Annotated in this window: 54 protein-coding genes (2 of these 54 only partly in view); 26 read left to right on the forward strand and 28 right to left on the reverse strand. The window is 72.7% G+C overall.

All coding sequences use genetic code 11. The features are described from left to right. Positions 1-308 carry the beginning of a flavin monoamine oxidase family protein gene (locus ACFY0I_RS28415; RefSeq protein WP_388901156.1) on the reverse strand. Its footprint begins 1,639 nt before the window's first position, so only the first 308 of its 1,947 coding nucleotides appear in the window; it begins with the start codon at positions 306-308; the stop codon falls past the left edge of the window. A gap of 159 nt (positions 309-467) precedes the next feature. Here ACFY0I_RS28415 and ACFY0I_RS28420 point away from each other — a divergent pair, with 159 nt between their 5' ends. Continuing rightward, the gene (locus ACFY0I_RS28420; RefSeq protein WP_388901157.1) at positions 468-1,118 is read left to right on the forward strand and encodes a hypothetical protein; all 651 of its coding nucleotides are present in this window, start codon (positions 468-470) and stop codon (positions 1,116-1,118) included. A 107-nt stretch (positions 1,119-1,225) separates the two neighbouring features. On the opposite strand, the gene ACFY0I_RS28425 is transcribed toward ACFY0I_RS28420, so the two are convergent. The 3 genes from ACFY0I_RS28425 to ACFY0I_RS28435 form a co-directional block, all read right to left on the reverse strand. Beyond that, on the reverse strand, positions 1,226-2,671 hold the full coding sequence (locus tag ACFY0I_RS28425) for a glyceraldehyde-3-phosphate dehydrogenase (protein ID WP_388901159.1): 1,446 nt from the start codon (positions 2,669-2,671) through the stop codon (positions 1,226-1,228). 157 nt (positions 2,672-2,828) lie between these two features. Beyond that, positions 2,829-3,830: an SMP-30/gluconolactonase/LRE family protein gene (locus tag ACFY0I_RS28430; RefSeq protein ID WP_388901161.1), complete on the reverse strand. Its 1,002-nt coding sequence runs from the start codon at positions 3,828-3,830 to the stop codon at positions 2,829-2,831. Between the two features lie 109 nt (positions 3,831-3,939). Continuing rightward, entirely contained in the window at positions 3,940-5,301 is a 1,362-nt protein-coding gene (locus ACFY0I_RS28435; protein WP_388901163.1) for a lysine N(6)-hydroxylase/L-ornithine N(5)-oxygenase family protein, read from the reverse strand. A gap of 404 nt (positions 5,302-5,705) precedes the next feature. On the opposite strand from ACFY0I_RS28435, the gene ddaH reads away from it, so the two are divergent. The 3 genes from ddaH to ACFY0I_RS28450 all read left to right on the forward strand — a co-directional run bounded on the left by ddaH (position 5,706) and on the right by ACFY0I_RS28450 (position 9,715). Beyond that, a complete protein-coding gene (gene ddaH / locus ACFY0I_RS28440; RefSeq protein WP_388901165.1) occupies positions 5,706-6,518 on the forward strand; it encodes a dimethylargininase in 813 nt (270 codons plus the stop codon). A 432-nt stretch (positions 6,519-6,950) separates the two neighbouring features. Beyond that, positions 6,951-9,017: a discoidin domain-containing protein gene (locus tag ACFY0I_RS28445; RefSeq protein ID WP_388901167.1), complete on the forward strand. Its 2,067-nt coding sequence runs from the start codon at positions 6,951-6,953 to the stop codon at positions 9,015-9,017. Positions 9,018-9,103: 86 nt separating this feature from the next. Further along, complete coding sequence (locus ACFY0I_RS28450) at positions 9,104-9,715, forward strand: TetR/AcrR family transcriptional regulator (protein WP_388901169.1); 612 nt, start codon at positions 9,104-9,106, stop codon at positions 9,713-9,715. 15 nt (positions 9,716-9,730) lie between these two features. On the opposite strand, the gene ACFY0I_RS28455 is transcribed toward ACFY0I_RS28450, so the two are convergent. The 4 genes from ACFY0I_RS28455 to ACFY0I_RS28470 all read right to left on the reverse strand — a co-directional run bounded on the left by ACFY0I_RS28455 (position 9,731) and on the right by ACFY0I_RS28470 (position 15,382). Continuing rightward, on the reverse strand, positions 9,731-10,219 hold the full coding sequence (locus tag ACFY0I_RS28455) for a DUF6328 family protein (RefSeq protein ID WP_388901171.1): 489 nt from the start codon (positions 10,217-10,219) through the stop codon (positions 9,731-9,733). A 31-nt stretch (positions 10,220-10,250) separates the two neighbouring features. After that, positions 10,251-12,734 (reverse strand): SpoIIE family protein phosphatase, encoded by a 2,484-nt coding sequence (locus tag ACFY0I_RS28460; protein ID WP_388901172.1) that lies wholly within the window; start codon positions 12,732-12,734, stop codon positions 10,251-10,253. A gap of 37 nt (positions 12,735-12,771) precedes the next feature. Continuing rightward, on the reverse strand, positions 12,772-13,881 hold the full coding sequence (locus ACFY0I_RS28465) for a glutamate--cysteine ligase (RefSeq protein WP_388901174.1): 1,110 nt from the start codon (positions 13,879-13,881) through the stop codon (positions 12,772-12,774). 94 nt (positions 13,882-13,975) lie between these two features. Further along, complete coding sequence (locus ACFY0I_RS28470) at positions 13,976-15,382, reverse strand: NADP-dependent succinic semialdehyde dehydrogenase (protein ID WP_388901176.1); 1,407 nt, start codon at positions 15,380-15,382, stop codon at positions 13,976-13,978. A 179-nt stretch (positions 15,383-15,561) separates the two neighbouring features. Between ACFY0I_RS28470 and ACFY0I_RS28475 the strand changes: the two genes are divergently transcribed. Next, positions 15,562-15,741, forward strand: a complete 180-nt coding sequence (locus tag ACFY0I_RS28475) for a CsbD family protein (protein WP_388901178.1) — start codon at positions 15,562-15,564, stop codon at positions 15,739-15,741. 98 nt (positions 15,742-15,839) lie between these two features. On the opposite strand, the gene ACFY0I_RS28480 is transcribed toward ACFY0I_RS28475, so the two are convergent. After that, complete coding sequence (locus ACFY0I_RS28480) at positions 15,840-16,646, reverse strand: LysR family substrate-binding domain-containing protein (protein ID WP_388901180.1); 807 nt, start codon at positions 16,644-16,646, stop codon at positions 15,840-15,842. Positions 16,647-16,704: 58 nt separating this feature from the next. Between ACFY0I_RS28480 and ACFY0I_RS28485 the strand changes: the two genes are divergently transcribed. The 5 genes from ACFY0I_RS28485 to ACFY0I_RS28505 all read left to right on the forward strand — a co-directional run bounded on the left by ACFY0I_RS28485 (position 16,705) and on the right by ACFY0I_RS28505 (position 20,816). Further along, positions 16,705-17,112 carry a DUF5997 family protein gene (locus tag ACFY0I_RS28485; RefSeq protein WP_388901182.1) on the forward strand — a complete coding sequence of 136 codons (408 nt, stop codon included), beginning with the start codon at positions 16,705-16,707 and terminating at the stop codon, positions 17,110-17,112. 537 nt (positions 17,113-17,649) lie between these two features. After that, a complete protein-coding gene (locus ACFY0I_RS28490) occupies positions 17,650-18,096 on the forward strand; it encodes a DoxX family protein (protein WP_388901184.1) in 447 nt (148 codons plus the stop codon). A gap of 229 nt (positions 18,097-18,325) precedes the next feature. Next, positions 18,326-19,246: an ion transporter gene (locus tag ACFY0I_RS28495; RefSeq protein WP_388901186.1), complete on the forward strand. Its 921-nt coding sequence runs from the start codon at positions 18,326-18,328 to the stop codon at positions 19,244-19,246. Positions 19,247-19,426: 180 nt separating this feature from the next. Beyond that, positions 19,427-20,212, forward strand: coding sequence for a molybdopterin-dependent oxidoreductase (locus ACFY0I_RS28500; RefSeq protein WP_388901188.1), 786 nt, complete (start codon positions 19,427-19,429; stop codon positions 20,210-20,212). Next, entirely contained in the window at positions 20,196-20,816 is a 621-nt protein-coding gene (locus tag ACFY0I_RS28505; RefSeq protein ID WP_388901190.1) for a cytochrome b/b6 domain-containing protein, read from the forward strand. Before ACFY0I_RS28500 ends, ACFY0I_RS28505 begins: the two co-directional genes overlap by 17 nt. Before the next feature lie 44 nt (positions 20,817-20,860). Here the strand turns inward: ACFY0I_RS28505 and ACFY0I_RS28510 are convergent, their stop codons facing one another. From ACFY0I_RS28510 to ACFY0I_RS28535, 6 genes are all read right to left on the reverse strand, one after another. After that, positions 20,861-22,429 carry a hypothetical protein gene (locus tag ACFY0I_RS28510; RefSeq protein WP_388901192.1) on the reverse strand — a complete coding sequence of 523 codons (1,569 nt, stop codon included), beginning with the start codon at positions 22,427-22,429 and terminating at the stop codon, positions 20,861-20,863. Between the two features lie 129 nt (positions 22,430-22,558). After that, complete coding sequence (locus ACFY0I_RS28515; protein ID WP_388901194.1) at positions 22,559-23,218, reverse strand: ABC transporter ATP-binding protein; 660 nt, start codon at positions 23,216-23,218, stop codon at positions 22,559-22,561. Continuing rightward, positions 23,211-24,131 (reverse strand): ABC transporter ATP-binding protein, encoded by a 921-nt coding sequence (locus tag ACFY0I_RS28520; RefSeq protein WP_388901408.1) that lies wholly within the window; start codon positions 24,129-24,131, stop codon positions 23,211-23,213. The genes ACFY0I_RS28515 and ACFY0I_RS28520 overlap by 8 nt, the downstream gene beginning before the upstream one ends. Positions 24,132-24,220: 89 nt before the next feature. Further along, the gene (locus ACFY0I_RS28525) at positions 24,221-25,093 is read right to left on the reverse strand and encodes an ABC transporter permease (protein WP_388901196.1); all 873 of its coding nucleotides are present in this window, start codon (positions 25,091-25,093) and stop codon (positions 24,221-24,223) included. After that, complete coding sequence (locus tag ACFY0I_RS28530; protein WP_388901198.1) at positions 25,086-26,051, reverse strand: ABC transporter permease; 966 nt, start codon at positions 26,049-26,051, stop codon at positions 25,086-25,088. The genes ACFY0I_RS28525 and ACFY0I_RS28530 overlap by 8 nt, the downstream gene beginning before the upstream one ends. A 46-nt stretch (positions 26,052-26,097) precedes the next feature. Further along, a complete protein-coding gene (locus tag ACFY0I_RS28535) occupies positions 26,098-27,699 on the reverse strand; it encodes an ABC transporter substrate-binding protein (protein ID WP_388901200.1) in 1,602 nt (533 codons plus the stop codon). Between the two features lie 246 nt (positions 27,700-27,945). Between ACFY0I_RS28535 and ACFY0I_RS28540 the strand changes: the two genes are divergently transcribed. Both ACFY0I_RS28540 and ACFY0I_RS28545 read left to right on the forward strand, forming a co-directional pair. After that, positions 27,946-28,911, forward strand: coding sequence for a fibronectin type III domain-containing protein (locus tag ACFY0I_RS28540; protein WP_388901202.1), 966 nt, complete (start codon positions 27,946-27,948; stop codon positions 28,909-28,911). Between the two features lie 151 nt (positions 28,912-29,062). Beyond that, entirely contained in the window at positions 29,063-31,087 is a 2,025-nt protein-coding gene (locus ACFY0I_RS28545; RefSeq protein ID WP_388901204.1) for an ATP-binding protein, read from the forward strand. A 143-nt stretch (positions 31,088-31,230) separates the two neighbouring features. Here ACFY0I_RS28545 and ACFY0I_RS28550 read toward each other — a convergent pair whose 3' ends face one another. Next, on the reverse strand, positions 31,231-31,416 hold the full coding sequence (locus tag ACFY0I_RS28550) for a DUF5999 family protein (RefSeq protein ID WP_388901206.1): 186 nt from the start codon (positions 31,414-31,416) through the stop codon (positions 31,231-31,233). Between the two features lie 156 nt (positions 31,417-31,572). Between ACFY0I_RS28550 and ACFY0I_RS28555 the strand changes: the two genes are divergently transcribed. Continuing rightward, positions 31,573-32,019, forward strand: coding sequence for an SRPBCC family protein (locus ACFY0I_RS28555; protein WP_388901208.1), 447 nt, complete (start codon positions 31,573-31,575; stop codon positions 32,017-32,019). 17 nt (positions 32,020-32,036) lie between these two features. On the opposite strand, the gene ACFY0I_RS28560 is transcribed toward ACFY0I_RS28555, so the two are convergent. After that, positions 32,037-33,266, reverse strand: a complete 1,230-nt coding sequence (locus ACFY0I_RS28560; RefSeq protein WP_388901210.1) for an acyl-CoA dehydrogenase family protein — start codon at positions 33,264-33,266, stop codon at positions 32,037-32,039. Positions 33,267-33,448: 182 nt separating this feature from the next. Here ACFY0I_RS28560 and ACFY0I_RS28565 point away from each other — a divergent pair, with 182 nt between their 5' ends. Beyond that, a complete protein-coding gene (locus ACFY0I_RS28565; RefSeq protein ID WP_388901212.1) occupies positions 33,449-34,093 on the forward strand; it encodes a TetR family transcriptional regulator in 645 nt (214 codons plus the stop codon). A gap of 7 nt (positions 34,094-34,100) precedes the next feature. On the opposite strand, the gene def is transcribed toward ACFY0I_RS28565, so the two are convergent. Beyond that, positions 34,101-34,679: a peptide deformylase gene (gene def, locus ACFY0I_RS28570; protein WP_388901214.1), complete on the reverse strand. Its 579-nt coding sequence runs from the start codon at positions 34,677-34,679 to the stop codon at positions 34,101-34,103. Positions 34,680-34,802: 123 nt separating this feature from the next. Here def and ACFY0I_RS28575 point away from each other — a divergent pair, with 123 nt between their 5' ends. The 6 genes from ACFY0I_RS28575 (at position 34,803) to ACFY0I_RS28600 (ending at position 40,113) form a co-directional block, all read left to right on the forward strand. Beyond that, positions 34,803-36,041 carry a MurT ligase domain-containing protein gene (locus tag ACFY0I_RS28575; protein WP_281205252.1) on the forward strand — a complete coding sequence of 413 codons (1,239 nt, stop codon included), beginning with the start codon at positions 34,803-34,805 and terminating at the stop codon, positions 36,039-36,041. A 29-nt stretch (positions 36,042-36,070) separates the two neighbouring features. Further along, positions 36,071-36,799 carry a type 1 glutamine amidotransferase gene (locus ACFY0I_RS28580; RefSeq protein WP_385571609.1) on the forward strand — a complete coding sequence of 243 codons (729 nt, stop codon included), beginning with the start codon at positions 36,071-36,073 and terminating at the stop codon, positions 36,797-36,799. Positions 36,800-37,002: 203 nt separating this feature from the next. Then, entirely contained in the window at positions 37,003-38,028 is a 1,026-nt protein-coding gene (locus tag ACFY0I_RS28585) for a 6-phosphofructokinase (RefSeq protein WP_388901216.1), read from the forward strand. Positions 38,029-38,120: 92 nt separating this feature from the next. Then, positions 38,121-39,077 carry a cytochrome c oxidase assembly protein gene (locus tag ACFY0I_RS28590; RefSeq protein ID WP_388901218.1) on the forward strand — a complete coding sequence of 319 codons (957 nt, stop codon included), beginning with the start codon at positions 38,121-38,123 and terminating at the stop codon, positions 39,075-39,077. A 32-nt stretch (positions 39,078-39,109) separates the two neighbouring features. Further along, positions 39,110-39,268: a hypothetical protein gene (locus ACFY0I_RS28595; RefSeq protein ID WP_388901220.1), complete on the forward strand. Its 159-nt coding sequence runs from the start codon at positions 39,110-39,112 to the stop codon at positions 39,266-39,268. A 134-nt stretch (positions 39,269-39,402) separates the two neighbouring features. Further along, positions 39,403-40,113, forward strand: coding sequence for a lysophospholipid acyltransferase family protein (locus ACFY0I_RS28600; protein ID WP_388901222.1), 711 nt, complete (start codon positions 39,403-39,405; stop codon positions 40,111-40,113). A 37-nt stretch (positions 40,114-40,150) separates the two neighbouring features. Here ACFY0I_RS28600 and ACFY0I_RS28605 read toward each other — a convergent pair whose 3' ends face one another. The 8 genes from ACFY0I_RS28605 to ACFY0I_RS28640 all read right to left on the reverse strand — a co-directional run bounded on the left by ACFY0I_RS28605 (position 40,151) and on the right by ACFY0I_RS28640 (position 47,538). Continuing rightward, entirely contained in the window at positions 40,151-41,815 is a 1,665-nt protein-coding gene (locus ACFY0I_RS28605; protein WP_388901224.1) for an alpha/beta hydrolase, read from the reverse strand. A 196-nt stretch (positions 41,816-42,011) separates the two neighbouring features. Further along, a complete protein-coding gene (locus tag ACFY0I_RS28610) occupies positions 42,012-42,824 on the reverse strand; it encodes an urease accessory protein UreD (protein ID WP_388901226.1) in 813 nt (270 codons plus the stop codon). Next, the gene (gene ureG / locus ACFY0I_RS28615) at positions 42,821-43,516 is read right to left on the reverse strand and encodes an urease accessory protein UreG (RefSeq protein WP_388901228.1); all 696 of its coding nucleotides are present in this window, start codon (positions 43,514-43,516) and stop codon (positions 42,821-42,823) included. The genes ACFY0I_RS28610 and ureG overlap by 4 nt, the downstream gene beginning before the upstream one ends. Positions 43,517-43,538: 22 nt before the next feature. Next, a complete protein-coding gene (locus ACFY0I_RS28620; RefSeq protein WP_388901230.1) occupies positions 43,539-44,213 on the reverse strand; it encodes an urease accessory protein UreF in 675 nt (224 codons plus the stop codon). Between the two features lie 34 nt (positions 44,214-44,247). Further along, positions 44,248-45,969, reverse strand: a complete 1,722-nt coding sequence (locus ACFY0I_RS28625; protein ID WP_388901232.1) for an urease subunit alpha — start codon at positions 45,967-45,969, stop codon at positions 44,248-44,250. Further along, positions 45,962-46,273, reverse strand: coding sequence for an urease subunit beta (locus ACFY0I_RS28630; RefSeq protein ID WP_388901234.1), 312 nt, complete (start codon positions 46,271-46,273; stop codon positions 45,962-45,964). Before ACFY0I_RS28630 ends, ACFY0I_RS28625 begins: the two co-directional genes overlap by 8 nt. Positions 46,274-46,286: 13 nt before the next feature. Next, entirely contained in the window at positions 46,287-46,589 is a 303-nt protein-coding gene (locus tag ACFY0I_RS28635; protein ID WP_388901410.1) for an urease subunit gamma, read from the reverse strand. 493 nt (positions 46,590-47,082) lie between these two features. Then, a complete protein-coding gene (locus tag ACFY0I_RS28640; protein WP_388901236.1) occupies positions 47,083-47,538 on the reverse strand; it encodes an ATP-binding protein in 456 nt (151 codons plus the stop codon). Between the two features lie 197 nt (positions 47,539-47,735). On the opposite strand from ACFY0I_RS28640, the gene ACFY0I_RS28645 reads away from it, so the two are divergent. Further along, on the forward strand, positions 47,736-48,620 hold the full coding sequence (locus ACFY0I_RS28645; protein WP_388901238.1) for a helix-turn-helix domain-containing protein: 885 nt from the start codon (positions 47,736-47,738) through the stop codon (positions 48,618-48,620). Positions 48,621-48,632: 12 nt separating this feature from the next. Then, positions 48,633-48,854, forward strand: coding sequence for a DUF397 domain-containing protein (locus tag ACFY0I_RS28650; RefSeq protein WP_388901239.1), 222 nt, complete (start codon positions 48,633-48,635; stop codon positions 48,852-48,854). 27 nt (positions 48,855-48,881) lie between these two features. Here the strand turns inward: ACFY0I_RS28650 and ACFY0I_RS28655 are convergent, their stop codons facing one another. Beyond that, a complete protein-coding gene (locus tag ACFY0I_RS28655) occupies positions 48,882-50,069 on the reverse strand; it encodes an 8-amino-7-oxononanoate synthase (protein ID WP_388901241.1) in 1,188 nt (395 codons plus the stop codon). Positions 50,070-50,226: 157 nt separating this feature from the next. On the opposite strand from ACFY0I_RS28655, the gene bioB reads away from it, so the two are divergent. The 3 genes from bioB to bioD are packed head-to-tail and all read left to right on the forward strand — an operon-like array spanning position 50,227 to position 53,607. After that, positions 50,227-51,531 (forward strand): biotin synthase BioB, encoded by a 1,305-nt coding sequence (bioB, locus tag ACFY0I_RS28660; RefSeq protein WP_388901243.1) that lies wholly within the window; start codon positions 50,227-50,229, stop codon positions 51,529-51,531. Beyond that, a complete protein-coding gene (locus tag ACFY0I_RS28665) occupies positions 51,524-52,855 on the forward strand; it encodes an adenosylmethionine--8-amino-7-oxononanoate transaminase (protein WP_388901245.1) in 1,332 nt (443 codons plus the stop codon). The genes bioB and ACFY0I_RS28665 overlap by 8 nt, the downstream gene beginning before the upstream one ends. Before the next feature lie 8 nt (positions 52,856-52,863). Further along, the gene (bioD, locus tag ACFY0I_RS28670; RefSeq protein ID WP_388901247.1) at positions 52,864-53,607 is read left to right on the forward strand and encodes a dethiobiotin synthase; all 744 of its coding nucleotides are present in this window, start codon (positions 52,864-52,866) and stop codon (positions 53,605-53,607) included. A gap of 428 nt (positions 53,608-54,035) precedes the next feature. On the opposite strand, the gene ACFY0I_RS28675 is transcribed toward bioD, so the two are convergent. Beyond that, a complete protein-coding gene (locus ACFY0I_RS28675) occupies positions 54,036-54,626 on the reverse strand; it encodes a hypothetical protein (protein WP_388901249.1) in 591 nt (196 codons plus the stop codon). Between the two features lie 533 nt (positions 54,627-55,159). Between ACFY0I_RS28675 and ACFY0I_RS28680 the strand changes: the two genes are divergently transcribed. Then, positions 55,160-55,441: the start of a class I SAM-dependent methyltransferase gene (locus ACFY0I_RS28680; RefSeq protein WP_388901251.1), read on the forward strand. The gene runs 375 nt beyond the window's last position; 282 of the gene's 657 nt are visible here — the first part of the coding sequence; its start codon is at positions 55,160-55,162; its stop codon lies off the right edge, out of view.

Consider the following 55,441-nt stretch of genomic DNA (forward strand, 5'->3'; position numbering starts at 1 on the left):
TTCTTGCGGTTGCGGGAGCGGGGCAGGCCGTTCTTCAGCAGGATGTCCGCGTACCGGGGCACCAGCGGCTGGTCGTCCTCGTCGCGTACGAGGACGGCCCGGGCGATGGTCAGGCAGGTCTGCCAATCGGGACGCGCGGACCCGGAGGGGGCCTGCGGGGTCTCGGCGGAGGCGGCGGCGACGGTGAACGCGCCGGCCCCCGCGACCGCGGCGGCGCCGGCGATGAGGGTGCGTCGGGAAGGCCGGCGGGCCGGCTCCGGCGCTGCCCCGTCGGGAAGTTCGGGGGTGGGGAGCGGGTCGTTGATCATGAAGCAACTCTTGCGGCCCGCCGGTGCCCCGGTTCACCGAAATCCCCCGATGGGACGAACAACCACCCGGACGTGATCCACGGGCCGCGGTGCTGACGAACGGGGTTTCGCACGGCGGCTTTCGACTGTGCGAGGGTGATCGTTCGAAAGGAGATCATCATGCGCAGACCGAGCGTGCCGGAGGACCTCGATCCCGCCGGACGGCTGTGGGCGAGGGCCGTGACGTTCGCGGTGCTGGCCGCCGCACGGGGCGATCACGAGGAGTACTGGCTGGACGAGGACGGGGTCTGGGGCGAGAACGGCAGCGGTTCGTTCTGGTGGCGCATGCGGAGGTGCGGTCCCGACCGGTTCGTGTTCTGCGGCCAGGACGCGGACGGCAGCTACACCCATGTCGGCCCGGAACCGCTGGACTTCCTCGCGGGCGGCCCCGACTGGCTGCCGTGGGAGCGGTTGCGCGACGACGCCGCGGGGAACCTGTTCGGTTTCGTCTACTGGTGGGAGAACGGTGCCTGGCACCGCGTCGACTACCGCGAGGACGAGATGGGCGACGGGCTGGACGGGGCCGCTCCCTGGGCGGACTCCGTGGCGGAGTTCCTCGACGAGGCCGAGTGCGTGCTCGGCGATGCCACGGGGGGCGGTGCGGCGGTGCGGGAGGCGGTGTCCGCGTTCGCGGACCACGCCGAGCGGCGCACGGTGGACGGGGACGCCGTCGGCGCGCTCCTGAAGGCCGCCGGTACCGGTCCGGAGGGCGGCGCGCTCGACGCGGACGCGGCCCTGGAGTTGGCCCGGCGGGCGGGCGTCACCGCCTGAGGTCCCGACCGCGACCGGCGTACGCGAGAAGGCGCCCGCCCCGGGCTCGTGGCCGGGGCGGGCGCCTTCTCACTTCAGCGGAGCCGCGCTCGTCGGTGACCCGCGGGTCAGACCTGCGGGACCGGGTAGGTCGGGTACTCGACGCCCGAGACGTGCTGGACGACGCGGATGACCTGGCACGAGTAGCCGAACTCGTTGTCGTACCAGAGGTAGAGGATCGCGTTGTCGCCGTCGACCTTGGTCGCGCCGGCGTCGACGATCGAGGCGTGGCGCGAGCCGACGAAGTCCATGGAGACGGCGTCGGGGGCGGTGGTGAAGTCGATCTGGCGCTTCAGCGGGGAGTGCAGCGAGACGTCGCGGAGGTAGTCGAGGACTTCCTCGCGGGTGGTCTCGCGGCCCAGGCGCAGGCTCAGGATGGCGATCGAGACGTCCGGGACGGGGACGCGGATCGAGCTGCCGGTGATGGGCGCCTTGAGGTCGGGCAGCGCCTTCGCGACGGCGGAGGCGGCGCCGGTCTCGGTGATGACCATGTTCAGCGGCGCGGACCGGCCTCGGCGGTCGGCCTTGTGGTAGTTGTCCAGCAGGTTCTGGTCGTTCGTGAACGAGTGGACGGTCTCCACGTGACCGCGCAGGACGCCGTACTCGTCGTCCATGGCCTTCAGCGGCGGCACGATGGCGTTCGTGGTGCAGGAGGCGCAGGACAGGATCTGCTCGTCCGGCTTGATCGTGTCGTGGTTGACGCCGTGCACGATGTTCGGGACGTCGCCCTTGCCCGGGGCGGTCAGGACGACCTTGTCGACGCCGGGACGCAGGTGCTTCGACAGACCCTCGCGGTCGCGCCACTTGCCCGTGTTGTCGATGAGGATGGCGTCCTTGATGCCGTACGCCGTGTAGTCGACCTCGGAGGGGTCGTTGGCGTAGATCACCTTGATCGCGTTGCCGTTGGCGAAGATCGTGCTCGTCGCCTCGTCCACGGTGATCGTGCCCTGGAACTGACCGTGGATGGAGTCGCGGCGCAGCAGCGAGGCGCGCTTGACGATGTCCTGGTCGCCGCCCTGGCGGACGACGATGGCGCGCAGGCGCAGCCCGTTGCCCGAACCGGCCTTCTCGATGAGGAGGCGGGCGACGAGGCGGCCGATGCGGCCGAAGCCGTAGAGGACGACGTCGCGACCCTCGCGGCGCTCGATCTTGTTGGCGCCCGTGGCGCCGGCGACCGCTTCGGCGGTGAACGCCTCGACCGAGAGGCCGCGGCCGTCGGTCTTGTACGTCGCGGCCAGCATGCCGAGGTCGATCTGGGACGGGCCGAGATCGAGGGCGACGAGCGCCTTGAGGAACGGCAGGGTCTCGGTGACCGAGAGCTCCTCACCGGCGATCTGCCGGGCGAACCGGTGGGTCTTCAGGATGCTGACCACCGACTTGTTCACCAAGGAGCGGCTGTGGAGCAGGATCGTTACGTCCTGTTCCCGGTGCAGCTTCCCGATGATCGGGATCATCGATTCCGCGATCTCCTCGCGGTTTTTCCAGTTGGTGAACGAGTCATCTTTGACAGTCACAGGTTTATCTTTCGAGCTAGGCGGCGCTCATATGCTAACCCCTTGTTCGTTTGATCATTCAAGGGGGTGCCCCGCCCCCCGAGCGTCCCCCTGCCCCGCCTGGATCGACGCGGTGGCGGATCCCGACCGGATCTCCGGCAGGGGCTCTCGTACCGCTCTACGGGCCGGCGGGGGCGGCGGGGGCTTCGGCACCCGCCGGTACCTCCAGGATCCTTCCGTCGATGCCCGCGCGGTAGAGGCGGCCCGCCGCGAAGCCGCTGTCGCCGCGCCCGTAGGTGAGCTGGGTGGAGAGGTGCAGTCCCGAGGTGACGGCGCACAGGGCGCCGCCCTCGACCCGCCAGACCTGTCCGGACGCGTGGGTGGAGATCAGCGGGCGGCCGGCGGCGTCGAGGGTGAGGCCGTCGGGCAGGGCCAAGGCGTCGGGGAGGGCCGTGGAGATCCAGCGCCGGGGATGGTCCGGATCGGAGACGGGGATCCGGTGGAGACCGGGGGCGATCGTGGTCTGGACGACGAGGACCTCGGAGCCGTCCGGCGAGACGGCGATCCCGTTGGCCTGCGGAACCCGCGCCCAGGCCGGGTCCACGCGCCCGTCCGGGGTGACGCGGCCGATGTTCCGGCCGCCCAGCGTCGTGGTGTACACCGTCCCGTCGGGGGCGAGGGCGACCCCGTCGATGCCGCCGAGGCCGGAGGCGTACGTACGCACGGCGCCGGACTCCGGGTCCACCAGCAGGAGCTCCGAGCGGGGGAAGAAGTCACCGGTGAGGGAGTGCGCGAGGTCGTTGCCGGTGCCGACGAGGAGTTTGCCGTCGGCCCGCACCACGATCCCGCCGTTGGCGCCGATGTTCCCGGTCAGGGCGACGGGGGCACTGCCCGGGGCGTCGATGCGGTGGACGCGGCCGGTGTAGTAGGCGGTGGCGAACATCCGGCCCCGCGCGTCGACGGCGATCGACTCGACCCAGTCGGGCAGTTGCGCCACCTGGACGGGCGGGGCCGCCGGGCCGGTCGGGGCGCACGCGGGAGCGGCGTACGCCGGGACCGGCGCGAGCACGCCCCCGGCCGCGACCAGGAGGACCGCCGGTACGAGTGCGGTCGGCGGGCGGCGGCGCGGCCGCCGGCGCCGCGGTCGGAAGGCGGTGCGCCAGGTACGGGTCGACCTCATCGGGGTCCCCTCCGTCATCGGCGGGCCGGTCCGCCGGGCGCAGTATCGACGCCGCGCCCGCCCGGCACCACCCCGCCCCGACCCCGGCGGCCGGAAGCGGCCGCCCGGCCTAGAAGGCGGAGCCGATCTCGTCGGCGGCCCGGCGGGGTCCGGGCACCCGTACCGGGCCCCGGCCTCCGGCCCGGGTGATGATCGAGTCGAGGATCTCCCCGACCCGGACGGCGGTGTTCGACAGCAGCGCCGAGGTGATGCCGTGGGTGTGCTCGGTACCGCCCTGGAGGTAGATGCCGCACCGCAGTGCGGGGTCGGTCGTCACCCGGTAGTCGCGCTCCACCCGGACGCGGCCCCGGTCGTCGCGCAGGCAGTAGGCCTCGGCCTCGCCGAGGAGTCCGAGCCCGTCGGCGGACCGGTATCCGGTCGCGTAGACCAGCACGTCGGCGTCCAGTGGCGTCCGGTCCCCGGTGACCAGCGACTCGACCGTGGTGCGGACCTTCTCGGGGGTTTCCACGACGTCGGCGAGCCGGGACACCTTGAGGAAGCGCAGCCGCTCGGTGCCGAGGACCTTCTCCTGGTACTCCTGGCGGTAGAGCTCGTCGATCAGATCGACGTCCACGACGGAGTAGTTGGTGTTCCCGTGGTACTCGATCAGCTTGCGCTTGATCGCCTCGGGGGCGGTGAAGTACTCGTCCACCGCCGCCGGGTCGAAGATCCGGTTGGCGAAGCTGCTGTCGTCGGCGGGGCTGTACCCGTAGCGGGAGAAGACGGCGCAGACCTCGGCGCGCGGGAAGGTGCGGTGCAGGAAGGCCACGTTCTCCGCGGCGCTCTGGCCGGCGCCGACCACGATGAAGCGGGTCGGGTCGGCGTCCTTGAGTCCTTCCACCCGGGTCAGCAGGTCCGAGTTGTGCCAGACCCGTTCCGTCCGTTCGACGCCCTCCGGGAGGTGCGGCCGCAGGCCGGTGCCGATGACGAGGTTGCGGGCGCGGTGCACGACGCGTTCGGTTCCGGACCGGGCGGTGACGTCCACGTACTCGATCACGCCGTCCCGTACCACGGGGCGGACGTCGACGACCTCGCACCCGTACGAGACCATGTCGTCGACCTTGGCCGCGGCCCACTCGAAGTAGTCGTGGAACTCGACGCGCAGCGGGAACAGGTTCTTGTGGTTGACGAAGTCGATCAGCCGCCCCTTGCTCTTGAGGTAGCAGAGGAAGCTGTATTCGCTGGTCGGGTTGCGCAGGGTCACCAGGTCCTTGAGGAAGGACACCTGCATGGTGGCGTCGTCGATCAGCATGCCCCGGTGCCAGCCGAAGTGCGGCTGCCGCTCGAAGAAGTGAGCCGTGACCGCCTCCTGCCGTCCGACGCCTGCGTTGTGCTCGCTGAGCGCTATGGCCATGGCCACGTTGGACGGCCCGAAGCCGATTCCTATGAGGTCGTGGATCACTGGCGCGTCGTCAGGATGAGCCTCTGACATGTCACTCCCAATCGTGCGGGGCAGTCGCTTGCCGGGCATTGGGGAACCGGGGGGCAGGGCGCGCCGGAGGAGTGGCGGCCGAGCAGAACTTAGGCAAGGCTAACCTGATCTTCGAGTGATTGTCGATGGGCAAATCAGATCGACCCTGCGGCTCGACGGGCCGAACTCCCTCCGAAAAATGCACCATTGCGACGCTTAGGTAAGCCTTGCTTTACTGACGCGGGCTCATCCCTGCCGAAACGTCCGAACGCCCAAACGCCTGAACACCCGAACGCCCGAACGCCCGAACCCGCCGTCCCCCGCGCACAACGCACCCCGGACGGCGACCAGATCCCCGCGACCACCACTCGCTTCGACGGGTGGCCGGCACCCCGGCCGCCCTTGACCCCAAGGGAACATCACCCATGCGCACAGCACGGCCTCGGCACTACCTCATGTGCCGGCCCACGCACTTCGACGTGGTCTACTCCATAAACCCCTGGATGGACCCGAAGAAGCCCGTCGACACCCGGCTGGCCATCGCCCAGTGGGAGCAGCTGCGCGAGGTCTACCTGAGCCTCGGTCACACCGTCGACACGATCGATCCACTGCCCGGCCTGCCCGACATGGTCTTCGCGGCCAACGGCGCCACCGTCATCGACGGCCGCGCGCTCGTCGCGCGGTTCCGGGACGCCGAGCGCATCGCCGAGGGCCCCGCCTACCACGACTGGCTGCGCGACCACGGCTTCCCGGACCTGCACACGGCCGACGTGGTCAACGAGGGTGAGGGCGACTACCTGCTCACCGGCGACTGGCTGCTCGCCGGCACCGGCTTCCGCAGCGACCCGCGCTCCCACGACGAGGCCCAGGAGTTCTTCGGCCGTCCCGTGATCGGGCTGACGCTCGTCGACCCGGACTACTACCACCTGGACACCGCGCTCACCGTCCTCGACGAGCGGACGATCGCCTACTACCCGGCGGCCTTCTCCCCCGGCAGCCTGGCCGTCCTGCGGCGCCTGTTCCCCGACGCGGTCGTGGCCGCCGCCGAGGACGCCGCCGTCTTCGGCCTCAACGCGACCTCCGACGGGTACAACGTCGTCCTGCCGCAGAACGCCTCCGGTCTTGCCGAGCGGCTGCGCGAGCGCGGCTTCAACCCGATCGGCGTCGACCTGTCCGAGCTCCTCAAGGCCGGCGGCAGCGTCAAGTGCTGCACGCTGGAGCTCCGTCCGACGCCTTAGGCAACGCCGGCCGCAGGGCACGCCGCCACGGACCTGCCGACCCCGCCCATGGCCCCGGGGCCGGCCGGGTGCGGCGCCGTCGCGCGGGCAGCAGGCCCGCGCGGCGGCGCAGCCGCACCCCCGAAGGCGCACGCGGTCGGGCGCCGCCCCGGCAGTGGGCGCATGCGGGCAGGCCAGGAGTCCACCGGTGTGCCGCCGGCCTCTCCGGACAAGCTCCGATCATCATCCGATCGGACCGTACGGGAGCCGACGGCGCACCGTCGCAGGTCAGGAGGTCGGCGTTCCGGAAGGGATCCGACGGCCCATCAGGTCATCCGTCCCGGACCCTTGACTCCGTTTGCACCAGGGCCGATTCTCGTCGCACCGCTTGTGCGGGGCATGACAATTCATGCCGGGATCCGACCGCCCCTCCGCCGACCGAAGACATGAGTGATGACCTTGACCCGACAGCCACACCGCAGGCGCAGCCCCCTCACGGTCCTGTCGTTGCTCCTCGCCGTCATGGCCATGGTGCTCGGGCCCGTGCCCAGTTCCTCGGCCGACGCCGGCTGGTGGAACCCGACGGCCCGGCCCGCTCCCGACTCCGACATCAACGTCACCGGCGAACCCTTCAAGGGGACCGACGCCCAGGGCAAGGTGCGCGGCTTCGTCGACGCGCACGACCACCTGATGTCCAACGAGGGCTTCGGCGGCCGGCTCATCTGCGGCAAGCCGTTCTCCGACCTGGGCGTCGCCGACGCGCTCAAGGACTGCCCCGAGCACTACCCCGACGGCTCGCTCGCGATCTTCGACTACATCACCAACGGCGGGGACGGCAAGCACGACCCCAACGGCTGGCCCACCTTCAAGGACTGGCCGGCCCACGACTCCCTCACCCACCAGCAGAACTACTACGCCTGGGTCGAGCGCGCCTGGCGCGGCGGCCAGCGGGTGCTGGTCAACGACCTCGTCACCAATGGCGTGATCTGCTCGGTCTACTTCTTCAAGGACCGCGGCTGCGACGAGATGACCGCCATCCGGCTGGAGGCGCAGAAGACCTACGACATGCAGGCCTTCGTCGACAAGATGTACGGCGGCCCCGGCAAGGGCTGGTTCAGGATCGTCACCGACTCCGCGCAGGCCCGTGAGGTCGTCCAGCAGGGCAAGCTCGCCGTGGTCCTGGGCGTGGAGACCTCCGAGCCCTTCGGCTGCAAGCAGGTCCTGGACATCGCCCAGTGCAGCAAGGAGGACATCGACCGCGGCCTGGACGAACTGCACCGCCTCGGCGTCCGCAGCATGTTCCTCTGCCACAAGTTCGACAACGCTCTGTGCGGGGTCCGCTTCGACCAGGGCGCCCTCGGCACGGCGATCAACGTCGGCCAGTTCCTCTCCACCGGCACCTTCTGGCAGACGGAGAAGTGCGCCGGCCCGCAGCACGACAACCCCATCGGGTCGGCGGCGGCCCCGGCGGCGCAGAAGGAACTCCCCGCGGGCGTCGCCGTCCCCTCGTACGCGGCCGACGCGCAGTGCAATACGCGCGGGCTCACGGATCTCGGCGAGTACGCGCTGCGCGGCATGATGAAGCGCAAGATGATGCTGGAGATCGACCACATGAGCGTCAAGGCCGCGGGACGGGCCTTCGACGTCCTGGAGTCCGAGTCGTACTCCGGGGTGATCTCCTCGCACAGTTGGATGGACCTCGACTGGACCGAGCGCGTCTACAAGCTCGGCGGTTTCGTGGCCCAGTACATGAACGGCTCCGAGGCGTTCAGCGCCGAGGCCGACCGGACGAAGGCGCTGCGCGACAAGTACGGCGTCGGCTACGGGTACGGCACCGACATGAACGGCGTCGGCGGCTGGCCCGGCCCCCGGGGCGCGGACACGCCCAACCCCGTGCGCTACCCCTTCCGCAGCACCGACGGCGGATCCGTCATCGAGAAGCAGACCACCGGCCAACGGACCTGGGACCTGAACACGGACGGCGCCGCGCACTACGGCCTGGTGCCCGACTGGATCGAGGACGTCCGCCTCGTCGGCGGCCAGGACGTGGTGGACGACCTGTTCAAGGGCGCCGAGTCCTACCTGACCACCTGGGGCAACTCCGAGAAGCACAAGGGCGGGGTGAACCTCGCGGCCGGAGCCTCCGCCGGAGCCTCGTCCGCGGAGTGGTGGAACCCGTTCGTGAACTTCTCGGCGGGTCAGGCCGTGGACGGCAACACGGGCACCCGCTGGGCCAGCGAGTGGAACGACGACCAGTGGCTGCGCGTCGACCTCGGCTCCACGAGCCGGGTCGGTCGCGTCACCCTCGACTGGGAGCGCGCGTACGGGAAGGCGTACCGCATCGAGGTCTCCACGGACGGCGCGAACTGGCGGCAGGTCTGGTCGACGACCGCCGGTGACGGCGGCCTGGACACGGCCCGATTCTCCGGTGTGACGGCCCGCCACGTCCGCGTCCAGGGGCTGCAACGCGGGACCCAATGGGGCTACTCCCTGCGCGAGTTCGGCGTCTACAGCAGCTGACGGCACGGAGCACCGCCAGGACACGGGCCGGCCGGAGCACATCCGGCCGGCCCGTGCGTCCTGCGAACGAACGAAAGGGAACCACCATGGCCCGGATGCCGTCGGCCGACCGGCGCCGCCAGCTGACCGAGGCGGCGATCCGCGCGATGACCCGGGACGGCGTGGCCCGGACCACGACCCGGTCCATCGCGGCGGAGGCGGGCGTGTCGCTGAGCGTCTTCCACTACTGCTTCGACTCCAAGCAGGCACTGCTGGAATCGGTGATCGAGGCGATCACCGCGCACTACGTGGGCGTGGTGAAGGAGGCGATCCGGCCGCGGCCCACCCTGCGCGAAACCGTCCGGGCCGGCTTCCAGGCCTACTGGGACCACGTGTCGCAGCAGCCCGGCGAGCACATGCTCACCTACGAACTCACCCAGTACGCCCTGCGCCAGCCCGGGTTCGAGCACCTGGCCCGCCGGCAGTACGAGCTGTACTGCGCCACGTACGAGGAGCTCCTCGGGCAGCTGCGCGACAGCATGAACCTCGAACTGCTCGCGCCGGCCCCGGTACTGGCCCGCTATCTGGCCGCCATGACCGACGGGTTGACCCTCAACGTGCTCGTCCTCGGCGACGAGACGGCCACCAAGGAGATCATCGACATGATCACCGACCACGTCGCGGGGCTCGTGGTCCCCCGCTCGCCGGGCGGCCCCTGACGGCAGCGCCGAAGGTCAGTCGTCCTTGGTGTGGTGCAGGCGCGCCCACATCGGAAGGACGAACCAGCACAGCAGGTACCAGGCCACCACCCCGCCCACCAACCAGGGCACGAATCCGTCGTGGGTGGCCACCCGCAGGATCAGGAAGAGCGCGCCCACCAGGGTCGCGAACAGGCACACGAGCCCGACGGCGGTGAGGCGGGAGGCCCACGCGACCGCCTGGGGCTTCATGTGGCGGCCGGTGACGATGCGGTGGAAGACGACCGGCGCTATCAGCGCTCCGGTCGCGAGGGACCCGAGGACGACGGTGACGATGTAGAGCGTCTTGTCGGTCTGCGGCAGGCCCTGGAAGTGCGGGGTGAAGACCACGGTCAACAGGAAGCCGAACAGGATCTGTACGCCGGTCTGGGCGACCCGTATCTCCTGGACCAGCTCCTCCCACTGACGGTCCGCACGCTCCGCGGGGCTTTCGCTACGGCCGTCATCGGGGGCGGCTCTTCTCATGGCTCCTCCATCGCTCCGGGTCGGGGGCCGCCTACCCGCAGGAGGCAGGCCCATGCGGGTCCTCCTCGCCGCCGCAGGGGTCCTGCGGGTCCTCCGTGGCGGGGACGTGGATGTCCATGACGCAGATGTCGTCCCGGTGTCCCGGGCGCAGCGCGGCCAGGCTGCGCGCCAGACTCGCTCCGTGGCCCTGTGTCACGAGCCGGCGTGCGGTGGCGGCGAGCCGGGCCAGGCCGAGGTCGATGTCCTCCCCCGGCTCCTCCACGAGCCCGTCCGTGTAGAGCAGCAGGTGGTCGTCGGGCCGCAGGTCGAGGGCGCTCTGCTCGTAGACGGAGCCGAAGTCGGCGCCGAGGAGGGCACCCGTGGGTTGCGGCAGGAAGCCAGCCTCGCCGTCGCGGATCAGCAAGGGGGGCAGGTGTCCGGCCCGCACCCAGGTCAGCCGGCGGTCCCAGGGCCGGTACCGACCCATGATCATGGTGGCGGTGGCCCCGTGGGTGTCGGTGGCCGTGTGCAGCAGGAGGCTGTTGAGCCGGCTCAGGGCATCGGGCAGCTCCGAGCCGGTCACGATCATGCCCTTGGCGGTGAACCGCAGTTGGGCCATCGTTCCGACGGCGTCCAGGCCGTGGCCGGCCACGTCCCCGAGGACGAAGAGGGCGCTGTCGTCGGGGAGTCCGATGGCGCTGTACCAGTCGCCGCCGACGTTCACCCCGCTGTCGGAGGGCAGGTAGGCGACGTCGACGCACAGCCCGGCCAGCTCCAGGGACTGCTCCTGCAAGGGCAGCAGCGCGTGCTGGAGCCGGGCGGCGAGGATGCGTTCGGCCTGGAGCATGCCGCGCTGGACCAGGACGGCGCGCTCGCTCTCGCGCAGGGCGAGTTCGGCGTCCCGCTGCGCCGAGAGGTCCTGGAAGAAGCCGTGGACCTCGACGGGTGTGCCGGCGGCGTCGGTGCCGGCCTCGGCGACGATCCGCAGGTGGCGGATCCCCTCGGCGGTGGTGACCCGGAAGCGCTGGTCGATGGCGCGGCCCTCACCGAGGAGCCGGTGGACGGCGGCGTCCAGGCGCGGCAGGTCGTCCGGTACGAGGTGCAGGGGGAGTTCCTCCAGCGGCATCGGCCCCTCGGCCGGAGCTCGGCCGAAGATGACGTAGACCTGGTCGGACCAGTTGATGGTGTTCGTGACCAGGTCCCAGTCCGCCCAGCCGAGGTTCCCCAACCGCTGCATGTCCGCCAGCCTTCGGGCCTCGCGGTCGCTGGTGTCGAGGCGGATCCAGGACACGACGAGGCGGCCGCCCAGTCGGGTCGCGCGCACTGCGTAGGAGGATTCGCGCGGGACTCCGGCGGTCACCTCGTGGTGGATGTAGGACGGGCCGTCGTAGTCGGTTCCGGTGATCAGCGTGTCCAGGTACCCCTCCCACAGGTCGGTGCCCGCGACCGTGGGGTACGTCTCCAGGATGCTGCGGCCCACGAGCTCCTTGCCGCCGCGGCCGGCCACGTCCACCGACGCGGGGGCGGCCGCGTCGATCCGGAAGTCCTCGACCTCGCCGTCCTCGGAGCGCAGCGGGGTCAGGAGGAGCGCCGCGCCGGAGAGCGCGTCGAGGATCCGCTGTACGGCGGCCACGTCCGCCTCTCCCACAGGGTCGGCGGCGTCGGGCCGGCGCAGGTCGCGCAGCGGGCCCGCGCACATCCGGGCCGCGCGCCGCAGCAGGAGCCGGGTGTCGGCGGTGAACGGTGCCCGGCGGGTCCTGAAGAAGCCGACGGCCGCGGTCGCCGGCCCTTCCGCGAACACCGGGACCCAGGCGCGGGAGGGCCAACGCTCGGGCGGGTCCCCGATCAGCCGGTAGCGCAGGGCGTCGTGCGCGGGGTCCTCCAGCCAGACCGGTTCGCGGCCCGCGAGGGCGACCGTGGCGGCGACTCCGCTCAGGGGCGGGACGTGCCGCCACTGCTCGGCGAGGGCCTCGCTGATGCCGGCGGCTCCGGCCAGGTCCATGCCTCCGGCCGCGGCCGCCGTGTAGATCATCACGGCGTCCACGTCCTCGGCGCCGCCCAGTACGGTCACCAGCAGCGCCGCGACCTCGTCGGCGCCGTGCACCCGGGCCAGGCCGTCGGCGAGCCGGGCCAGCAGGGGACGTCGTCGCCCGGCGGCGCGGCCCGGCCGGGCGAGGTCGCGCCCCGGGTCGAACGGCAACGGGTCCGGCGCCGCCTCCGGCGTTCCCCCAGGGGATCCCGGGGGCGCTTCGGCGGGGGCGCCGGGGCGGGCGCGCAGGTCGCCGAGGGTGATCCGGCACTCCTCCATCAGGGTCCGCCGGCGCCGACCCGCGCGGCGCAGCAGCAGGGCGTACGCCGCGTCGGCGTTCACGCCGGCCTGCGCCATGAGCACGCCCTTGGCCCGCTCCAGGACGGCGGCCGTCGAGGCGACCGCCTCCATGGCCTCGGCCTCGGCCCGCAACCTTGCCACGACCCTGGCCGGCGCCCGGACCTCGGGAGCGGAGCCGTCGCCGGGAAGCGCGGGATCGCTCTTCATTCTTCGAGGATGGCACGGGGCGGCCGGTGGGGGCGGTTCAGCACGGCAGCGGGACGGCCGCCGGTGCCACGGCGAGGCGGTCGACGACGGCGGTGAGGCTGCCGGTGGCGGCGAGGACGGCCCGCTGTCGGGTCGCGCCGGTTCCCCGGCGCCGCAGCCCGTCCCACAGGGTCCGGGCCAGGTCCAGGTCCCCGGCGGCCGCCAGCCCGGGGGCCGCGCGGTCCAGGAGCCGTTCGACCAGCAGTTCCGCGGGCAGCTGTCCGCCGCTGCACGGGTCGGCGCCGGGGCCGTCGAGGCCACCGCGCGCCGCGAGGGCGTGTGCGCCCCACAGCCGGTGCGGAGGAGCCGGCGGGGGCGGTGCCCCGGCGTCCACCTCCTCCAGCAGGACGGCCGCCAGGCCCCGTACGAGGGCGGCCGTGAGGATCACGGTGTCCAGGTCGGCGTTGACGTCGGAGACCCGGATCTCCAGCGTCGGCACGTGCTCCGAGGGGCGGGCGTACCAGTAGAGCATCCGGCGGTCGAGCAGCACCCCGGCGGCGACCAGGCCGTCGACGTGGACCAGGTAGTGCGCCTCGTCGACCACGGGCGGCGGTCCCACCGTCGGCCAGCAGGAGAAGGCGACCGAGCGCCAGCTGTCGTGTCCGGTGTCCCGGCCCGCCATGAGGGGCGAGTTCCCGGTCAGGGACTGGAGCACCGGCAGCCAGGGCCTCATGTGGCTCGCCAGGGCGAGGGCCCTCGGCCGGTCCAGAGTGCCGACGTGGATGTGGCAGCCGCAGACGGCGGTGAACCCGTCGATGAGGTGCGCGGAGCGGCGGGCCATGCTCCGGTAGCGCTCCTCGTCCGTCACCGCCAGGGGTTCCAGCGGTGCGATGACGGGGACTCCCGACGCCACCAGCAGACAGCCGGCGCCACGGGCGGCGCGCGTGGTGGTCTCCCGCAGCGACGACAGCTGCCCGCGCAGGTCCGCGCAGTCGGTGGTGGGCCGCGTACAGACCTCCACCTGGGCCTCGTAGAACTCGCTCTGGACCAGCTCGCCGAGCTCACGGGCCGCCGTGGCGATCACCTGCGGCCCCCGGTTCACCGGGGTCCTGGTGCCCCGGTCCACGAGGAGGTACTCCTCCTCGACTCCCACGGTCGGAACGTCCACGGGATCTCCTTGCCGAATGCGCCGAAGGCGCCGAAGGACCGGACTCGGGCGGCGCCTACCCTCCCGGCGCCCCCGCACTCCCCCTTGCCGCGCGTCACCCCCCGTCGGTCTCCGCCGCCCGCCAGACGGTGGTGATGTTGCAGAATTCGCGGATGCCGTGCCCGGACAGTTCGCGCCCGTATCCGGACCGCTTGACGCCGCCGAAGGGCAGCGCGGGATGCGAAGCGGTCATGCCGTTGACGAAGACGCCGCCCGCCTCCAGGTCGCGCACGAACCGCTCCACGTCGGCGTCGTCGCGGGTCCACACGTTGGAACTGAGCCCGAAGGGGGTGTGGTTGGCCCGCTCGACGGCCTCGTCGAGGCTGCCGACCCGGTAGAGGGTGGCGACGGGTCCGAAGGTCTCCTCCAGGTCGATGCGCATCTCCCCGGTGATGTCGGCGAGGACCGTCGGCTCGTAGAACCAGCCCTCGTCGTGCCCCGGCGGGCGGCGCCCGCCGCACAGGACGCCGGCGCCGAGGCGGACGGCGTCCTCGACGAGCTCCTCCACGTCCCGGCGGCCGCTCTCGGTGGCCAGCGGGCCCACGTCGGTGGTGTCGAGCATCGGGTCGCCCACGACCAGCGCCCTCATGCCCTCGGTGAACAGCTCGGCGAACTCGTCGTAGACGTCGGTGTGGACGATGAACCGTTTCGCCGCGATGCAGGACTGCCCGTTGTTCTGCACCCGGGCGGTGACGGCGGTACGGGCGGCGCGGGCGACGTCGGCCGAGGGCATCACGACGTACGGGTCGCTGCCGCCGAGCTCCAGGACGGTCTTCTTGACCTCGTCCCCGGCCGTGGCGGCGACGGCGCGACCGGCGGGTTCGCTGCCCGTCAGGGTGGCCGCGGCGACCCTCGGGTCGCGCAGGACGGCCTCCACGGCTCCCGAGCCGATCAGCAGGGTCTGGAAGCAGCCGCGCGGGAAGCCCGCCCGGTGGAAGAGGTCACCCAGGTACAGGGCGGTCCGGGGAACGTTCGAGGCGTGTTTGAGCAGGCCGACGTTGCCCGCCATCAGGGCGGGCGCGGCGAACCGCACGACCTGCCACAGCGGGAAGTTCCAGGGCATGACGGCCAGGACCACGCCGACGGGCCGGTGGACGACGCGGACGGACGAGGCTCCCGCGTCGCGCACGTCGGCGTCGGCGGGGTGCTCGTCGGCGAGGAGCCCCTCGGCGTGCGCGGCGTACCAGCGCATCGCCTTGACGCACTTCGCGGCCTCGGCCCGGGCCGCCGCCAGCGGCTTGCCCATCTCGGTCGTCATGGTGCGGGCGACGGCCTCCGCGTCCTCCTCCAGGAGGTCGGCCGCCCGCGACAGCATCGCGGACCGTTCGGCGAAGGTGGTGCGCCGGTAGTCGGCCGCCGTACGCGCCGCCTCGGCGAGGCAGGCTTCGATGCCGTCGGCGTCGAGCGCCTCGAAGGTCTCCAGCGTCCGGCCGTTCGTGGGGTTCACGGTGGCGATGCTCATGGTCCGCCCTTCCTCGGAGGGAACCGCCCCATAGACCCTGCCCGCCGGGCCGGCGGCGCGCAACGCGAGGGCCGGTACCCGGGTGCTCCTGCGGGGGCCGCGCCGCCTCGGATTGCGGGCCGTGCGGGGCCGTCGCATGGTGGGCAAGCAACGTCCCCCCAGGAAGGAACGACCCCGTCATGGGCAAGGCAAAGGCAAAGGCCAAGCAGGTCAAGGGCAAGATGAAGGAAACCGCGGGCAGCGCGATGGACGACCACCGCATGGAAGCGGAAGGCAGCGCCGAGCGGATGAGCGGCAAGGCCGAGGAGATGGTCGCGAAGGCGTCGGACGCGATGAAGAAGTCCAAGGGCCGGCACTGACGGAGCGTCTCGCGGTGACCGGCGGCCCCCTGCGGGGCCGCCGGTCACCGGCATGAGGTGCCCGGTGTCGCGGGGGCGGCGTTTCGGTGGGGCGTCGGCTACGGGCGACCGCGCGGCTTGCCGCGCTTGGCCGCCTTGGGCGCCGCGGAGCCGCCGCGCGGGTTCTTGCCCGTCTGCTTGCCGCCCGACTTCCCGGCGGTCTTCCCGCCGGCCCGTCCTGCGGCGCTCTTGCCCTTGCCGCCGCCGCTCGCGTCGGGGCGCTTGCGCTGTTGCTTGGGCTGCGGGGGCGTCGGCGGGCGACCGCGCGTGCTGTTCACCGTCCGACCGCGGACGATGCCGATGAACTCCTCGACGAGGTCGGTGGTCTTCTCCTCCGGCCAGGACAGGGCGATCCGCGACTCCGGGGCGTCGGAGACGGGCCGGTAGGTGAGGTCCTTGCGGTGGTGCAGACGGGCCAGTGACTGGGGGACGACGAGGACGCCGATGCCCGCCGCGACCAGTTCGATGGCGTCCGCCGTGGTCTCGGGGCGTTCGAAGGCGGGCTTGCCCGGCAGGGCTTCCCAGACGAGGACGTCGTCGAGGGGGTGGAGCACGATCTCGTCGGCGAGGTCCCCGGTCGACACCTCTTCCGCCGAGGCCACCAGGTGGTCCTTGGGGATCACGACGACGGTCGCCTCGGTGTACAGCGGGATCGCGCTGAGGTCGGTCCGGTCGACGGGCAGCCGCACGAAGCCGGCGTCGGCGCCACTGCCGCGCAGCAGGTCGAACGCTTCGGCGGCGGGTACTCCGACGAGGGTCAGGGGGACGTCGGGCAGCCGCTCGTTCCAGATCCGCACCCACTTGGTGGGCGTCACTCCCGGGACATAGGCGAGCCGGAACGAAGGGGAAGTTTCCGAGCCTGTCACCCCGCCAGGTTACCGGTCGTGGTCGGAGGTAGCGCACACGCTCGATACCCTTGACCCCATGACGTCGCACCAGAGCACCCAGACGATGAAGCCCGCCACCGCGGCGAAGAAGCTGGGTGTGTACCTCGAAGCCACCCCCGCCGAGTTCCAGGAGGGTGTGGTTTCGCGCACCGAGCTGAACGCCCTCCAGACCGATCCGCCCGCGTGGCTGGTCGAGCTGCGGCAGAACGGTCCGCACCCCCGCCCGGTGGTCGCGGCGAAGCTCGGCATCTCCATCGCCGGTCTCGCACGCGGTGGGGTCACCGAAGCCCTGACCACGGAGCAGATCGAGGCGCTGAAGCAGGAGAGCCCCGAGTGGCTCCAGAAGGAGCGCGCCACCCAGGCGGAGGTCCGCAAGGAGACCATCCGCATCAAGGAGAAGCAGGCCGAGAAGGCGGAGAAGGCGCAGCGCGCCCAGCAGCAGTAATCCGGGCGGCGTCGCGGACGCCGCCCCTCCCCCGGTCCCGGCCGACCGCGTCGCCGGGGACCGGACCGGCCCGGTGATCGGGCCGTGCCCGCCGCGCCCCCGGGGTCACCTGTCGGTCGGCACCCGGCTGAGGGCGTGCCACGGGGCACCGAGCAGTGGACGCGCCGGCCCTCCTCCACGACGCCCCGCCGTCGGCATCGCGAGGGCGGCGGCTGCCGCCGGGCACGGGTGATCAGGAGCAGGCCGAGTCCACCGCGGTCCCGCGGTCCGGTGAGCACGTCGAGGACGGCGCCCGGGCGATCCGGGTCGGCAGGTCGGGGGCTTCGGCGGCGACGGGCTGCCCCGACAAGGAGCCTCCGCATCGGGTCCGGCGGGTCGACGGGGGTAGGACGCACGGCCTCCGCATCATGGCGAGGACCTGTCCCGGGTGGCTGAAATCTGAACTTGCCGCGCCAGATGAGGCATACCTAACCTGTGCTCGCCCGGCCATCGGCCGGCCACACTTCGGCCCCCGTCCCCACCGAAGGAGCCTCCCCCATGCCCGAACGCCTCGACGCCGCACGACCGTACGCCGTCTCGCTCTTCCGCATCGTCACCGGCCTGCTCTTCGCCTGCCACGGCGCCGCCTCCCTCTTCGGCGTCCTGGGCGGCGCCCGCGGCGGCGGTACGGTGCCCGTCGGCGACTGGCCGGGCTGGTACGCGGCCGTCATCCAGCTCGTCGCCGGAACCCTCGTCCTGCTGGGCCTCGGCACCCGCTCGGCGGCGTTCGTGGCGTCGGGTTCGATGGCCTACGCCTACTTCACCGTGCACCAGTCGCAGTCCCTGATGCCCCTGCAGAACGGCGGCGAGGCCTCGGCCATGTTCTGCTGGGCCTTCGCCCTGCTGATCTTCACCGGACCCGGCGCGCTCGCCCTGGACGGGCTGTTCGCGGCCCGCCCCGGCCGGAACCGCGCGGAGACGCGCCCAGAGGCCGCGATCGCCTGAGGAATCGTTACGCCACCGCGGGGCCCGACCGGTGCGACCCGTCCGACCAGGTCGGGCGCCACGGGCCCCGCGACCACCCCGACCGCTCCGCGGGGCGCCCCGACCCCTCGGTCGGGCGGGTGGCGTCTGAAACCCGTTCGTCCGTACGGCGTTAGACGGTTCGGACCGGCGTGCGCGCCAGCGCACCGAATCGGTCCGGTCTGATGCCGACGGAAGTACGAGGAGCGAAATGACGGACCCGATGCCGGCCGGACGCGGTCGCAGGAGACTGGCCGCCCGATGCCGGCGGATCACCGACGACACCTCGTTCGGGATGGCCGTCTTCGTCGTGATCCTGCTCAACGCGGCCCTGATGGGGGCCGAGACGTACAGCGGGCTCGCCCGGACGCACCGGCAGGCGCTGGGCATCGCCGAGGAGTGCTGTCTCGCCCTGTTCACCCTGGAGATGCTGCTGCGCATCGGTTCTTTCTCCGACCGGCCGAAAGCATTCTTCCGGGACCCGTGGAACGTCTTCGACCTGGTGATCGTCGCCTCGGCGTTCGTACCGCTGCTGCGCGAGAACACCACCGTGCTGCGGCTGCTGCGGCTGGCCCGCGTCCTGCGCACCGCCCGGTTCCTGCCCCACCTGCGCATCCTGCTGGTCGCGGTGGGCCGCAGCCTGCCGGGCACCGCCAGCTTCCTGTTCGTCGGCGCACTGGTGCTGTACGTGTACGCGATGGTCGGATGGGTCTGCTTCGGGCAGTCGGACCCGCAGCACTACGGTTCGATCGGCCGGGCCTCGCTCACCCTCTTCCTCCTCACCACGCTGGACGGTCTGACCGACGCCGTCCGGGCCGGATTGCAGATCTCCCGGTTCAGCATCGTCTACTACGCCTCGTACGCGCTGCTCGCCTCGTTCGTCCTGGTCAACGTCCTGATCGGAGTGGTGCTCAACTCGCTCGACGAAGCCCGGGAGATGGAGGCCGAGGACAAGCGGGCGCGGGACCGCGCCGAGGGTACGGGCGATCCCGCCGGGGAGGTGCGGGAGCGGATCGTGGCGGCCCGCATGGCCCTGGACGACCTGGAGGCGAGCCTCGCGGACGTCCCCTCCTCCCCCGCGGCCGGAAACCGGGGGAAGGAACGGGAGCGGGAACTGGAGTCGGCCGTGTAGAGCGGCCGGGCCGCCTCCGGGCGGCCCGCCGGCCGCCCGCCCGGGGTCCCGGACGCGGACGGTCACAGGACCCCGGGCGGGGGCGGGGCCGGCCCGGGCAGCGCTCGGGGATGTGACGGAAGTCTGACGTGCGGCCGGCCGCCCTGGCGTCCGGGGCGCCCTTGGTGGTCGAATCGTAGGGTGAGCACGCACGAGGACAGCGGAACCGGAACCGGCGGCCCGCCGGCGGACACCGGCGCCCGCCCCCCGGAGGACCCCGACGGCCACGGCGCCCCGGTCGGCCGCCGGCTGGTCCTCGGGATGGCCGGGCTCGGCGCCGTGGGACTGGCCGCCTCGCCCTGGCTGCGCCGGGCGGCCGAGGCCGGTCTGGGCGCCGTCGCGGGAAAGGACCCGACGGGCTTGACCGGGATGCTGCCCAACGGGGGCGGTTTCCGCTACTACTCGGTGGCCTCCTCCGTCCCGGAACGCGGCCCGGCGGACTACCGCCTCACCATCGGCGGCCTGGTCGAGCGGCCGGTCTCGTACCGGCTCGACGAGCTGCTCGGGATGCCGCAGACCCGGGTCGTCCGCGACGTCCAGTGCGTCACCGGCTGGCGGGTGCCCGCCACCCCCTTCGAGGGCGTGCCCGTGGGGCGGCTCCTGGACGCCGCCGGGGTGCTGCCCGAGGGGCGGGCCATCCGCTTCGACTGCTTCGACGGGACCTACACCGAGAGCCTCACCCTCCCCCAGGCCCGGCGCGAGGACGTCATGGTGGTCCTTCGGATGCAGGACCGGCCGCTGAGCCACCGCCACGGCGGACCGGTCCGGCTGTACGTGGCGCCGATGTACTTCTACAAGTCCGCGAAGTGGCTCTCGGGCATCACCGTGACCCGTGACGTGGAACCCGGCTACTGGGAGGAACTCGGCTACGACGTCGACGCCTGGGTCGGCAAGTCGAACGGACGCGACGATGCACCCACCGTCTGACCTGCCGCCCCGCGTGCGCCGCTTCGGCCGCGCCGAGCGCTGGGTCCACCGGGTCACGGCGGCCCTCATGGGCGTGTGCGTGGTCTCCGCCGGCTGCCTGTACCTGCCGCCGCTCGCGGAGCTCGTCGGGCGCCGGCACCTGGTCGTCACCGTCCACGAGTGGTCGGGGCTGCTCCTGCCGCTGCCCCTGCTGGTGGGCCTGGTCTCCCGGGCCTTCCGCACCGACCTGCGCTTCCTGAACCGGTTCGGGCCGCACGACCGGGTCTGGCTGCGCTCCGCGCTGCGCCGCCGGGGACCGAGGCCCGCGGGCAAGTTCAACGCCGGCCAGAAGCTGTACGCGGCCTGGCTGGCCGGGGCGGTCCTGGTGATGCTGGGCACCGGGCTGCTGATGTGGTTCACGGGGCTCGCGCCCCTGGCCGTCCGCACCGGGGCCACGTTCGTCCACGACTGGCTGGCCCTGGCCGTGGGCGTCGTACTCGCGGGGCACATCGGCAAGGCCCTCGGCGATCCGGAGGCCCGGCGCGGTCTGCGCACCGGTTGGGTCGCCCGCTGGTGGGCCGAGCACGAACACCCGCTGTGGCGGCCCGGGGACGGCCCCCGCTGAACCCCCGCCGGTCCGACGGGGGTTCAGCGGGGCCTGACGGCGGATCAGCCTCCGTCGCGGACGGCGACGATGCCGTTGAACACGCCGACGTACGCGGTGCCGTCGGGGCCGAGGGTGATCGGCGCCCAGTTGTTGTCGTACAGCGGTCCGGTGCCGGTCAGCTGGCGCCAGCGCCGCTCACCGGTGCGGAAGTCCACCGCGGTGAGGTACCAGGCGTCGATCCCCCAGAAGTTGGGCTCCTTCTCGTAGAAGTAGAGGAGCCCGTTGGCGGTGGAGAGCTTGGGGACCACGGAGGGAGCGCGGATCGCGCTCTCCCATACCGTGTCGCAGCCGCTGCCGTCGGCCCGGACGTCGATGCGGCTGACGCCGCCGACCACGGACTTACCCAGCAGCAGCGAGGTGGGGTTCTCGTAGCCGTAGTTGTTCTCGACGACGATGCTGTTGCCCCAGGTGATGAGGGAGTTGTCGGTCGTCGAGGCGCCCGGACCGAAGACGGGCACCTTGCAGACGAGGCGCCGGTCGGCGGCCACGTCGGCGCCGCGCCGGTAGACCAGGACGTTCATCCGGTCGTCGGCGTTGTCGGTGATGGCGACGTAGCCGTTGCCGAAGAGGTCCGGGGTGGTGCCCGAACCCTGGTTCACGGAGCCGGGCTTGGTACCGGTGCCGCGGTCGTACGTCTGGCGCCACTGCACCTCGGGGGTGCCGTCGGCGGTGGCGCGGAAGCTGTACAGGGCGTGGTCGGTGACGATGGAGACCCCGTCCTCGGCGACCGAGAAGGAGTTCTGGATCTCCTCGCCGGGCAGCCGGAGCGAGCGGATCTGCGACGTCGCCGGGTCCACGGTGCCGACGCGGCCCTGACGGGTGACCCACCAGATGCGGCCGTTCCAGTCGGGCATCACCGAGGTGATGGGATCGCAGGTGCCGCTGGGCCGCAGGTTGGTCCAGGTGACGCAGTCGTGCGGGACGTGGCCGGTGAGGTCCCAGTCGTTGTCGACGGTGAACTTCCAGCTCCCGTCGGGGTTCTGGGAGTGGGAGAGGCGCAGGACGTGCTGGCGGGAGTCGGCCAGCACGGCCCGGTCCTGGTTGTCCAGGTAGAAGTAGGCGCCGCCCGAGGTGTCCTTGAAGATCTTCGCGAAGTCGAGCGAGGTGATCGCCTCGACGGTCGAAGAACGCTGCGGGAGCTGGTACTCCGCGAGCGTGGCCAGCGTACGGGGCTCCAGCAGCTTGACCTTGAAGCCGGAGAAGGTGCCGCAGACGGTGACCAGGCGGCCGCCCGTGTCGAAGGTGGCGGTGGCGCACTCGCCGCCGAGGGCGGCGATCTTCTCGCTGGTCACCTGTGGGCTGCGGCCGAGGGGGCCGGACCACGGGGACGTGGCGCTGCCGGCGGCGTCGGAGTGCATGCCGCTGCGGCCGTTGGGCGCGAGGTGGGGGTGCTGGGGCGGAGCTTCCCCGGGCAACGGGGCGGCGGTCGCGGGACCGCCCTCGTACTGGCTGACCAGGCGGTGGCCGGGCGCCTTGGGGATCTCCTCGGCCTGGGCCGGCCCGATCCCGTACATCACCGTCACGACGGCGAGGGCGGGGACCACGGCGCAGTTCAGCGCTCTTCGGAACATCCGGGCATCCTCCTTTGTCTTCAGTTTTGTTGACATTGCGTCTGACATCGCGCCGCCGCCAGACGCTAGATCGCACTGCCCGAGGAGTCCATGGAAGAGCCGGATGATTCACGAAGGCGCAACAGTCGATCAAGGAGCCGTGATGTCGCTCCAGTGCGTCGTACGGTCGCACCAGCGTCCGAGGAGGACCGGATCGTGGCCCACCGCGAGGAGTCCGGCGCCCGTTTCGGCGCGGTACTCCTCGACGACCGCGACCAGCGCGGCGGTGGTGGAGGCGTCCAGCATCGCGGTCATCTCGTCGCACACCAGCCAGCGCGGTTTCAGCACCAACGCCCTTGCCACGCAGGCGCGTTGCAGCTGACCGTCGCTGACCTCGTGGGGGCGCCGGGCAAGCAGGTCCGCGCCGAGGCCGACCCGGTCGGCGAGCTCGGCGACCCGGGCCTGCGCCTCCTCGCGCCGGCCCGTGGCGCGCAGCGGTTCGGCGACGAGGTCGCGCAGCCGCAGGCGGGGGTCGGCCGACAGCCGGGGCTGCTGGAAGACGACGCCGACCTCGGTGCGCAGGGAGCGCGGGGCCCGGTGTCGAAAGGCCGTCACGGTGCGACCGCCGAGGGCCACGGTCCCGCGGTCGGGCCGGTGCAGCAGGGCGGCCACCCGGGCCAGGGTCGACTTGCCGCAGCCGCTGGGCCCCAGCAGGCCGAGGGCCTCCCCCGGGCGCAGGGTGAGGTTCGCGTCCCGCACGACGGGGCTGCGTCGGTCGTATCCGGCGGTGATCCCGGCGAGCTCAAGCATGGTGGCAGGCCACCCCTTCGGTGAGCGGGGGTCGGTCGGTGCGGCAGCGGGCGTCGGCCAGGACGCAGCGGGCGGCGAAGGCGCAGCCGGGCGGCAGGTCGCCGAGTTCGGGAGGGGCCCCGGGGATGGGGGTGAAGGCCCGCTCGGGCAGGGCGTCGAGCAGTCCGCGGGCGTAGGGGTGGCGGGGCCCGGGCGCACCGAAGAAGGTTTCGGCGGGGGCCGTCTCCACGATCCGGCCGGCGTACATGACGGCGACGGTGTCGGCGATCCGTTGGGCGGCAGCGAGGTCGTGGGTGATCATCAGCAGGGCGCGGTCGGCGTCCCGGGTGTGGGCCCGCAGTTCGTCGACGGTGCGGTGGACGAGGTCCCGGTCGAGGCCGGTGGTCGGCTCGTCGGCGAGGAGCAGCGGGGCGTCGCCGACGAGGGCGAGGGCGGTGGCGGCTCGCTGGGCGAGGCCGCCGGAGAGTTCGTGCGGGTGGCGGTCGAGATGGCTGACCGGGAACTGGGCGCGCGCGGCGGCCTCCTCGGCCGCGGCGCGCAGTCGCGCCCCGCGCGGGCCGTTCCCGGAGCGGTCGCGCATCCGCTTGCCGGTGAGTTCCCGGACGGTCTCCTCCAGGTGGGACCGGACGGTGCGGACGGGGGTGAGGTGGGCGGCCGGGCTCTGCGGGACGAGCCCGATCCGGCGGCCCCGTACGGTGCGGGCGAGGGTCGCCTCGTCGGCGGCGAGCAGGTCGAGGCCGTCGGCGAGCCGGGCGGAACCGGCGGTCTCGGCGTTGCCGGGGAGCAGGCCGAGGAGGGCGGAGGCGAGGACGGACTTGCCGCAGCCGCTCTCGCCGACGAGGGCGAGGCACTCGCCGGGGCCGAGGCGGAAGGTGGCTCCGGTGACGGCCTCGACGTAGCGGTCGCCGCGCATCCGGAAGCGGACCGAGAGCCGCTCCACGTCGAGGACGGCGCCGGCGGCGGGTCCGTGGGCGGGAACGGCCGCGGCGGGCGTGGGCGTGGTCACAGGGTCAGCTCCGAGCGGCGTCGGGGGTTCAGCCGGTCGCGCCAGGCGCCCGCGAGGCCGGCGATGGCGAGCGTCGGGACGATCAGCAGCAGGCCGGGGAAGAGCGTGGGCCACCAGTCCCCGGCGAGCAGCGAACCGCGGGCCGTCTGGACCAGGTTGCCGAGGCTGGCCTGGTGGGAGGGCAGGCCGAGGCCGAGGAAGGACAGGGCGGACTCGTGCCACATTGCGTGCGGGACCATCAGCACCGCGGCGAGCCCGGCCTGCGGGAGCACGCCGGGGACCAGGTGCCGTACGGCCACCCGCAGGCGCGAGGCGCCGCCGGAGACGGCGGCGTCCACGTAGGGGCGGCTGCGCAGCGAGAGGACCTCCGCGCGCACGATCCGGGCGGTGGACAGCCAGTGGGTCAGGGCCACCGAGACCACGACGGGCCACACCCCGGGCCGGAACATGGCCACGATGAAGATGCCGAGCAGCAGGTGCGGGATGGACGAGAGGGTGTCGACGGCCCGCATGACGAGGCGGTCGGTCCAGCCGCCCAGCGCCCCGGCCGCCGCGCCGACGGCGGTGCCGATGACGGTGGCGACCAGGGCCGCCACCAGGCCGACGAGCAGGGAGACCCGCAGTCCGTAGACGCAGCGCAGGAGCAGGTCACGGCCGACGTCGTCGGTGCCGAAGGGGTGTTCCCAGGACGGCGGCAGCAGCTTCGCCGTGAGGTCGACGGCCTGCTGGTCCAGCTGCGCCAGCGGGGGCACGAGCAGGACGGCGAGGACGATGACGGCGACGACGGCGGCGCAGACGCGCACGCGCAGCGTCCGGGTGGAGCGGCGGGCCGCCCCGCGCGAGGTCCAGGTGATCGCCGGTTCAGCCATCGAAGCCCACTCTCGGGTCGGCCAGTCCGTAGAGCAGGTCGGACAGCAGGTTCCCGACGAGGACCGCGGCGGTGGCCAGTACGGTCAGCGCGGCCAGCAGCGGGAAGTCGACGGAGGTGGCGGCCTGCACGGTGGCGGCGGCGATGCCGGGCCAGCTGAACACGGTCTCCACCAGGAGCGCTCCGGTGATCAGTTCGGGGACGCGCGAGCCGATGAGGGTGAGCATGGGGAGCATGCCGGAGCGCAGCCCGTGGCCCAGCAGGATCCGTCGTTCGGCGATGCCCCGCGCTCGGGCGCCGCGGACGGGGTCCTCCTCCAGCGCGTCGGCCACGCCCTGGCGGACGTAGAGGAAGAACCAGGGCAGTTGGGAGATGCCGAGCACCAGCGCGGGCAGCACCAGGTGGGCGGCGACCTGCCCGAAGGTGATCGTGTCGTCGGCGGCGTCCGTGAGGCCCCCGGAGGGCAGGACGCCCAGGCGTACGGCGAAGAACCAGATGGCCAGCAGCCCCAGCCAGAACGCGGGGGCGGCCTCCAGGGTGTACGCGAGGGCGGACACGCCCCGGTCGAGGAGGCCCCCCTGGCGGCGTGCGGCCAGTACGCCGAGCCCCGTGCCGAGCAGCACGGCCACGGCGAACGCGCAGGTGGCGAGCAGCGCGGACCAGCCCACCCGCTCGACGATCACGTCGACGACGGGCCGGCGCATGACGGAGGAGGTGCCGAGGTCCCCGGTGAGGGCCGAGGTGAGCCACTCCCACCAGCGGGCCGGCATCGGCCGGTCGACGCCGAGGTTGATCCGCAGCTGGTCGAGTTCGGCCTGCGAGGCGGTGAGGCCGGCGGTGCCTGCGTACGCCTTGACCGGGTCGAAGGGGGACATCGCCGCGACGGCGAAGACCCCGAAGGTGACGACGAGCAGGACCGGGGCGGCGAACAGGAGCCGCCGCCCGGTCATGCGCGCCATCGGCCCCCAGGGGAGGCGGCGGGAGCGGCTGGTCACGTGGGTCGGCTCACTTCTGCTTCGGCTTCCAGGTCTCCACGTTCCACCAGGGGCCGGTGCCGAGGCCGTGGTCGTGCGGCTCGACCTGGGTGGTGGGGCCGTCCCACTTGTCGTTCACCACGTACAGGTGGTCGATGTGGGTGAGGAAGACGTAGCCCGGGTTCTTCACGAGTTCGCGCTGCACGGTGTCGTAGGCGTTCTTGCGGACGGTCCGGTCGCCGCTCCTGCGGCCTTCCGCGAGCGCCTGGTCGACGGTCGGGTTGTCATACCACGCCATGTTGTTGAAGCCGTCGCCGCCGAGGGAGGAGGTCAGCAGCAGGTACTGGTCGAAGTCGGGGTCGGCCGGGGAGCCGCCGCCGGCGAGGACGGCGTCCGTCTTCATGCGGGGCTCGATGACCTCCCAGGTCCCGGTCTCGGTCTTGACCTCGATGCCGGCCTTCTTGGCGTCGGAGGCGAAGGCGAGGGCGTGGTCCTGGCGGAGCTTGTCGCCGGAGGGGTACCAGAGCGGGAAGGCGGCGCGGACGCCGTCCTTGACGCGGATGCCGTCCTCGCCCGCCTTCCAGCCGGCGTCGTCGAGGATCTTCTTCGCCCTGTCCAGGTCGTACGGGCGCTCGGTGCCCGCGGTGAACCAGGGGCTGCCGACCGGGACGGGTCCGTAGGCGGCCTTGCCGGCGCCCTCCAGGAGCTTGTCGACCATGGTCTTCCGGTCGACGGCGATGTCCAGCGCCTGCCGGACCGCCACGTCACCGGTGACCTTGTGGTGCGTCGGGAGGGTCACGGTGCGGTAGTCGAAGGACTTGGCCGCGTACGTGGTGCGCGCCGGGTCCTTCTCGAAGCCGCGGGCGAGGTTCGGGGGCAGCACGGCCGCGTCGAGCTCGCCGGAGCGCAGCCGGGTGGCGCGTACGTCGTCGTCCTTGATGACGGCCATGGTGAACTTCTTCACCGCGGGCTCGCCGCCCCAGTAGGAGGGGTTGGCCTTGAAGGTGATCTTCTCGCCCCGGGACCAGCCGGCGAGGAGGTACGGGCCGGTGCCGACGGGCTTGGTGCTGAAGTCGCCGCTGTTGACGTCCTGCTTGCCCGCCACGTGCTCGGGGACGACGGGCAGGACGGTCCGCTCGGCGAACGGCGCGTAGGGGTACTTCAGGGTGAAGACGACCCGGTCCTCGCCCTGCGCGGTGACGCTCTCGACGGCGTCCAGCTCGGTCCTCGACGGGTTGTTCGTCGCGGGGTCGAGGATGGTCCGGTAGGTGAAGACCACGTCCTTGGCGCCGAAGGGCGCACCGTCGCTGAACTTCACGCCCTGGCGCAGCTTGTACGTGTACGTGCGGCCGTCGGCGGAGACCTCGGGCAGCGCTTCGGCCAGCGCGGGCGTCAACTTCATGTCGGCGTCGTGGGCGAGCAGCCCGTCGAAGACCTTGGAGTTGCCGTCCTTGCCGTAGCCCAGCAGCGGGCTGAGCGTCTCCGGCTCGGTCGCGATGCCGACCACCGCGGAATCGGCCGCCGAGGCGGACGCTGCGGCGCCGCCCGTCGGGTTCGAACAGGCCGCCACGCCCGTGATGAGTACGGCGGTCAGCGTCACCGCGGCCGCTCCCCGTGCTGTCCGGGCCGTCATGCTGCGCACATCCTTGTTCGCGATCATCCGTTATTGCAAAGAAATGGCAATAGTGCCAGATGGGGGCCGGGGAAACCGAATCGGCCCGCGACCGGCACACCGGTGCCGACCCCCTCGATCCGGGCAAATCCCTTGCCCCTCAAGCGAATTCCGGCCACCCGGGGCTTGCCCGGAACCCGCCGCGCGTGCCATATATGTCTAGACCTTTACGGGACCCCAGGAACGACGAGAACGCGGAGGCCGGCCTTGCGACGCACCGCCCCGCCGCGCCCCCTCCCGGCGGCGCTCGGCCTCTGCCTGGCCCTCGCGGCCCTGACGGCCTGCACGAGCGGCGACACCGAACCCCCGCGCGCGCCCGCCGGGCTCACCGCCCAGGCCGGCAGCGCCACCTCCGTGCACGTGATGTGGGAGGCGGCGGCGCCCACCGACGGCGTGACCGGGTACCAGGTGTTCCAGGCCGGGCAGCTGGTCCGCGACCTCCCCGCGGAGAAGACCATGGTCGACATCACCGGCCTCACCCCGCGGACGCCCTACGACTTCACCGTCCGGGCACGCGACGCCGCCGGGAACCGCTCCTCCCTCAGCGCCCCCGCCCGCGCCACCACCCCGGACGCCCGGGCCGAGGACCGGCAGCCGCCCACCGCCCCGACCACCGCCACCGGCAGCGCCCGGGGGCCCCGTACGGTCCGGCTCGAATGGGCCGCGGCCACCGACGACACCGGCGTCACCGCCTACGACATCCACCAGGGCGGCGTCCGGATCCACACGGTCGGCCCCGGCGAGAGCGCCACCACCCTCGACGGGCTCCAGCCGGGCACCGCCTACTCCTTCACCGTCCGCGCCCGGGACGGCGCCGACAACTCCTCCCCCGACGGGCCGCCCGTCGCCGTGACCACCCCGGCCGACCCGGCCCAGGGCCCGGGCACCGCCCCCACCGCCTTCACCGCGACGGCCTCGCCCGGAGCCGTCGACCTGTCCTGGACCGCCCCCGGCACCGGCCGGGCGACCACCGAGTACCAGCTCTACGTCAACGGACAGCCCGTCACCGTCATCCAGTTCGGAGCGGGTGCGAAGCCGGGCGGCCCGGCCACGCACCGCCTCACGGCCACCGAGCCGGCGGGTACCGCCTGGACCCTGAAACTCCGGGCCCGGCTGCCCGACGGCAACTGGGGCGCCTTCTCCGCGGAGCGGCACGTCGTCCTCGCGGGCTGACGCGACCCAAGTCGTTCCGGCCACCCATCCGACCCCAACGGCACTGTCGTGAAAGGAGATCGCGCACAATACAACCGTGTTCGGTGAGTACTCGGTCAACGACAATCAGGCAGACTCCGCAGGCGGGGGCCCTGCGCCAGACTCTGGCGCCGTGCCGGGAAACCTGCCGCCGGAAACGGCGAGCTTCGTCGGCCGGGACGGTGAACTCACCGCTCTCGGAGCACTTCTGGGCGATCGGAGGCTGGTCACCCTGACCGGCGTGGGCGGCGTCGGCAAGTCCCGCCTGGCCCTGCGCGCCGCCGCCGACCGCCGCCAAGCCCGGCCCGACGGCGTCTGGTGGGTGGAGCTCTCCCCGCTGCGCGACCCGAAGCTGCTCACCACCACCGTCGCCCACGCCGTCGGGCTGGCCGACCACTCCGCCCACTCCCTCGACGAGGAACTGTGCGCGTGGATGGCCGACAAGGAACTCCTGCTCGTCCTCGACACCTGCGAACACCTGGTCCCCGCCGTCCGCCACCTGGTGGCCGAACTCCTGCAATCGGCGCCCGGGTTGACGGTTCTGACCACCTCCCGGGAGCGGCTGGACTCCCCCGGCGAGACCGTCGTCGACGTACGACCGCTGCCCTGCGAGGGACCCGACAGCGACGCCCTCGCCCTCTTCCGGGCCCGCGCCACGGCCGCCACCGCGCGCGCCGCCGACATCTTCGACGACCCCGGCCGGACCGAGATCGCCGCCGAGGTGTGCCGTCGGCTGGACGGGATCCCGCTCGCCCTGGAGCTCGCCGGGGCCCGGATGCGGCTGTGGTCGCTGGAGCAGGTGGCGCAGCGACTGGGGGCGCGGTTCGACCTGCTCGCCGACACCCGCGCCGTACTGCTCCCCCGGCACCGGACCATGCGCACCGCCATCGGCTGGAGCCACGAGCTGTGCGAGCCCGTGGAACGGCTGCTGTGGGCCCGACTGTCGGTGTTCACCGGGGACTTCGACGTGGCCGCCGCCCGGGCCGTGTGCGCCGGCGGCCCGCTCGCCGCGGCCCGGGTGGAGCGGGTCCTGGACGGCCTGGTCGCGAAGTCCGTCGTACGGCGCTCCGACGAGCGCGGCGCGGGGGCCCGTTACCGGATGCTGGACACCATCCGCGAATTCGGCCACGACTGGCTGGCCGAACTGGGCGAGGTACGGACCGTCGCGGACCGGCACGCCCACTGGTACGGGGCCCTCTCCCAGGCCGCCGAACGGGGCTGGATGGGGCCCGGCCAGGTGGACTGGTACCGCAGGATGACCGCCGAGCACGCGCAGCTGCGCACGGCCCTGGACCACCTGCTCGGCACGGATCCCGACGCCGCCCTGGAGATGGCCGGGGCCCTGTGGTTCTTCTGGTTCGCGTGCGGGCACGTGCACGAGGGCCGCGGCTTCCTGGAACGCGCCCTGGACGGCGGGCCGCCGGACGGAGCCGGTCACGTCCAGGCCCTGTGGGCGCTCGGGCTGACGGCCCTGCTCCAGGGCGACATGGCCGAAGCACAGGATCTCGGCGCGCGGTGCGGCCGGGAGGCGGACGCCCTCGCCGACCCGGAGCGGGAGCTGCGCGCGGCCTACCTGCGGGCGGTGTCGGTCCTGATGCCGGGCGACCCGGAGACGGCGCTCGCCCTGGCCGGCCCCCGGGCGCGGGCGGGCCGCGGCGGGCGCACCAGCGGGACGGGTTGGTTGCTGTGCCGGCTGGCCACCGGCTACGCCCTGTGCGACCTCGGGCGCTTCGAGGAGGCAGCCGACGAGGCGCGCGGGCTGCGGGAGGCGTGCGCGGAACTCGGTGAGCGGTGGCTGCGGGCCTACGCGGACTACATCCTGGCCGTGTCGGCGCTCGGACTCGGCCACCACGGCGAGGCCGCCCGCTACGTACGGTCCATGCTCTCGGGCAAGCGGCTGCTGGGCGACCGCTTCGGCATCGCGCTGGGCCTGGACGTCCTCGCGGCGGCCGTGGCGGCCCTCGGGGACGGGGAACTGGCGGCACGGCTGCTCGGCACCGGGCACGCCTGGTGGCGCACGGTGGGCAGGCCGCAGATGGGCGGGTCGCCCTCGCTCACGGCCTTGCGGGACCGGGGCGAGCGGCAGGCCCGCGCGGCGATCGGGGACGCGGCGTACGAGAGCGCGTTCCTCGGCGGCACGGCGGCGCCCACCGGCTGACCGGCAGCCGGTGAGCGGCGTAACTCGGGGGCTCCCGTCAGTACGGGAGGGGTCTGCCCGACGGGGTACGCAGATCCAGGTCTCGGGGGGCGGGCTTGGGGACGGGCTTGCGGATCAGCTGCTGGCGCATGCTGCCTCCTCGCTCAGACCAGGGCCGGGCGACGGGGTTCCACCGTCCGGCCTTCGGGGAGCAGTTCACCGGTGTCATCGAAAAGCACCACGCCATTGCACAGCAGGTTCCAGCCCTGTTCGGGGTGGGAGGCCACGGTGCGGGCAGCGTCATGATCGGCGCTGTCGGCGGGCGGGCAGGGGGGCTGGTGGGAGCACATTGGCGCACCTCCTCGCAGAGTGGGGCGGGAGGGCCGGTGGTCACCCGGTCGAATCCGCGATCCACGGTGGCGGTGAGTATTACTGATCGCCGCCCCCGGACGGAACCCATATTCGCGGTCCAGTTCAGGGTGTGTATGCCCGCTTACCATGCGCTCATGCCCGCTATCCGGATCATTCACCGCACACCGCTCCCGCCGGCCGAGGCCTGGCGGCGGCTCACGGACTGGGAACGGCACGGCGCACAGGTTCCGCTCACCCGGACGATCATCGAGACGGAGCCTCCGACGCACGTCGGAACGCGGTTCACGGCGCGCACGGGGGTGGGCAGGATCACCTTCGACGACCCGATGGAAGTCGTCCGCTGGCAGCCGCCCGCGGCTCCTGCCGCCGGACTGGTCCGGCTGGAGAAGCGCGGGCGGGCGGTGACCGGCTGGGCGGAGATCGAGGTCCGCCCGCTCCCCGGCGGGGGTACGGAGGCCCACTGGCGCGAGGACCTGCGCGTACGGGGCCTGCCGCGGCTGCTCGATCCGCTGACGGCAGCGGCGGGCCGCGTCCTGTTCACCCGCGCGCTGACCCGCCTCCTCTCCCCCGACGGCCGCTGACGCGGCGGCCGGGCCGGCTAGCGGATCGGCATCCCGGAGAGCGTCCTCGCGATCACCAGCCGCTGGATCTCGCTGGTCCCCTCGAAGATCGTGTAGATCGCGCTGTCCCGGTGCATCCGCTCCACCGGGTACTCCCGGGTGAATCCGTTGCCGCCGAGGATCTGCACGGCCTGCGCGGTGACCTTCTTGCACATCTCGCTCGCGAACAGCTTGGACATCGAGCCCTCGGCCGAGGTGAACGGCTTGCCCGCGACCGCCATCCAGGACGCCCGCCACACCAGCAGCCGGGCCGCGTCGATCTGCGTGCGCATGTCCGCGAGCTGGAAGGCGACGCCCTGGTTGTCGATGATCGGGCGGCCGAACTGGGTGCGGGTCCTCGCGTAGTCGAGGGCCACCTCGTACGCGGCGCGGGCCGTGCCGACGGCCATCGCGCCGACCGCGGGCCGGGAAGCCTCGAAGGTGGCCATGGCGGCGTTCTTCACCCGCTCCCCACCGCCCGCCGCCGCCCGCTCGCGGGCCCGCGCCAGCCGCTCATCCAGCTTGTCCTTGCCGCCGAGCAGGCAGGAGCCCGGGATCCGGCAGTCCTCCAGGACCACTTCCGCCGTGTGCGAGGCGCGGATGCCGTGCTTCTTGAACTTCTGCCCCTGCGAGAGGCCCCGGGTGCCGGGCGGGACGATGAAGGAGGCGTGCCCCTTGGTCCCGAGTTCGGGGTCGACCACGGCCACCACGATGTGGACGTTGGCGATGCCGCCGTTGGTCGCCCAGGTCTTGGTGCCGTTCAGCACCCACTCGTCGGTGGCCCGGTCGTACACCGCGCGGGTGCGCATGGCGCCGACGTCGGAGCCGGCGTCCGGCTCGGAGGAGCAGAAGGCGGCGACCTTGACGTCGTCGGGAGTGCCGTACATCTGGGGTATCCAGGTGCCGATCTGCTCCTCGGTGCCGTTGGCGACGACGCCGATGGCCGCGAGGCCGGTGCCGACGATCGACAGGGCGATGCCCGCGTCACCCCAGAAGAGCTCCTCCATCGCCATCGGGATGCCGAGGCCGGTGGGGTCGAAGAACTGCTGGGCGTAGAAGTCCAGGGAGTAGATGCCGACCTTGGCCGCCTCCTGGATGACGGGCCACGGAGTCTCTTCGCGCTCGTCCCATTCGGCGGCCGCGGGGCGGATCACGTCGGCCGCGAAGCCGTGGATCCAGTCGCGCACCTGCTTCTGGTCGTCGTTGAGCTCCATGGTGAACTCCGCCATGTCCCCTCCAGCTGTCTCACGTGGCCACCAGCGAAGTTACTGCCGGTAACCTGAACAATGGCCACAGTCTGTTACCGGCCGGTAAGCACTGTCAAGCACCGCCGGTTCGATCGCGAGGGTGTGCGGGGTGTTACGTTGCGTGGGCGTCACGCACATCGCAAGGGCGGGGAGAGAAACACGTCATGCAGACCACTCAGCAGGCCGGCGAGCCGGGAGCGGCGGACCGCCGCCGGCGGGAGCTGCTGGAAGCGGCCGACCGCGTCGTACTTCGGGACGGCCCCAAGGCCTCCATGAACGCCATCGCGGCCGAGGCCGGCATCACGAAGCCGATCCTCTACCGCCACTTCGGGGACAAGGCGGGCCTCTACCAGGCCCTCGCCGTCCGGCACACCGACGCCCTTCTGGACTCGCTGCGGGCCGCGCTCGACGCCCCCGCCGAACGGCGCCGCCGGGTCGAGGCCACGCTCGACACCTACCTCGCCGCCATCGAGGCCCGTCCCCAGGTCTACCGGTTCCTGATGCACCCGGCCGAGGACTCCCCGAGCCCCGAGCGCGGCTTCGACGTGGGCCTGCACTCGGCCCCCCTGCTGCGCCGGCTCGGCGAGGAACTGGCCCAGGTCGTCGGCGAGCGGGTCGACCTCGGCCCGGGCGGCGAACGCCTGGCCCGGATCTGGGGCCACGGCATCGTCGGCATGATGCACGCGGCCGGGGACTGGTGGCTCGGCGAGCGCCCCTGCGACCGGGCCGAACTGGTCACGGGCCTCACCGACCTGCTGTGGGGCCGCCTCGCCACCGCGGGCAACCGCGCGGACGGCCCCGGGTTCTGAACATCCGTCAGGGCGCGGAGCCGGCCCCGGCTCCGTCGCGGGACGCCGGCGCGCCCCACGGCGCCTTGCGGATCGCCCGCCGGAGCCGCCTGGCCCGCAGCCCGGTGACCCGGTCCGCGTAGACCGTGCCGTCGAGGTGGTCGCACTCGTGCTGGAGGCAACGGGCGAAGAACCCGGTGCCCTCGATGCGCACGGGCGACCCGTCGGAGGTGACGCCCTCGACGACCGCGCGGTCGTGACGCACGGTTCCCGCCTCCAGCCCGGGCAGCGACAGGCAACCCTCGGGGCCGCGGTACTCGTCGCCGTCGGCGGCCACCAACCGCGGGTTGACGACGTGCCCGACATGGCGCACGTCCTCGTCGTCCGGGCAGTCGTAGACGAACACGCGCTGCCCGACACCGACCTGGTTCGCGGCGAGGCCGACGCCCTGGGCCGCGTACATCGTCGCGAACATGTCCTCGATGAGACGGTCGAGCTCCGGGCCGAAGGCGGTGACCTCCGCGCAGGCGGAATGGAGCACCGGATCGCCCAGCAGGCTCATGGTGCGGACGAGTCCGGTGGTACCGGGAAGGGGGCGCTGTCGCATGGCCGTAAGGGTACGACGGGCGAATATATGAGGAGATCCGCGGCAGCCTGGGGGCGCCGCGGTCAAGGCCACGGCCGGTACTGGATAGGCTGGGGCCGACCGACGCAAGGAGGACAAGGGACGATGGCAGGCAACACGGAGCCGCTTTCGCCGCGGGCCAAGCTGGCCGTGACGGCGGGCAAGGCCGCGGCGGCGGTGTCGCGGGCCGCGGGACGCGGAAGCGGATCGGTAATCGGTGGCAAGGTCGCACTCAGGCTGGACCCCGATCTTCTCGGCGCGCTGGCGCAGCACCTCGACGTCGTCCTCGTGTCCGCGACGAACGGCAAGACCACGACGACCCGCCTGATCGCGGAGGCCCTGCGGGCCGCCGGTCCGGTCGTCTCCAACGCGCTGGGCGCCAACATGCCGGCGGGCATCACCTCGGCCCTGGCCGGCGGCTCGGACGCCAAGTACGGCGTCATCGAGGTCGACGAGAAGTACCTGGCCGGAGTGGCCCGGGACGTCACCCCCAAGGTGATCGCCCTGCTCAACCTCTCCCGCGACCAGCTCGACCGGGCGGCGGAGACCCGCATGCTCGCCGAGAAGTGGCGCGAGGGCCTGGAGGGCTCGAAGGCGGTCATCGTCGCGAACTGTGACGACCCGCTGATCGTGTGGTCGGCCTCCTCCTCGCAGAACGTGGTGTGGGTCGCCGCCGGCCAGGAGTGGAAGGACGACGCCTGGTCGTGCCCCTCCTGCGGTGGCGTGATGCAGCGCCCCGGCGACGACTGGTTCTGCGCCGAGTGCGGTTTCCGCCGGCCGACCCCGAGCTGGGTCCTCTCCGGCGACCACGTGCTGGACCCGCACGGTTCGGCCTGGCCGATCCACCTCCAGCTGCCCGGCCGCGCCAACAAGGCCAACGCCGCCCAGTCCGCCGCCGTGGCCGCCGTGTTCGGCGTGCCGCCGCAGGTCGCGCTGGAGCGCATGTACCAGGTGCAGGCGGTGGCCGGCCGGTACGACGTCGTCAACTTCATGGGGCGCGAGCTGCGGCTGCTGCTCGCGAAGAACCCCGCGGGCTGGCTCGAAACGTTTTCGCTGATCGACCCGCCGCCGACCCCGGTGATCCTGTCGGTGAACGCGCGCGGCGCGGACGGCACCGACACCTCCTGGCTGTGGGACGTCGACTACCCGCGCCTGGCCGGTCACCCGATCTTCGTGATCGGCGACCGCAAGCTGGACCTGGCGGTCCGCCTGGAAGTCGCGGGACTGGACTTCCGGGTGTGCGAGACCCTCGACGAGGCCGTGCAGTTGGCGCCGCCCGGACAGATCGAGCTGATCGCGAACTACACCGCCTTCCAGGACGTGCGCCGCCGCGTCGGCAACTAGCCCCCGTCAGAAACGCAGAGGACAAGAGCATGAGCGACAACAGCCTGCGTCTGGTGTGGGTCTACCCCGACCTGCTCAGCACGTACGGAGACCAGGGCAACGCCCTCGTCGTGGAGCGCCGGGCGCGCCAGCGCGGCCTGGACGTGCAGCGCGTGGACGTGCGCAGCGACCAGCCCATCCCCACGTCGGGCGACATCTACCTGATCGGCGGCGGTGAGGACCGGCCCCAGCGGCTGGCCGCGGAACGCCTGCTGCGCGACGGCGGCCTGGAGCGGGCCGTCTCGAACGGGGCGATCGTCTTCTCGGTGTGCGCCGGGTACCAGATCCTCGGCCAGGAGTTCGTCAACGACGTCGGTCAGCGCCAGGAGGGCCTCGGCCTGCTGGACGTCGTGACGGTGCGCGGCGAGGGCGAGCGGTGCGTCGGTGACGTGCTCGGGGACATCGACCCGCGCCTGGGCCTGCCGCAGCTGACGGGCTTCGAGAACCACCAGGGCGTCACCCACCTCGGTCCGACGGCCCGCCCGTTCGCCCGGGTGAGCATGGGCCGCGGCAACGGCACCGGCGACGGCACCGAGGGCGCGTACAACGACACCGTCTTCGGTACGTACATGCACGGCCCCGTGATGGCCCGCAACCCGCTCATCGCGGACCTGCTGCTGAAGCTGGCCCTCGACGTGAACGCGCTGCCGGCCATAGACGACCGTTGGTACGAGGCGCTGCGCGCCGAGCGCATCGCGGCGGCCACGCAGCCCGCGTAACGCGCGGCCGCGCCGTACCGCACGCCGGGCCCGGATCCCCCCTCGGGGGATCCGGGCCCGGCGTGCGTTCGTTCGTACGATTGATCGGACCAGCATGTGGAGGATGGTTCAGTCCATCGCGGATCCGCTTGTAGGGTGACGGGTAGTTCCAACCGGACGACGTGGTCCGGTCGTCGGCCCACGTTGCAAAGGTTCTTCCTGCCATGCGCATTGGTGTGCTCACTTCCGGAGGCGACTGCCCCGGCCTCAATGCCGTCATCCGTTCCGTCGTACACCGCGCCGTCGTCGACCACGGCGACGAGGTGATCGGCTTCCACGACGGCTGGCGCGGCCTGCTGGAGTGCGACTACCGCAAGCTCGACCTGGACGCCGTCAGCGGCATCCTGGCCCGCGGTGGCACCATCCTCGGCTCCTCCCGCGTCCAGCCCGCGCACTTGCGCGACGGTGTGGAGCGGGCCCGCGGACACGTCGCGGACCTCGGCCTCGACGCCATCATCCCGATCGGCGGCGAAGGCACCCTGAAGGCCGCCCACCTGCTGTCGCAGGGTGGGCTGCCGATCGTCGGCGTGCCGAAGACGATCGACAACGACATCGCCTCGACCGACGTGACCTTCGGTTTCGACACGGCCGTGGGCGTCGCCACCGAGGCCCTGGACCGGCTGAAGACCACCGCCGAATCGCACCAGCGCGTCATGGTCGTCGAGGTCATGGGCCGCCACACCGGCTGGATCGCGCTGCACTCGGGCATGGCCGCCGGCGCGCACGCCATCGTCGTGCCGGAGCGGCCCTTCGACATCGACGAGCTGACGGCGATCGTCGGCGAGCGGTTCGAAGCGGGCAAGCGGTTCGCCATCGTCGTCGTCGCCGAGGGTGCCAAGCCGGCCGAGGGTTCGATGGCCCTGGAGCAGGGCGGCACGGACATCTACGGCCACGAGCGGTTCGCCGGCATCGGCAACCGGCTCGCCGTGGAGCTCGAGGAGCGCCTCGGCAAGGAGGCCCGTCCGGTGATCCTGGGTCACGTCCAGCGCGGCGGCACGCCCACCGCGTACGACCGGGTGCTCGCGACCCGTTTCGGCTGGCACGCGGTCGAGGCGGCGCACCGCGGCGAGTTCGGCATGATGACGGCCCTGCGCGGTACCGAGATCGAGATGGTTCCGCTCGCCGGCGCCGTGGAGACCCTCAAAACGGTGCCCGCCGAGCGGTACGACGAGGCCCAGACCGTTCTGTGATGTTTCCCCCCTTCTGAGGGTGCCCCCGGACGCGTTCGCGTCCGGGGCCCCCATTACTGTGGTGGAGCACCACGGTCAAGGGGAGTGAACAGATGGATCACAGCGGGCACGGCATGGACATGAACATGGACCTGCCGCCGTTCACTCTCGGGCGCGGGTTGGAGTTCTCCTTCGACGCCTTCTTCCTGTTCGCCTCGCTGGCCGGCCTCGCCCTCTACGCGTGGGGCGTCCTGCGGCTGCGTCGGCGCGGCGACGCCTGGCCGGTCGGCCGTACGGTCGCCTTCACCATCGGTGTGCTGACCGTGATCCTGGTGATGTGCACCAAGCTGAACGATTACGGCATGGTCATGTTCAGCGTGCACATGGTCCAGCACATGGTGATCAGCATGATCACCCCGATCCTGCTGCTGCTCGGCGCCCCGGTCACGCTGGCGCTGCGCGCGCTGCCGCCGGCCGGGCGCGGCCGCAAGGGCCCGCGCGAGCTGCTCCTGAAGCTGCTGCACAGCCGGTACATGCGGATCGTCACCCACCCGGCGTTCACCATTCCGATGTTCATCGCCAGCCTCTACGGTCTCTACTTCACCCCGCTCTTCGACTTCCTCATGGAGAGCCGGACCGGACACATCGCGATGATGGTCCACTTCCTCGCGGTCGGCCTGATCTTCTTCTGGCCGATCATGGGCGTGGACCCGGGCCCGCACCGCCCCGGCTACGTGATGCGGATGCTGGAACTGTTCGCGGGCATGCCGTTCCACGCCTTCTTCGGCATCGCCCTGATGATGGCCAGTGAGCCGATGATCAAGACGTACGCGAGCCCGCCGGCCTCCCTCGGCATCGACCCCCTGCTCGACCAGCAGTGGGGCGGCGGCATCGCCTGGGCCTTCAGCGAGATCCCCTCCGTCCTGGTCCTGATCGCCCTGGTCTACCAGTGGTACCACTCGGAGCAGCGGGCCGCGAAGCGCTCCGACCGGGCCGCCGACCGGGACGGCGACCAGGAGCTCGCGGCGTACAACTCGTATCTCGCCTCGCTCCAAGGGCGCGGCCAGTAGCGCGGGAGCGCCCTCCCGCGCCACCATGGGGCATGACAGGATCCGTTAAGGCGATGGCCGTCACGACCTTCGCCGCCCTGGTGGCCGTCTCCGCCTATTCCGTGGTCCTCGGCAGCAACGGCTGGCTGTGGTTCGGCTGGGTCGTGCTGGGACTGTTGACCCTCGGACTGGCCGCCTCGCGCAACGTCTGAGCGACCCGTCCGGCGGGGCCCGCCCGGCGCGGGTCCGTGCCCCGTCGTGCTGCGGGCTGCGCCCACCCCTCCTGCTCCGTGCCTGACTGTCCGTAGGATGGACGTGACCTTGAGGCATCGACGGGAGCTGCCCGGTGTTCTACCACTTGCTCAAGCACGTGCTGCTCGGCCCGCTGCTGCGGCTGCTGTTCCGGCCGCGGATCGAAGGACTGGAGAACATCCCCCCGGAGGGCGCCGCGATCATCGCGGGCAACCACCTCTCCTTCTCGGACCATTTCCTCATGCCCGCGATCCTCAAGCGGAGGATCACTTTCCTCGCGAAGGCCGAGTACTTCACCGGCCCGGGGATCAAGGGCCGGCTGACCGCCGCCTTCTTCCGCAGCGCCGGGCAGATCCCGGTGGACCGCTCCGGCAAGGACGCGGGCAAGGCCGCGTTGCGCGAGGGGCTCGGGGTCCTGGCCAAGGACGAGCTGCTCGGCATCTATCCCGAGGGCACGCGCTCGCACGACGGGCGGCTGTACAAGGGGAAGGTCGGGGTGGCGGCGATGGCGCTCGGCGCCGGCGTGCCGGTGGTGCCCTGCGCGATGGTGGGCACCTTCGAGATCCAGCCTCCCGGCCAGAAGATCCCGAAGGTCCGACGGGTCACGATCCGCTTCGGCGCCCCGCTGGATTTCTCCCGGTACGCCGGGATGGAGCGTGAGCGGGCGGTGCTGCGCGCCGTCACCGACGAGATCATGTACGCGATCCTCGGGCTCTCGGGCCAGGAGTACGTCGACCGGTACGCGGCCGAGGTGAAGGCCGAGGAGGAGAAGAAGCGGAAGAAGGCCCGGCGCCCGGGGCGCTGAGCCTTCTCCCTCACCTCACGTCAGTGCTTCCGGGGTCTCAACGGACGGCCGGGAGCTCCTCGCGCGCCGGCAGGTCCGAGCCGGCCGTCCGGTCGGCCGACTTCGCGGTGGCCGGGGCGGGCGGCACCGGGGTGGCGTGCGGAGCGCACGTCACGTCCTTCGCGTCGACCTTCCCGGTCAGCAGGTAGGTGTCGACCCGCGTGTTGATGCAGGGGTTCACCAGGCTGGTGACGCCGTGCGAACCGGCGTTCTTCTCGGTGATCAGGCGCGAGCCCGCCAGCCGCTTGTGCAGGGAGACCGCGCCCTTGTACGGGGTGGCCGCGTCCCGCTCGGACTGGACGATCAGCACCGGCGGCAGACCCCGCTTGGCGCCGACCTCGATCGGGGTGCTCTGCTTGGACTTCCAGGTCGCGCAGGGCAGGTTCATCCAGGCGTTGGACCAGGTCAGGAACGGGTACTTCTGGTGCAGCTTGGTGTTGTCGCGGTCCCACTTGGCCCAGCTGGTGGGCCACTTGGCGTCGGCGCACTCGACGGCGGTGTAGACGGCGTTGCCGTTCTCCGACGCCGCGTTGCCCACCGTGTCCGACATGTCCGGGGCGATCGCGTCGACCAGCGCCTGCGTGTCACCCGCGAGGTACGCGCTCCAGGTCTGGGCGACGGGCACCCAGGAGGAGTCGTAGTAGGGGGCGCCCTGGAAGAAGCCGATCAGCTCGGCCGGACCGACGATCCCGCCGATGGGGTTGGCCTTGGCGGTGGCGCGCAGCTCCTGGTACTTGGCCTCGACCTTGGCGCGGGTGTCGCCGATGTGGAAGACGGCGTCGTTCTTGGCGACCCAGTCCTGCCAGTCGTTCCAGCGCATCTGGAAGGCGACGTCCTGGCCCAGGTTGGCCTCGTACCAGATGTTGTCCTGGTCGGGGTCGACCACGCTGTCGACGATCATGCGGCGCACGTGGGTCGGGAACAGGGTGGCGTAGACCCCGCCCAGGTAGGTGCCGTAGGAGACGCCGAGGAAGTTCAGCTTCTGCTCGCCGAGGGCGGCCCGGATGACGTCCAGGTCGCGCGCGGTGTTGGGGGTGGTCATGTGCGGCAGCATCTCGCCGCTGCGCTCCTTGCAGCCGTCCGCGTACTCGGCGGCGAGCTTGCGCTGGGCGCGCTTGTCGGCCTCGTCGGAGGGGACCGGGTCGGCCTTGGGGGCCTTGACGAACTCCTGCGGGTCGACGCAGGAGATCGGCGCGGAGTGGCCCACGCCGCGGGGGTCGAAGCCGACGAAGTCGTAGGCCTTCGAGGTGTTCACCCACAGCGGGCTCTTGGTGGTGACCCGGCGCGGGAAGCGCATGCCGGAACCGCCGGGGCCGCCCGGGTTGTAGACGAGGGCGCCTTGGCGCTCCTCCTTGGTCCCGGTGCTGACGGCGCGGTCGACCGCGAGGTCGATGGTCTTGCCGAAGGGCTTCGTGTAGTCGAGCGGAACCTTGACCCAGCCGCACTGGATCGGCTTCTCGAAGCCCCAGTCGGCCGGACAGTCCTTCCAGTCGATGCCGGTCCGCGCGGCGCGCGCGGCGGCGATCCGTACCCCGACCGCCTCGGCGGATCCGTTGTCGCGGCCGGCCGGAGCCGCCGTGGCGGGCGTCGCGAGCAACAGGCCTGCGGCCAGTGCGCCGGTGACGAGTGTGGCGGCGCTCCCCAGCGCCGCGGTACGTATCACGTGGTTGGTCCCCTTGCGTAGGTGCCGCCATGGGCGGCGGGTCGGTCTGCCTCGATCTTGGGGTGCAAGGGGATCCTGCTGCCTGGCGCGTGCCCGGCGACAGTGCCCGGCCCGGTTCTTTGCCAACCCGATAACCGGAGAGGGCAGTACCGCTGACCGGTACCGGGTAGCGTCGCGCGGCCGAATTCACGCTCCGTCACCACCCGTACGTGCGCAGGGCGGCGTCCAGGAGCTCGCGCAGCCGCAGGGCGTCGGGGGCCAGGGCCGTCACCAGGACGGCCGGGCCGGCCAACGGGGTGGCCGCCGCGAACTCCCCCAGGACCGCGGCGGCCGGCGGCGCCGCGGCGAACGCCGGGTCCACGACGAGGAGCTGACCGAGCGCGCGGTGCCCGGCCAGTCCCGCCGGGCCGTCCCAACCGCCCGGGGCGCCGGGGCCGCAGGCGGTGTCCTGGTCGAGCAGGGGCCGGCCGCCCCGGGTGACGGTGAGCCGGCTGCGCAGCAGACCGGGGTCCTCGCCGCTGCGGCCCAACACCTGTTCCTCCCGCAGCACCAGCCGGGAGGCCGGAGCCAGTTCGGCCCGGGTGCGCACGCGCAGGTCGCTGCCGCGCACGGAGACCAGTTGCTCCGGGAGCCAGCGCACGGCCGCGTCCCCGGCCAGGGTCAGCAGTACGTCGTACCGCGCGGGCTCGCCGCCCCGGCCGGGCAGCGCCAGGGTGGCGGCCGCCGAGTGCAGGGCGAGGCGCGCGCCGGGTCCCGCCGCCGCCTCGACCGTGAGGTGGTCGCCGCCGAGGGGGGCGCTCATCGCGCCGACCAGCATCACCTCCGCTTCGCCCGCGCCGCCCCGGACGCGGCGCAGGGCGAGCGGCCCCTCCCCGGCCAGCAGCGGCAGGGCGGTGCCGCCCCGCCCGTCGGCGACGGCCTCGATGCGGGCGGTGGCCCACAGGCCGGTGGCGGGCGGGGCTGCGGCGGGAGGCGCCGGGGGCGGGGCGCCGGCGGGCGCGGGGGTCACCGTACGACCCAGGCCGCGATCCGCTCGCGCACCCAGGCGGCCACCGGGGCCACGCCTTCCGGGCCGCGCAGGGACTGGAAGGTGACGGGCAGGTCGCCGCGCTGGTCGGCGGCGTCGCGGGCCATCCGGCCGAGGTCGGAGCCGACGTGCGGTGCGAGGTCGGTCTTGTTGACGACCAGCAGGTCGGCGGTGGTGACGCCGGGGCCGCCCTTGCGGGGGATGTCGTCGCCGCCGGCCACGTCGATGACGAAGATCTGGGCGTCGACCAGGCCCCGGGAGAAGGTGGCGGTGAGGTTGTCCCCGCCGGACTCGACGAGGATCAGGTCCAGGGGGCCGCTGTGCCGGAAGGCCTCCTCCAGCTCCTCGACGGCCTCCAGGTTGGCGGAGATGTCGTCGCGGATCGCGGTGTGCGGGCAGGCCCCGGTCTCGACGGCGGCGATCCGCTCGGGCGGCAGGACCGCCTCGCGGAGCAGGAACTCGGCGTCCTCCCGCGTGTAGATGTCGTTGGTGACGACGGCCATGGACAGTTCGGTGCGCAGGCTCCGGCAGAGGGCGGCGACGGTCGCGGTCTTCCCGGAGCCGACGGGCCCGCCGAGGCCGATCCGCAGGGCCCGCCTGCTGCCGTCGGCGCGCACCGGGGCGGCGCTGTGGGTGTGCCGGTGGCTGTGGGTCAGTTCGTGGTCGAGGTGCACGGGGGTGACTCCTTCGAAGTGGTCAGGAAGCGAAGAGGCGTACGGGCCAGGCGGCATGGGCCTCGGCGGCGATGTCCAGCAGGACCGACGAGGCCGCGGGCAGCGCCCCCGTACCCCCGGCGTCGGCCAGCAGGGCGGCCTCGGCCGCCCGCGCGGCGACGTCGTCCAGCTCGGGGGCCAGCCGGGCCAGCACCCCGCTCGCCTCGAAGGGGTCCAGGCCCAGCAGGCGTACCGTGGCGGTGGCGGGCCCGCTGACGCTCTCGTACGCCGCCACGTGCGCGGCCTCCAGCGGTCCGAGACCGGCGGCCCGGGCGGCGACGCCCAGCACCACCGGCTGGTGCGCCCCGCGCGGGAAGGCGGCGGCCAGCGCCTCCAGTTCGGGGTCCGGCCAGGTGGCGCGGGCGGCGCGCAGCAGTTGCCGCCCCAGGCGGCGCGCGGCGGTGCGCAGCGCGGGCGAGGGGGTTCGTGCGTCGGCGGCCTCGTCGAGTGCGGCGGGGTCCAGGCCGAGGGCCGCGGCGGCGGCGAGCCCGGCGCAGGTGAGGCCGGTGGTGTGCAGCCGGCCCCGGCAGAACGCCGCGAGGGTGGCGGCGTCGTGGATGCGTCCGGCCTTGCAGGCCGCCTCCGCCCCGCCGGAGTGCGCGTGGCCTCCGGCGGGGAAGCGGCCGTCCGCGAGGACGAGCAGTGCGGCGAGGCTCACCTCAAAAGCTCCCGCGTCGTGGTGTGTCGTCCCATCAGAAGAGGAAGTAACGCTGGGCCATGGGCAGTTCCCGGGCGGGCGCGGGTTCCACGACCTCGCCGTCGATGGAGACGGTGAAGGTGTCGGCGTCGACCTCCACCCTCGGCATGGCGTCGTTGTTGCGCATGTCCGCCTTGCCGACCTTGCGGGTGTTCTCGATCGCCGTGAACTCCTTGCCGAGTCCGAGCCGTTCGGGCAGTCCGTCCGCGAGGGCGGCCTCGGAGGTGAAGTTGAGGGAGTTCAGCGCGGGCGCCCTCCCGTGGCCGCCGAACATGGGTCGGGGCAGCACGGGCTGGGGCGTGGGGATCGACGCGTTGGCGTCGCCCATCTGGGCGTGGGCGATCTGGCCGCCCTTGATGACGACGTCGGGCTTGACGCCGAAGAAGGCGGGGTCCCACAGCACGAGGTCGGCGAGCTTGCCGGGCTCGACGGAGCCGACGTCGCGGGAGAGCCCCTGGGCGACGGCAGGGTTGATCGTGTACTTGGCGACGTAGCGGCGGGCCCGGTGGTTGTCGGCGGGGCCGTCGCCGGGCAGGAAGCCGCGACGCTTCTTCATCACGTGGGCGGTCTGCCAGGTGCGCATGACCACTTCGCCGACCCGTCCCATGGCCTGGGAGTCGGAGGAGATGATGGAGATGGCTCCGAGGTCGTGCAGGACGTCCTCGGCGGCGATGGTCGAGGGTCTGATCCGCGATTCGGCGAAGGCGAGGTCCTCGGGAACGGCCGGGTTGAGGTGGTGGCAGACCATCAGCATGTCGAGGTGTTCCTCGATGGTGTTGACGGTGTGCGGCCGGGTCGGGTTGGTGGAGCTGGGAAGGATGTTCGGCTCGGAGACGACGGTGATGATGTCGGGGGCGTGCCCGCCGCCCGCGCCCTCGGTGTGGTACGAGTGGATGGACCGGCCGGCGATGGCGGCGAGGGTGTCCGCGACGAATCCGGCTTCGTTGAGGGTGTCGGTGTGGATGGCGACCTGGGCGCCGGTCTCGTCGCAGACGCTCAGGCAGGCGTCGATGACGGCGGGGGTGGCCCCCCAGTCCTCGTGGATCTTGAACCCGAGGGCGCCGCCGCGCAGTTGGGAGTACATGCCCTCGCGGGACATGGTGTTGCCCTTGCCGAGCAGGCCGATGTTGACGGGGTGGGCCTCCAGCGCGGCGAACATCCGGGCGAGGTGCCAGGGGCCGGGGGTGACGGTGGTGGCCTTGGAGCCCTCGGCGGGGCCGGTGCCGCCGCCGACGAGGGTGGTGATCCCGGAAGCGAGGGCCTCGTCGATGACGGTCGGGGAGATGAAGTGCACGTGCGCGTCGATGGCGCCGGCGGTGACGATCTTCCCGTTGCCCGCGATGATCTCGGTCTCGGGGCCGATGACCAGGGCCGGGTCCACCCCGTCCATGGTGTCGGGGTTGCCGGCCTTGCCGAGGGCGCTGATGCGGCCGTCACGGATGCCGATGTCGGCCTTGACGATGCCCCAGTGGTCGAGGACCACCACTCCCGTGATCACCGTGTCGGGGGCTCCCTCGGCGCGGGTGGTGCGGGCCTGGCCCATGGATTCGCGGATGACCTTGCCGCCGCCGAAGACGGCCTCGTCGCCGGAGCGGGCGGGGCCGCCGCTGAGGTCCTGTTCGATCTCCACGAAGAGGTCGGTGTCGGCGAGTCGGATCCGGTCGCCGGCCGTCGGCCCGAAGAGGCGTGCGTAGGCCTGGCGCGAGAGCTCAGCCATCGAGCGGCCCTCCGGTCTCCCCGCGCAGTCCGGGGACCTGCCGCAGGCCGCCCAGCGGTACGAGTTCCACGGCGACCGGGATGCCCGGCTCGAAGCGGACGGCGGTTCCGGCGGCGATGTTGAGGCGCAGTCCGTGCGCGGCCCGCCGGTCGAAGTCGAGGCCGGGGTTGGCCTCGGCGAAGTGGTAGTGCGAGCCGACCTGGACGGGCCGGTCGGCGGCGTTGAGCACGGTGACGCGGGTGACGGGTCGGCCTTCGTTGAGGCGCACCGGACCGTCCCCGTAGGCGATTTCCCCCGGGATCATGCGGTACTCCCCCTCAGACGATCGGGTCGTGGACGGTGACGAGCTTGGTGCCGTCCGGGAAGGTCGCCTCGACCTGGACGTCGTGGATCATCTCGGGGATCCCCTCCATGACCTCGTCGCGCCGCAGGACGGTCCGGCCGGAGGCCATGAGCTCGGCCACGGTCCTTCCGTCGCGGGCCCCTTCGAGGAGGTGCGAGGTGATGAGTGCGATCGCCTCGGGGTGGTTCAACAGGAGGCCCCGCGCCTTCCGCTTCTCGGCCACGTCGGCAGCGACGTGGATGAGGAGTCTCTCTTGTTCATGTGGTGTCAGTCGCACACGTATCACCAAGCTTCCAGGACATGATCAACATCGCGCCGGGACGACCGTAGCCGCCTTCAACGCTTTGTTGACCTGCGCATATCCGTGCCAAGCAGGTCTTGCCCAACGCGGGAAGAGGCTTTCCGCGCCCATCACCGTCGCTTTGCCGGACCATGGGTGATCATTGACGGAAGGCCGTGGCCCTCACGGTAGGGCGCGCTCTTTTCCGCCGGGTTAACGCACGTTTCGACGAAGCACCCGCTTCGGCGCGGGAGGCCCCCCGGACCGGCTTCCGTATACGGCCGGGACGCGGGACGCGGGGAGAGTCGTTCCTCGACCCCCGGTGCGGCGCATCACCCGGACGTCCCGGCCCCCTACCGCGTCGCGGAGTTCCGGTCGGCGGGTGCGGGCATGCGCCGGGCGTCGACGCCACGCAAGAGCCCGGACGGTACGTCGGGTGTGGCGCGGGCGGGCGCGCCCCCGCCCTGCGGTCGGGGCGCGGCGGAGCCCGTCAGCACCCTCGGGCGATCCCGGCCGCCGGCGCGTCGACGGGGCGCCAGGGCAGCGCGATCCACACGGTCTTGCCGCCGTCCTCGGTCGGGCTGACCGAGAGCCGGCCTCCCGCCTCGGCGGCCAGCCAGCGGATGATGACCATGCCGCGACCGTTGTCCTGCTGGACGGCGGCCGGGAGCCGCTTGGGCCAACGGGGGTGACTGTCCGTCACGCCGATGCGCAGCCATTCCTCGCGCTCCAGGCGGACGTCGACGGTGAAGGTGGGCGACTTGCCGAAGGTGTGCTGCACGGAGTTGGTGGCGAGTTCCGAGACGATCAGCCGGACGCTGTCCGCGGTGACGTCGTCCTCGGGCAGGCCCCACACGCTCAGCACCTCCGCCACCCAGCGGCGGGCGGCGGCGACCGAGACCGGCTCGCTCGGCAGAGTGACGGATGCTTCCTGGTGATCTGCCATGGCGACGTCCCTTTCCCACCGGGACGGAGCCGTCCCGGATCTACGCTGAGCGCCAGAGTGACACCCATCGTGCCGCCGAATCCGCAGATCCCCCAAGATATGCATATATCTGTCGCTCGATGCGGTGAACTCTGCTACGGAAGAGCGTATTTGGACGGCAGACTGGTGCGAGCTGTGCCGGTGGAAGGAGAGCGGGTATGCAGCACGGTCCCGCGGTGCGTCGGCGCAAGCTCGGCGAGGAACTGCGTTCCCTTCGCGACCGATCCGGGCTCACCAGTGGTGAGGTTGCCCGGATCGTGGGATGGCACCAGTCGAAAATCAGCCGCATCGAAACCGGTCGCAGTGGCGTGAAGGCGGAGGACATCCGGCTGCTCCTGGATGCCTACGGCGAGGTCGTGAGCGTCCAGCAACGGGCGCTGTTGGAGGCCCTGGGCGCTTCGGCGGCCGGCCCGGCCGCGGGTGCGGACACCGGGCGGGGGCGCCAGTGGTGGCACGACTACCGGGGGCTGCTGCCGCAGGAATACCGGGACTTCATCAGCCTGGAGGCCGGGGCCCGCGCCGCCCGGACGGTGGAACTCTCCGTGGTCCCGGGCCTGTTGCAGACCCCGGACTACGCGCGGGCCGTGACCAGGGCCGCGCTCGGGGGGCTGCCGGAGCCGAAGGTGGACGCACTGGTCGAGGTACGGCTGGCCCGGCAGGCGGTACTGCGGGCGGATCCGCCGCTGGAGCTGAGCGCGGTGCTGGACGAGGCGGTGCTGCGTCGTCAGATCGGGGGGCCGGGGGTGATGAAGGAACAGCTGGGGCACCTGATGGAGGTGGCGCGCCTGCCCCAAGTGCGGCTACAGGTACTGCCGTTCAGCGTGGGGGGACATCTCGGCCTCACCGGACCGTTCGTAATTTTCTCATTTCCGAGCATCGCCGATCTGGATGTGGTGGTACTCGACCATTTGACGAGTAGCCTCTATCTGGAGCGGAAGGAAGACCTGGACGCGTACAGCGCCGCGTTCCGCACCATCCAGGCGCACGCCCTCCCGCCCCGTGACTCGTCGGATCTCATCAGCTCCATCGCTGACGACGTGTAAGGAGGCACCCCCGTGTCCGCAACCCCCTTATCTACCAGCGGACTTCTGAACAGCGCGCGGTGGCGGCGGAGCAGCCGCAGCACCGGAATGAACAACTGCGTGGAAGCGGCCGCCCTCACCGGCGGCCTGCTGGCCGTCCGCGACTCCAAGCGGACGGACGGCCCGGCCGTGCTCTTCACCGGGCCGGCCTGGGACGGCTTCCTCGCATCCGTACGGGCGGACGGGCTGGACTGAACGGCCCGGCCCGGTGACCGGGTCCGGCTAGCCCCGTAGTGCCCGCGGGTCCGTGGCCCCCGCCGGAGCGGTCCGCAGGATCGTCTCCACGGCCCGACCGATCTCGTCCCCCGTGAGATCGGCGCGCGCCGTCAGCCGCAGCCGGGAAATGCCGTCCGGCACCGACGGCGGACGGAAGCACCCCACGGACAGACCTGCCTCGCGGCAGTCGGCGGCCCAGCGCAGTGCCGCCGAAGCCGACGGGGCCCGTACCGACACCACGGCCGCGTCCGGCCGGGCCGCGGTCAGGCCGGACGCGGTGAGCCGCTCGAACAGCAGGGCGGCCACCTCCCGGGCCCGGTCCGCGCGCTGCGGCTCCCGCCGGAGCAGTCGCAGGCTCGCCAGCGCCGCGCCCGTGGCGGCCGGCGCCAGCCCGGTGTCGAAGATGAACGTCCTGGCCGTGTTGACCAGGTGCCGGATCACCTTGGCCGGCCCCAGCACCGCGCCTCCCTGACTGCCCAGGGACTTCGAGAGGGTCACCGTCGCCACCACGTCCGGCGCACCGGCGAGACCGGCCGCGTGGAGCGCGCCCCGACCCCCCTCGCCCAGCACCCCGAGCCCGTGGGCGTCGTCCACGACCAGCGCCGCGCCCTCGGCTCGGCAGGCCGCCGCGTATCCGGCGAGCGGGGCGGCGTCCCCGTCGACGGAAAAGACGGAGTCGCTGACGAGGAGCGCGCGCCCGTCGTGTGCTGCGAGGGTCTTGCGGGCCGCCTGCGGCTCCCCGTGCGGGGTGACCGCGACCTCGGCGCGCGAGAGGCGACAGCCGTCGACGATCGAGGCGTGGTTGCCGGCGTCGGAGACGACGAGGGTGCCCCGGTCGCTCAGCGCCGTCACGGCGGCGAGGTTCGCGGCGTATCCGGACGAAAGGACCAGAGCGGCCTCGAAGCCGCAGAACGCCGCCAGTTCCCGCTCGAGCTCCGCATGAAGCTCGGTCGTGCCCGTCACCAGTCGGGACCCCGTCGCTCCCGCACCCCAGCGCTCCGCCGCCTCGCACGCGCCCCGGACGGTCTCCGGGTGCCGCGACAGACCCAGGTAGTCGTTACTCGCCAGGTCGAGCAGCGGCGAGGAGGCCGGCCTCGGACGCAGGGTCCGGACCAGCCCGGCCCGCTCACGTGCCCGTTCGGCTTCGTCGATCCAGGTGAAGACGTCCGAGGGCTCGGGGGCGTGTTCAAGCATCGGCGGGTCCTCGATTTTTTGTCGGCAGTCCACAGATCAGAAAGACCCTAGCCGCCGGACCCCGCGCGCCAGGTGTGGCGATACACACACTCCGTTCCGGCCATGTTGTTCATTCTCTCCTTGGCCGGGAGTGGTCGCGTGGTTCAGGATCAGCCTCATGGACCTGCTGAACACCTTGGTGGAAAAGGGACTGCGGCGCGAGCTGCCGACCCGCGAAGAGGCACTCGCCGTGCTGGCGACCTCTGACGACGACCTGCTCGACGTGGTGGCCGCTGCCGGCAAGGTGCGCCGCCAGTGGTTCGGGCGTCGGGTCAAGCTGAACTACCTGGTCAACCTGAAGTCCGGGCTCTGTCCCGAGGACTGCTCGTACTGTTCCCAGCGACTGGGATCGAAGGCCGAGATCCTCAAGTACACGTGGCTGAAGCCGGAGGAGGCCTCCGAGGCCGCGGCGGCCGGTGTCGCCGGCGGCGCCAAGCGGGTCTGCCTGGTGGCGAGCGGGCGCGGTCCGACCGACCGGGACGTGGACCGCGTCGGCAAGACGATCGCGGCCATCAAGGAGCAGAACGAGGGCGTCGAGGTCTGCGCCTGTCTGGGTCTGCTCTCCGACGGTCAGGCCGAGCGACTGCGCGACGCGGGCGCCGATGCCTACAACCACAACCTCAACACCTCCGAGGCCACCTACGGCCAGATCACCAAGACGCACACGTACGCGGACCGCGTCGACACCGTCCAGAAGGCCCACGCGGCGGGCCTGTCGGCCTGCTCGGGTCTGATCGCGGGCATGGGCGAGAGCGACGAGGACCTCGTCGACGTCGTCTACTCGCTGCGCGAGCTCGACCCCGACTCGGTACCGGTCAACTTCCTGATCCCGTTCGAGGGCACCCCGCTGGCCAAGGAGTGGAACCTCACCCCGCAGCGCGCCCTGCGGATCCTGGCGATGGTGCGCTTCGTCTGCCCCGACGTCGAGGTCCGACTGGCGGGCGGCCGTGAGGTCCACCTGCGCAGCATGCAGCCGCTGGCCCTGCACCTGGTCAACTCGATCTTCCTGGGCGACTACCTCACCAGTGAGGGCCAGGCGGGCCAGGCCGACCTCGACATGATCGCGGACGCGGGCTTCGAGGTGGAGGGCGCCGGTACGACGACCCTCCCGAAGCACCGTTCCGATGTCGCGGGCTCGGGTGCGGCGGCGGCCTCCTCGGGCAGCCCCTGCGGCTCCGGTGGCGGTTCCGGGTCCGTCTGCGGGTCCGGGTCCGCTTCGGCCTCCACCGCCGATTCCGGTGCGGCCGGGTGCGGTTCCGCCTGCGGAGGCTGCTCGGGTCACGCCGAGCCCGTCGCGGCCGCGGCGGCGTCCGGCGACGCCGCCGATGCCGCGCCCGTCCAGGCGGCTGCCGGCGAGGTGCGCCCGGAGCTGGTGGCCGTCCGTCGCCGCGGGACGGGAACGGACCTCGCCCCCAATGCCTGACGAGAACCACCCGTACCACCGGCCCGACCCGCTGCCGGCCGCCGAACTCCTGGCGCTCGACCGGCAGCACGTCTGGCACCCGTACGGTCCGATGCCGGGGCGGCAGGAGCCACTCGTCGTCGCCTCGGCATCGGGCGTCCGGCTGCGGCTGGGCGCCCCGGCCGAGGGGCGGGACGAGCTCGTCGACGGCATGTCCTCCTGGTGGTCCGCCATCCACGGCTACAACCACCCGGTGCTGAACGGGGCCGCGACGGCCCAGCTCGGCAAGATGTCGCACGTGATGTTCGGCGGGCTCACCCACGAGCCCGCCGTCCGGCTCGCGGCCAAGCTCGTCGAGATCACCCCGGCGGGCCTGGAGCACGTCTTCCTCTCCGACTCCGGTTCGGTCTCCGTCGAAGTCGCCGTCAAGATGTGCCTGCAGTACTGGCGTTCGCTGGGACGCACGGGCAAGACCCGGCTGCTCACCTGGCGCGGCGGCTACCACGGCGACACGTGGCAGCCGATGGCCGTCTGCGATCCCGAGGGCGGGATGCACGAGCTGTGGCAGGGCCACCTGCCCCGGCAGGTCTTCGCGGACGCCCCGACCGGGGACTTCGCCACGCCCGTGGACCCGGCGTACGCCGCCCACCTGCGGTCCCTGATCGCCGCGCACGCGGACGAGCTGGCCGCCGTCATCGTGGAGCCCGTCGTGCAGGGCGCGGGCGGCATGCGCTTCCACCACCCGGACCACCTGCGGGTGCTGCGCGAACTCTGCGACGAGTACGACGTCCTGCTGATCCTGGACGAGATCGCCACCGGCTTCGGCCGAACGGGCGCCCTCTTCGCCGCCGACCACGCGGGGATCACCCCGGACGTCATGTGCCTCGGCAAGTCGCTGACCGGCGGCTACCTGACGCTCGCGGCGACGCTGTGCACCTCCCGCGTGGCCGACGGCATCTCCCGGGGAGAGGTCCCGGTGCTCGCGCACGGGCCGACCTTCATGGGCAATCCGCTCGCCACCGCGGTCGCACTGGCCTCGATCGAACTGCTGCTCGGCCAGGACTGGGCGGCCGAGGTCAAACGCGTCGAAGCGGGCCTGCGCGAGGGCCTGGCCCCGGCGGCCGACCTGCCCGGGGTCCGGGACGTACGGGTGCTGGGCGCGATCGGCGTCGTCCAGCTGACGCACGAGGTTGACATCGCCGCCGCGACCCGGGCCGCGGTCCGGGAAGGCGTCTGGCTGCGCCCGTTCCGCGACCTGATCTACACGATGCCGCCGTTCGTCACCGACGACGCCGACGTGGCCCGCATCGGCCGTGCGGTCGTCGCGGCCGCGCGGGAAGGGTGAGGCGCGCCATGTCCATCCTCATCGTGTCCGGCACGGGCACCGAGATCGGCAAGACCGTGGTCACCTCCGCGGTCGCCGCGGCCGCGGTGGCGGCCGGCCTGTCGGTGGCGGTGCTCAAGCCGGCGCAGACCGGCGTCGCTCCGGACGAACCCGGGGACGCCGCCGAGGCCGTACGCCTCGCCGGCCCGTCGGTGACCGCCCTCGAACTGGCCCGCTACCCGGAGCCGTTGGCCCCGGACACCGCCGCCCGGCGCTCCGGCCTGCCGGCCCTGTCCCCCGCCGCGATCGCCGGGGCGGCGGAGCGGCTCGCCGCCCGGCACGACCTCGTCCTGGTGGAGGGCGCGGGCGGGCTGCTCGTACGCTTCGACCCCGACGGCCACACCCTGGCCGACGCGGCCCGGCTGCTGTCGGCCCCGGTCCTCGTGGTGGCGCCCGCCGGACTCGGCACGCTCAACGCCACCACCCTGACCGTCGAAGCCCTGCACGCCCGGGCCCTGACCCCGCTCGGCGTGGTCGTCGGCAGCTGGCCCGCCGATCCCGACCTGGCCTCCCGCTGCAACCTCGCCGACCTGCCCTCGTCCGCCGGGATCCCGCTGCTCGGCGCCGTCCCCGAGTCGTCGGGAACGCTGCCCCCGGCCCGCTTCCGCGAAGCCGCGCCGACCTGGCTGGCGCCGGCCCTGCACGGCACGTGGCAGGCCGCCCCGTTCATGTCCCACTGGGCGCCGCCCCTGCCGGGCCCGTCCGGGGGCTGACGGCCCACCAGGCGGGGCCGGGCTTCCCGCCCGGTGGGCGGTCCAGCGACGTCCACGGACTGCGGGTGGGCGTGTCGGACCCGCCGGCCGTCGCCACGGGAGGCCGGCCCGGGGGCCGTCGTCGCGGGAGGCCGGCCCGGCGGGCGGGCGTCGGGCCTGCCCGTTGGGCGGGGTGACGGTTCCCGCCCGGGCGGGCCGTCGACCGGACACGCCCGGCCCACCGGGTGGCCCGGGGGCGGAGGGCCTGCCCGGCCTGCCCATCGGCCCCGGGTCGCGGGGATTGCCCGGCCGGCCCGTTGGTCTGCGTACACGGGGCGGGGTCCACCCGCCGGGCCGAGGACGGCAGGCCCGACCAGCCTGCCCGTGCCGAGGTGCTGGGCGGCGGACAGGCCCGGTGTTCGTGCCGGACCCGCTTGATCAGCCCCGGGTCAGTGGCCGCCCTTCGGCTCCCGGCAACCGCCCTCCATGTACACGCCGTGGGCCTCGACACGGGCGGGTGAGCCCAGCACTCCGGACAGGCAGGGCCCCGTCCCGGGGATCCACAGCGCGAACCCGAGGCCCGAGCCCGAGCCCGAGCCCGCGGCGTACACGTCGCCGCTCGTCACGGCGTACCCGAGTCCCTGCAGCAGCGCGGCCAGCTCCCCCGGATCCCGCGGACCCCCCGCGCCGCCGGTGTCCGCCAGTGCCTTCCTGATCCGCTCCGCGTGGGCGTCCCCGCGGCACTGCGCCGCATCGCTCAGCCCGGCCTGCTGCTTGTACGCGTGGTTCTCCGCGTACTTGCGCGCCTCCGGGTCCGCGGGGCCTGCGCCCGGGTCGGCCGGGGCGACGGACGCGGCCCCCGAACCCCGGCCCTCGCAATGGGCGGCCACCGCGGACAGGCCACTGCCGCCGTCGCCGGAGGCCGACACCTCGCGCGCGCCCTCCCGTTCCGTGGCCGTACCGCAGCCGGTCAGCAGGAACACGCCGACGGCGCACGACGCGGCGATCACCGCTCGGACGGGCCTCGTACTCGGTATCACGGCTCTCCCTGTGTTGGCCGGGGGCCGCCCGGGTGGAACGACCGCGTGCCGATTATCACCAGGCCGACCAGGCCGCGGCGCACCTCCGGTACCACCACGTCGCAGCGCGCCTCCGGCTCCGGCCCGGTCTCCGGCGACGTCCCGGTCCCAGCGACGTCCACCCTCCGGGCCCTCGGCCCGGAACGGCCACCGCCTCGAACCTCGATCCGGCGCCGGCCCCGGTCGGAGCCGGAGGCGCGCACTCCGCCCGCCGCCCCGGCCGGGCCCGAACCGCCCCGTACCGTCCCGCGTCACCCCCGCGGCCCGCACCGAACCCCGGCGGCCGATGCACGGTCAGGGTCGGTCCCGTCTCCTCCCTCCGGCGCGGCGGGAGGACGGGGTGTCGTGCGGGCGGGCGCGGCGCGCGTCCGCCGCGGCGCGTCCCGGCCGCTTTGGTCGCGGAGCGGTTTCGCGGCGGGTCGGTGCGGGGAACAGCCCCGCAGCGCACGCGCGCCCGTGTCAGCCGTCGTTCCGAACCGCGCCCGGAGGCCGCCATGCCCGCACCTCCCCCCGATCCGGTGCACCACCCGCACTTCGCCAGGTTCTACGCCCGCGCCAGCACCGCCGCCGAGACCCGGGCCGGCATGGCCGCCCTGCGCCGCGAGCTGCTGCACGGCGTGTCCGGCCGCGTCATCGAGATCGGCGCCGGCAACGGGCTGAACTTCGCCCACTACCCCCGCGCCGTCTCCGAGGTCGTCGCCGTCGAACCGGAACCCACCCTGCGCCGGCTCGCTGCCGCGGCCGCGCTGCGCGCCGAGGTGCCCGTGGACCTCGTA

The sequence above is a fragment of the Streptomyces sp. NPDC001568 genome, assembly GCF_042893755.1.
Classification (GTDB): domain Bacteria; phylum Actinomycetota; class Actinomycetes; order Streptomycetales; family Streptomycetaceae; genus Streptomyces.

Excerpts from the sequence above, each read along its gene's own strand:
- ACFY0I_RS28420 (WP_388901157.1), top strand. The coding sequence starts at position 468 with ATGCGCAGACCGAGCGTGCCGGAGGACCTCGATCCCGCCGGACGGCTG.
- ACFY0I_RS28430 (WP_388901161.1), bottom strand. The coding sequence starts at position 3,830 with ATGAGGTCGACCCGTACCTGGCGCACCGCCTTCCGACCGCGGCGCCGG.
- ACFY0I_RS28435 (WP_388901163.1), bottom strand. The coding sequence starts at position 5,301 with ATGTCAGAGGCTCATCCTGACGACGCGCCAGTGATCCACGACCTCATA.
- ddaH (WP_388901165.1), top strand. The coding sequence starts at position 5,706 with ATGCGCACAGCACGGCCTCGGCACTACCTCATGTGCCGGCCCACGCAC.
- ACFY0I_RS28445 (WP_388901167.1), top strand. The coding sequence starts at position 6,951 with ATGACCTTGACCCGACAGCCACACCGCAGGCGCAGCCCCCTCACGGTC.
- ACFY0I_RS28450 (WP_388901169.1), top strand. The coding sequence starts at position 9,104 with ATGGCCCGGATGCCGTCGGCCGACCGGCGCCGCCAGCTGACCGAGGCG.
- ACFY0I_RS28455 (WP_388901171.1), bottom strand. The coding sequence starts at position 10,219 with ATGAGAAGAGCCGCCCCCGATGACGGCCGTAGCGAAAGCCCCGCGGAG.
- ACFY0I_RS28460 (WP_388901172.1), bottom strand. The coding sequence starts at position 12,734 with ATGAAGAGCGATCCCGCGCTTCCCGGCGACGGCTCCGCTCCCGAGGTC.
- ACFY0I_RS28470 (WP_388901176.1), bottom strand. The coding sequence starts at position 15,382 with ATGAGCATCGCCACCGTGAACCCCACGAACGGCCGGACGCTGGAGACC.
- ACFY0I_RS28475 (WP_388901178.1), top strand. The coding sequence starts at position 15,562 with ATGGGCAAGGCAAAGGCAAAGGCCAAGCAGGTCAAGGGCAAGATGAAG.
- ACFY0I_RS28485 (WP_388901182.1), top strand. The coding sequence starts at position 16,705 with ATGACGTCGCACCAGAGCACCCAGACGATGAAGCCCGCCACCGCGGCG.
- ACFY0I_RS28490 (WP_388901184.1), top strand. The coding sequence starts at position 17,650 with ATGCCCGAACGCCTCGACGCCGCACGACCGTACGCCGTCTCGCTCTTC.
- ACFY0I_RS28495 (WP_388901186.1), top strand. The coding sequence starts at position 18,326 with ATGACGGACCCGATGCCGGCCGGACGCGGTCGCAGGAGACTGGCCGCC.
- ACFY0I_RS28505 (WP_388901190.1), top strand. The coding sequence starts at position 20,196 with ATGCACCCACCGTCTGACCTGCCGCCCCGCGTGCGCCGCTTCGGCCGC.
- ACFY0I_RS28510 (WP_388901192.1), bottom strand. The coding sequence starts at position 22,429 with ATGTTCCGAAGAGCGCTGAACTGCGCCGTGGTCCCCGCCCTCGCCGTC.
- ACFY0I_RS28515 (WP_388901194.1), bottom strand. The coding sequence starts at position 23,218 with ATGCTTGAGCTCGCCGGGATCACCGCCGGATACGACCGACGCAGCCCC.
- ACFY0I_RS28520 (WP_388901408.1), bottom strand. The coding sequence starts at position 24,131 with ATGCGCGGCGACCGCTACGTCGAGGCCGTCACCGGAGCCACCTTCCGC.
- ACFY0I_RS28525 (WP_388901196.1), bottom strand. The coding sequence starts at position 25,093 with ATGGCTGAACCGGCGATCACCTGGACCTCGCGCGGGGCGGCCCGCCGC.
- ACFY0I_RS28530 (WP_388901198.1), bottom strand. The coding sequence starts at position 26,051 with ATGGCGCGCATGACCGGGCGGCGGCTCCTGTTCGCCGCCCCGGTCCTG.
- ACFY0I_RS28535 (WP_388901200.1), bottom strand. The coding sequence starts at position 27,699 with ATGACGGCCCGGACAGCACGGGGAGCGGCCGCGGTGACGCTGACCGCC.
- ACFY0I_RS28550 (WP_388901206.1), bottom strand. The coding sequence starts at position 31,416 with ATGTGCTCCCACCAGCCCCCCTGCCCGCCCGCCGACAGCGCCGATCAT.
- ACFY0I_RS28555 (WP_388901208.1), top strand. The coding sequence starts at position 31,573 with ATGCCCGCTATCCGGATCATTCACCGCACACCGCTCCCGCCGGCCGAG.
- ACFY0I_RS28560 (WP_388901210.1), bottom strand. The coding sequence starts at position 33,266 with ATGGCGGAGTTCACCATGGAGCTCAACGACGACCAGAAGCAGGTGCGC.
- ACFY0I_RS28565 (WP_388901212.1), top strand. The coding sequence starts at position 33,449 with ATGCAGACCACTCAGCAGGCCGGCGAGCCGGGAGCGGCGGACCGCCGC.
- def (WP_388901214.1), bottom strand. The coding sequence starts at position 34,679 with ATGCGACAGCGCCCCCTTCCCGGTACCACCGGACTCGTCCGCACCATG.
- ACFY0I_RS28575 (WP_281205252.1), top strand. The coding sequence starts at position 34,803 with ATGGCAGGCAACACGGAGCCGCTTTCGCCGCGGGCCAAGCTGGCCGTG.
- ACFY0I_RS28580 (WP_385571609.1), top strand. The coding sequence starts at position 36,071 with ATGAGCGACAACAGCCTGCGTCTGGTGTGGGTCTACCCCGACCTGCTC.
- ACFY0I_RS28585 (WP_388901216.1), top strand. The coding sequence starts at position 37,003 with ATGCGCATTGGTGTGCTCACTTCCGGAGGCGACTGCCCCGGCCTCAAT.
- ACFY0I_RS28590 (WP_388901218.1), top strand. The coding sequence starts at position 38,121 with ATGGATCACAGCGGGCACGGCATGGACATGAACATGGACCTGCCGCCG.
- ACFY0I_RS28595 (WP_388901220.1), top strand. The coding sequence starts at position 39,110 with ATGACAGGATCCGTTAAGGCGATGGCCGTCACGACCTTCGCCGCCCTG.
- ACFY0I_RS28625 (WP_388901232.1), bottom strand. The coding sequence starts at position 45,969 with ATGGCTGAGCTCTCGCGCCAGGCCTACGCACGCCTCTTCGGGCCGACG.
- ACFY0I_RS28630 (WP_388901234.1), bottom strand. The coding sequence starts at position 46,273 with ATGATCCCGGGGGAAATCGCCTACGGGGACGGTCCGGTGCGCCTCAAC.
- ACFY0I_RS28640 (WP_388901236.1), bottom strand. The coding sequence starts at position 47,538 with ATGGCAGATCACCAGGAAGCATCCGTCACTCTGCCGAGCGAGCCGGTC.
- ACFY0I_RS28645 (WP_388901238.1), top strand. The coding sequence starts at position 47,736 with ATGCAGCACGGTCCCGCGGTGCGTCGGCGCAAGCTCGGCGAGGAACTG.
- ACFY0I_RS28655 (WP_388901241.1), bottom strand. The coding sequence starts at position 50,069 with ATGCTTGAACACGCCCCCGAGCCCTCGGACGTCTTCACCTGGATCGAC.
- bioB (WP_388901243.1), top strand. The coding sequence starts at position 50,227 with ATGGACCTGCTGAACACCTTGGTGGAAAAGGGACTGCGGCGCGAGCTG.
- ACFY0I_RS28665 (WP_388901245.1), top strand. The coding sequence starts at position 51,524 with ATGCCTGACGAGAACCACCCGTACCACCGGCCCGACCCGCTGCCGGCC.
- bioD (WP_388901247.1), top strand. The coding sequence starts at position 52,864 with ATGTCCATCCTCATCGTGTCCGGCACGGGCACCGAGATCGGCAAGACC.